Below are 51,896 nucleotides of genomic sequence, written 5' to 3'. Positions count from 1 at the left end.
CCGCTGTACGTAGAACCATGATTGCCGGCAGTCAAAACGCCGACACCGCGGCCTTGGGTCATCACTGCGCCAATAGGGAAACCATTGCCCAGACCCTTAGCGGTGGTCAAAACATCAGKAAACATGGATAGCTTTGAACCTCATGCTCAGGAATAAGCTCCCCGACTAAGATACAAGGGTTCTTTTCTGTATATCCTGATGCGATCGCAAAATTAAAAACTGCATTGAGTAGGCGCAGACAACGTGTGGCCGTTTCGAGTGTTCCTTTGGCCACTATTTCTTTCACTTTTGATGAAACCTGAAAACGAGTGATTTCATCTAAAGGCAGCTCTAAAAAATCTGCTGTAATGTAGTCCAAACGGTATTTAACCGTGCTGATATATTTTTCACTAGACCACTGCGGGCTCATTAATTCAAACCATTCATCACACACTTGTTTTAAATAATGAGAGATCTTTGATTTACCTGAAACCTCGGCTTTAAAGTCCCGTGCAACTTTTCTTATTTCTTTACAGCCGACTTCGGGATATTCACCCAGCTGTTTCCTGGTCTGCTTTCCTTCAATTCGATATGAAAGCACCCATTTCTTTTTCCCAGTAGGAAAAACCTCAATAGAAAGCCCTTCCCCATCTGCCATTGAATATCGCTTTTCTTTTGGTTTAAGACTTTTAACTTGGATGTCTGTAAGCATTCTTGTTGTTACACGCGTGTCACTATTGTGTCACAAGTATATTTGATAGAAAGCAATTATCAATGACTTACAATAACAGACGCTGATAAACAGCAGGCAGAAAAAAAGCCCTGATTTATTGCTAAACCAAGGCTTTTATTCATTTTTTTGATTAAATTTGATTATTGGTAATCATCTTTAATCGGGAATTTTGGTGGAGGTGGCGTCAATTGAACTCAAAACCCAAGCAACTGTTTTTATGTAATTTATAACAAAAAATATATTTCATTGACCCAATTTTGACCCACTAAATTTTAATAGATATTTCTGATACTTAAGGCTAAGTAAAAACCTTTGAATGTATGTATGACTATAGCACATTTAAATTTTGATGGTAATTAAAATGTTATAACATTTCATATATTGAAAATTATTTTTAATGTATTATTGCTTATAAATGAGAATTCAAGGACAGAGGTAATGTTTGAAATTATTGATGATTTAAAAGCTAAATTAGATCAACATCGCCCTCTTTCCTCTTCTATTGTCAAAAACTTACAAGAAGATCTTATTGTTAGATGGACTTACCATTCCAATGCAATTGAAGGTAATACGCTCACTCTATTAGAAACCAAAGTAGTCTTAGAAGGAATTACTGTAGGAGGAAAAGCATTAAGAGAACACTTCGAAGCCATTAATCATAGAAATGCTATTTTTTATGTTGAAGACATCATTCGAAAAGAAGAACCATTTTCTGAATGGCAAATTAGAAATATCCATCAGCTCATTCTAAAGAATATCGATGACGAGAATGCAGGACGTTATCGCCAGCAAAACGTATTAATTTCAGGTGCTACAACAACCCCACCCGACTATACATTACTAAATGACAAAATGGCTCAGCTAGTCGATTGGTACAACTTGGAGGCACATAAACTTCATCCTATTGAACGTGCAGCTAAAGTACATGCAGATTTTGTCGGTATCCATCCATTCATTGATGGAAATGGGCGTACATCACGTCTATTGATGAACCTAGAGTTGCTTAAAGCTGGTTACCCACCTTGTGTTATCACAGTTGAAAATCGATTGGCTTATTATGATGCTTTGGATCAATGGATGGCTTATGAAAAGACCGAGCCTTTTATTCAATTGGTCGCTGATGCTGTTTTAGAGGGATTCAAGCCATATCAAGTCGTTTTAGGAATTTAGAATTACTTCAACTTTACATTTTCTTTATTTGTACTGTTGCTTTGAACATTTTGGTTTATTAGGGATAGTGCGCTCAGCGCGCACAAGAAATATTCAATAACACATTGTTTTGAATATAAATTATTTTTTATAGAATCAAATATACCGTATTAAATACCGTTAAAAATCAATTGTAATTAATTAAAGATTCAACTTTGATCAAAACCAACTTATTGGATAATTCTACGATGTTAACCTAGATATCATCTTTTTTAATTTTATCTACTTTAAGTAGATTATTCCAAGAACATGCTGTTGCACTTCAAATGCTAATCTAAGTACTTAAAAAAAATGGCAAATCAATCGTCCATTCATATAACGCATTTAATCTGCCATTCTTTAATGATGCCACTACATTACTAATGCAGTTTATAAAGCCCTTTTATTTAAACTTCCACGTATAGTCAATATTCACACGTTGCTCTTTGGCTGTTTTAAAGGTCGCCATTGGGCCGAAATCATTTTTGTAGTCTTCATGACGCAAGCGGATAAACAAACCCTTTAACGGTGTGCTTTTCAGCTGATAGCTCAGTTCAATACCAAATTTTCGCTCTTCCAGCTCCTGACCCGGTTTTAAATTTTCAAGATGAATATCTGAGCCTTTGGTATAGCGCGTCATCAATTTCAAACCTGGCAGTTGATCTTTAAAGTCGTAGTCATAGCGGATGGACCACGCTTTTTCATTTGGGTTTAAAAAGTCGCTCGCCCAAGAGTCAATAAAGGTATTCGCTTCGCCGCCGCTTAAGTAAGGAAAGCCTGTATCGCCCGAGTTATGAATATAGCCGCCGCTGATTTTATGGTTATCAATACCGACGCCTACAATCATATTGCCGTGATGATTATCAATATTACCGGCTAAAGCTGCACCTTCATCGACTGTACGGAAATAACGGAAGTCATTAAATACGCTATAACGGTCATCAAAATGATACGTGTTTTTCACCCACAGCGTATATTGATCATAGACCTCATGCAGATTGCCATAAAATAACCCAACCACACGTTCAGGGTTAAAGTAGTAATAGCCGCCCGCATAATGCAAGCCAGACGTTTCTACTGAAGGATATTTCATGTTCGCGCCTGAAAGTTTGATTTTCTCCCAGTTGGTCGAATCACGATGCGTCACACGGTCTACATAACCCGCTTCTAGTTTGAAGTTTTCTAAATCTTTTGATTCTAGTGCTACACCACGGTAGATTTGCGGAAGTAAACGTGCTGGAGAACCGACTAAAACAGGTGTGTTGGGAAATAGTGTTCCCGCCTTAATTTCAGTTTGTGACACTTTAGCTTTTGCGGTTAGGCCAATTTTGCCAAAAGAATCAGCTGGATCGCCATTTTTATCTACAGGCATTAATGAGGTGCCTTGATAACCTTCTTTGCCCCATAGGTTAAAACCTGCACCTGCATACAGATCTACACCTAGGCCAACTGGGCCATCGGTATAACCTGACTTAGCATTTAAAATAAAACCTTGTGACCATTGACGGGCAGCAGATTGCTTCACTTCTGGATCGGTAAAATTACGGTCTAAATAAAAGTTACGCGCCGTCACAGCAACACTGCTGTCGTCTATAAAGTCCGCCCAGACACTGTTTGAGGCAAATGTTAATGTGCACAGTGCAGCCAATACTGTTTTTTTCATGTTCAAAATCCTTAGACAAAAGTTCCCTGTTCCATTGGCAAATGCCAATAGAAATTTAAGTTGATACCTGAGATGGTGTGCTGTTTTAGACAGCTGCTAATTCATGATCTTTAAGTCATACGTGCTTTCAAATGATTCTCCCTGCTTCCCCGATGCATCATCCTGATGCCATTCATTCATACATGCCTAAGCATTAAAAAAAAATCTGTAAAGCGATATAGTTACTCTTTGCCCACATCGGAAGCAGGCAAAGATCATGGTCTGTATTTGGCTATTTACCCTTTACACAGGTGTAAATGCTGCTGTTGCCTTTGCCACGGCTTTAGCGTGCTGATAAGCCACAGCTTCAATATTTGAAAAGCGGCGGCCTTGACGGACAAAAGATACCTGCACTTCGACCTGTTCCAGCTGACAAGGTCTTAAGAATGAAATATTCATCATCACTGTGACTGTAGGAGCACCTTCTTGCGCCAGCATAGCAAATAACCCCATAGCATCGTCCAGCATGGAACACAGCATGCCGCCTTGCAGCTGGCCCATTGGATTGGCAAATTCAGGACGCGGCTGATAGCTGATCACCGCCTGCCATTCATCCTGCTGAATGCTTTCAATCTTTCCGCCAAGAAAAGTATGAATTGCTGGGGGCTGTAAACTGTCAATACATGCTTTTAAATCAAAGGCCATTAGGTCTTATTCTCCAAAACTTATTCACCAAAATAGACGTTATCAAAACCTGTAATAACACTGCCTGTATTGCTCACCGTATAAGCCAACCCACGGATTTCTGGTAATACCGCTTTGTGATAGAAACGTGCCGTTTCAATTTTGCCTTTTAAGAAGTTGACGTTGCTATCGCCTGCGGCCAAAAGCTCAGATGCTTTGACAGCGCTTTGCGCCAATTGCCATGCACCTGTCACTAAACCCGTCAGCATTAAGTACGGTACAGAAACCGAAAGCGCCTGCTTAGTTGACTGCATAAACTGCCCTGCAATTGCGCGGCTATGCTGTTCCAGCAGTTCAATGGCATATTTCAGCTCAAAGGCAATATCCGCCAGATCTGCATTGGCTTCTGCTTGAGCTAAAGTTTGCTTCATTAAGCCAATCAGTACGCCTAAGTTTTTGCCCTGATCTTTCACCACTTTACGGCCCACTAAGTCGGCTGCTTGAATAGCCGTTGTACCTTCATAGATCACGCTGATCACGGCATCACGCAAATATTGCGCTACACCCGTTTCTTCAATAAAGCCCAAGCCGCCATGCACTTGAATGCCTGTGGTTGTGGTTTTTAATGCTGTTTCAGTCGCCCATGCTTTAAAGACTGGAATCAGTAAATCCACTAAACCCTGATTGTGCTGACATACCTCTGCATCTGCATGGCGGAAGCTAATGTCCTGCGCTTGCGCAATAAATAACGACAGCGCACGCATGGCTTCTACATTAGATTTCATTTGCAACAGCTGACGGCGTACATCTGCATGTTCAATAATCGCAACTGATTGCCCAGTTTCAGCGTCTACGCCCTGTAAACGCTCACGCGCATAATCAAGCGCCGCTTGGTAAGAACGTTCGGTTAAAGCAACACCTTCCATGCCTACAGTTAAACGCGCCATGTTCATCATCACGAACATCGCCATAAGGCCTTTGTTTTTCTCGCCAACTAAATAACCCTGTGCACCTTCGTTATCACCATAGGCCATCACACAGGTTGGGCTGGCATGAATGCCGAGCTTATGTTCAATGGATACGCAGCGCAGATCATTGCGCTCACCCAATGAACCATCATCATTGACCATGAATTTTGGTACTAGGAATAGCGAAATACCGCGCACACCTTCAGGTGCATCAGGCAGACGTGCCAACACTAAGTGAATGATGTTGTCGGTAAAATCATGCTCACCAAAAGTGATAAAGATTTTTTGACCATGAATGCGGTAAGTACCATCTCCTTGATCAATGGCTTTGGTTTTTAACGCACCGACATCTGAACCCGCACCCGGCTCAGTCAGGTTCATGGTACCGCCCCATTCGCCTGATACCAGTTTTGGCAAATACTTTTGCTTCAGTTCATCTGAACCTGCATGGCTGATCGCTTCAATCGCGCCAATGGTCAAACCTGAGCACATCACAAAGGACTTGTTCGCAGACATCATGATTTCATTGACCGCAGTCGATAAAATATAAGGTAAGCCTTGACCGCCAAACTCAAGCTCTAAGGAAATATTGTTCCAGCCTGCTTGCGTGTACTGCGCATACGCTTCTTTAAAACCTTTCGGTGTCGTAACTACACCATCGGCAATTTTTAAACCTTCACGGTCACCGCTGGCATTGATCGGATCAAGCACATTGGTGGCAAATTTACCTGCTTCATCTAAAATAGATTCGTACAGATCTACACCTAAGTCTTCTAAACCCGGAAGCTGAGCCAATTGCTCTTGATCTAAAAGATGGTTGAAGATAAAGCTTAGATCTTTGAGAGGGGCTTTGTAGCTATTCATGCGCTCATTTCCTTGTCTTGCAGTAAACGCCAGTTAATTTTTCCGCTTGCTGTTTTTGGCAGTTCATTTACAAACTCCACCACTTTCGGCACTTTGTAGGCCGACATATTGTCTCGGCACCACTGTCTTAATTCGTCTTCAGTCATCATTTGATTGGCTTTTAACACCACAATGGCTTTTACACTTTCGCCACGGTCATTTTTATTGCATGGGATAATGCAGTTTTCTAAAATCTTTTCATTTTGGTACAGAATGCTTTCTACTTCGGATGGCCAAACTTTATAGCCCGACACATTGATCATGCGTTTTAAGCGGTCTGCCATAAAGAAGTAGCCTTCTTCATCAAAATAGCCAACATCGCCCGTTTTAAAGAAGCGCTTGCCGTCATGTTCAATAAATGAAGCTTCTGTCGCTTCTGGGTTTTTCCAGTAACCGCTGAACAAACATGGGCTGGTCGAAATGATCTCGCCGTTTTGGCGAATGCCTAGCTCTGCACTTGTTTCTGGGTCAATCACGCGAGTGTCTACATCAAACAGCGGTACACCCAAACATTGGCGCTTTCCGCGGCCATAAGGATTAAGATGCACACCCGCCGCCATTTCGGTCATGCCCCAGCCTTCAATAAATTCGATTCCTGTTAAGGTCTCAAAATCTTGCGCAATGGCATGCGGCATACCTGTGCCGCCACCATAGACATGAGTGAACGATTTAAAATTGAATTTATTCACATTTGGCATTGCGAGCAGATCCACCACCATGGTTGGAATACAGCACCAATGCGTTAAGCCATGCATATCCACCACTTGCGCTGCACAAAGGCGGTCCCAGCGGGTCATAAGATAAGTGGTTGCACCCAGCCAAATGGGCAAGCACATGGCATTGATCATGCCAGTGACATGGAAAAATGGCGTAACCGACAATACTTTTGCGGTGTTATCCCAAGGACTCCAGTTGATTTGCGTCAAAATTTGCGCCACTAAAGCACGATGACTCAGCATGCAGCCCTTGGGATGTGCTGTGGTGCCTGATGTATACAACACCACAGCTAAGTCTTCGCCTGAACGTACTGCTTGAGTGCAAATAGGCGCATGCTGCAATGCTGTTTGCAGATTCACCACTTCCGTAGTTTCTTCTACTACAGGCGCCTGCAAAACCGTTTCTGGAATCACAAATTCTGTTGAGGTAAATAAATCGTCTGCATAACGCGTTGCAATAATTTTTCCTAAACAGGTTTTGCCCAACAAGGTTTCAAATTCGCTCACTAATTCTGAACCGACCACTGCAACTTTCGACTCTGTATCGGATACATACCATTCCAATTCCAAAGCTTTGTTCATTGGATTGACAGGAACCGCTACTGCATCGCAACGCAAAATGGCATAGTAGGCAATAATGAATGAGACACTGTTCTGCATGCTGATCACAACACGATCGCCTGCCTGAACATTTTCCTGCTGCTGTAAATAGCCAGCGAAACGCTCTACACGTTCATTCAGCTCTGCATAGTTCACTTGGCTGCCGTAATAGTTCACCGCCACTTTATCTGGATAGCGCTGTGCATTGGTCGTCAAATGCTCATACAGCCCCGTTTGTGGGTACGATAAATTTTGTGATAAATGACGCGGCAAATGATTGAAATGTAATGTGCTCATTTTTCTATCCTCTGTGCCCAGTGATTCACTCTGCTGGGCCACCAAATCCTTTTAATTCTGTTCTATGCACGCAACGTTTAAGCTGCAGCCTGCGCCAGCAACGCTGGAACCTGCCAAAAATCTGCATCGGTATATAGGTCTTGTGCAAATTGCTGCATAGAAGCCGTCATGACATCAGAACCAGTCTGCTGTGCATAGAACATAGGACCGCCACGCCAGCGCGGGAAGCCATAACCCGCCAAATACACCACATCGATGTCTGACTGACGTAAAGCAATGCCTTCTTCGAGTAAGCGGAATCCTTCGTTGACTAAGGCATAGATGCAACGTGCCACGATTTCTTCATCACTAAATGCTTTTGCAGTAATACCTTGTTCAGCACGATAGGCATCAATTAAAGCAATCACTTCTGCGTCTACATCTCCGCGGCGGTTGCCTTGACTGTAGTCATACCAACCCTTTTGTGTTTTTTGTCCAAAACGTTTCAGCTCAAATAGCTGATCTGCAAAACCTGAGAATTTCTTTGTTGGATTAAGCTTCAACTGATGCTTACGAATCATGTAATCAATGTCATTACCCGCCATGTCACACATGCGGAATGGCCCCATCGCCATACCCCAATTTTCCAAAGCGCGGTCAATTTGATACGGCGATGCACCTGCATCAATCAAAAGCCCAGCAATACGTAAATAGGCATTCAGCATACGGTTGCCAATAAAGCCATCACAAACACCAGCCACCACAGCGGTTTTTTTCAGACGTTTGCCTATGTCTAAAGCCGTTTTTAAAGTGGCTTGATCGGTGCTGTCTGTACGGACAATTTCGAGAAGTGGCATAATTTGCGCAGGACTAAAGAAATGCAGACCAACCACAGATTCAGGACGTGAGGTTTGCTGTGACAATTGATTCAGGTCTAAAGTCGAAGTATTGCTGGCCAAAACCGCATGCGCTGGCAAATGCTGATCCATCTGCTGTAATACTGTTGTTTTCACATCCCAATCTTCAAAAACTGCTTCTACTGCTAAATCGACTTGCGTCAATGCACTGTATTCCAAGCTGGTCTGTAAGTTCGCTTGAATGGCGGCGGCTGTTTCTTCAATCAAACGACCTTTTGCCACTTGTCCTGCAAAGTGTTTAGCGATCAACGCTAAACCGCGGTCTAAACCCACTTGCTGGTTTTCAATGAGCGTGACTGGATAACCTGCCTGCAAGAAGCAAATCGCGATACCGCTACCCATAGTACCTGCACCAATCACAGCTACACGTTCAATGGCTTTTGCCGCTGTAGCAGCATCTAAATTGGGAATATGTTTGGCTTCACGCTCTGCAAAAAAAGCATGTCGCAAGCTTTTAGAAATATCACTTGAAGTCAGCTGCTGAAATAGTTGTTGTTCTTGAGCAAAACCTGCTTCAAAGTCCAAGTCCATAGCTGCTTGCACCGCATTAATAATCGCATGTTGCACAATATGCTGCGGCTTGTTGCCTGCTGCTTCACGTTTTTGCTGCAGCAGGTCATTAAGTGCATCTGTTGACTGAATACGTTGATGTTTAATATGAACTGGCTGCGTACCGAGTGCTGATGCAAATTCAATTGCTGCCTGTTTTACATCAGCATCAGTCAGAACATCCAGCAAAGCGGAATCTTTTAAAGCACTGAGCTTCAGTGGCTTGCCCGTTAAAATAGCGTCCAAAGCGGTTTCCACACCGATATAACGCGGTAACAGCTGTGTGCCCGCTGCACCCTGCAGTAAACCCAAATGAACTTCTGGCAATGCTAAATGCGCTTTTGCATGAACAGCGCGGTGATGGCAAGCCAAAGCCAGTTCTAATCCACCACCTAGTGCGGTGCCTGAAATTGCAGCTGTTACAGGTTTCGCGGCATCTGAAATTAAATGAACTAAATCGTGCAATGATGGAAAATTGAGATAAGTCCCTGCAGAAAACTCGGCAATATCTGCACCTGCACTAAATGCCTTGTTTGAACCTGCCAGGACGATTGATTCAACCTCTGCATCTGCCAACAATTGTTGGATCGCTTGATACAAATCTGCGCGCAGTGAATGCAAGAGCACATTTAATTTATCTGTTTGAAAATTGACAATGCCAACTTTACCTTGTTTTTCAATCAGAATTTGATTTACAGAACTCATGCTCATCTTCCATATATTCGTTTAAAAAACTGCAGCACCAAGTCCATACTCAATACTGTATCGTGGGTTTTATGCTTGTGCTTGGGCACGTTTTTGCATGGTGCCCAGTAAAATGAGAATCAGAACTGCAGCAATGATGATGCCTGGAATACAGGTGGCAATCAGACCTGTTGCACCGTTGCCCATTGCTAAAAACTGTCCTGCAACTGCAGGTCCTGCCATCGCACCAAAACGTCCAACTGTCATGGCTGTACCTACACCTGTACCGCGCATTTGGGTTGGATAAACCTGACTGCCCAAGGCATATAGCACCATTTGACCGCCGATCGTGAAACAGCCCACGAGTGCCCCGGCAAAGTACATTCCAGTGACTGTTTCAAAGCTGTTGAGTGCTACCAGACCTATAACAATGCCGCTATACATCAATAGAATGACGTTTTTCATTTTCCAGCGGTCAACCAGTACACCAAGTACAATTGTTCCAATGAAGGCGCCTACCGAGAAGAACATCTGCACCATGGTCGCTTGCTGTTTTTGAAAACCCAGTTCCATCAATAAAGACGGCAGCCAGTTCAACAGCATGTACACCACCATCATGGTGAAAAAGTAGCCTACCCAAAGCAGCAGCGTAGGCAGGCGGAAAAATGCGTTAAATAAATCGCTGAATTTGGCTTTTTCAATTTGTGCATCTGCTTGCTGGGTTGCCAAGAAAGCACGTGATTCAGGTAAAAACCACATCATCAGTGGAATCACCAGTAAAGGCAGTACACCACCCACATAGAAAATCACTTTCCAGTCGCTTGCCAGTGCACTGCTGGCCAATAAAGATACGGCAATTCCACCAATTGGCATGCCACAATACATGAGAGAAATGGCACGACCCCGTGCTTTTTCACTGACTGCTTCAGAAGCCAATGCCACCAAGTTCGGCAAGGCAGCACCCAAGCCGACACCAGTCATAAAACGTGCGAATAACAGACCGGAATATGAACTGACCGATGCAGTCAAAATTGAAAATAAGCCAAATAATGTAACGGAAATAATCAGGACTTTTTTACGGCCTATACGATCTCCTAGACGTCCACCCACCAGGCCACCTGGTAATAAACCTAGAATCGCAGCACTGAAAAATAAGCCTAAAGCCGGTTTGTCCAGACCAAAGTGTGCTCCTACACCTGCAGCTGCAACTCCTGCAGACTGCAAATCAATTCCCTCAATAAATGCAATGAGGAAACAGATCAAGATCGTCATTACAGCATTACGCTGTGTATTTTGTTGTTCCATGCAACGTACCCTTTTTTTTGTTTTGCTGTCCTAGCAAAAACAAATTAATTTGATTTGAATATATTGTCAAGCAAACTTGACGTTTATTTAAATTAGCCAAAGGTATTAGCAGTCACAAAACTGAAATTTTTGTTATATTGATCAAAGGTTTTTTAACGTAAAAAAATTGTGAAATCACTAAGAGTATTGCTACGCACCCGCCTTGAGTGGATTGAAGAACATTTAATGCAGAATGCTGAAAAGAACGGCTATGGCTATATCACCCCGTCGATGGCACGGCTATATAGCTATTTAGGGAATGCCCCTGTGCCCATGTCTGAACTGGCACGCAGATTAAAAATCTCCCGACAGGCAGTACATCAGCTGGTCAATGAAGGCATTCATTCAGGTTTTTTGGAATTACTCGACAGCCCAAATGATAAAAGAGTCAAAATGGTACAGCTCAGTCAGGAAGGACAGAAAATGGCTACTGTTGCTATTGCTGAAATTAATAAAGCAGAAGAAGAACTTAAGCAGTATATTGGGGTTGAAAATGTTCAGGAACTACGACGGATTTTAGAATTAAAATGGCCAGAAGATTAATCAGTAACCATTTATAAATTCAACGCCTGCTTGATATAGAAGTTCATTAAATCAGTGCGCCCACCCACCGATTTTTGATAATAAGTGGAGCTTAATAGTAAGCAGGCACCATGAGTAATGGTCCAGACATAGGACAAATAATCGCGCACAGCAATTGAACTACCACAGGATTTTAGAAACTCAAGAGTAATATCCTTTACCTCTAAAATACGTTGCTCTCGTATTGCATAGAGCTGTTCAAATTTGTTCTTTAGTCCCCGTTCTTGACTAGTAATCTGTTCTTCAATATTGTGAAATAAAACGGTTCTATTAGCATTTTCTAAATGATAAAGCATATAAGTTGTAATACTTTTTTTCACATCCGCTTGATCATTTTTCGCAATATCCAGCAACCGCTGTTCATTCATGATCAACAATTCTAGATACAACTGATTTTTACTATGGAAATACTTGTAAATCGTACCCTTGGCAATATCGAGAGCTGTAGCCAAGTCACCAACAACAATATCCTGATTATTTTCCAGTAAGAGCTGTTCCGTTACCTCCAATATCTTTTGCTTTTGTAAAAAGATTTTTTGGTGGCGTGTGAGGGTCATAGAATTTCAACTCAATATGAATCAATAAATATGATATAAATATATAATGAATAACCATGCAGGATTTTGTCAAGCAAGATTGATGATACAATCTGTATTTAGAATAACTTTAGGCTTTTCAAGCATAATCACCCTATGAAATATCTCGACTTTAGAAATCTTCCTGAAACCCTGTTTAAGCGATAGACAGGTATCTCATGGTCAACCTTTGATTTAATCATTGAATACATGAAAAAGTAGATCCCAATGAATGGTAGACCGACCAAACTTTGTATTGAAGATCAGGCCTTACTGTGTCTCAGCTATTGGCGTAAATACCGAATCTTATTTCACGTTGCTACAAGTTATGATGTTTCAGAGCCAGCGGTATCCCGAATTTCACGTCATATTGAAGACTGCCTAATTCAGTCTAATTTGTTTAATTTACCGAAAAAATTACCTGAAGCTGAAAGCATACACTAGAATGTGGCGATTGTAGATGCCACAGAAATTCCGATCCAAAGACCTAAAAAACAGAAGAAAAGCTACAGCGGCAAGAAAAAGGCACATACCTTTAAAGTATAGATGATCATTCACGACAAAACCCGGAAAATTTTGAGTTTATGTAGTCGTCATAGTGCTATGCATGATTTTGAGCTATTCAAACGTAACTTAAATCAAATTCCTGCGGGCGCTTTTATTCTTGCAGATAAAGGCTATCAAGGAATCTATGCTTTTTTTGCGAATAGCTTATTGCCGTTAAAAGCCAAAAGATGCTGTAAATTGAATCCTAGACTCAAAATTTACAACCGAGAAATTAATAAAAGAAGAATAGGAATTGAGCATGTATTTGGCAAGCTCAATTCCTTTAAGATTCTTGTTGGGCGTTATCGGAATCGAGGTAAAAGACTGGAGTTAAGGTTTAATCTAATTGCTGGAATCTACAATATAGAACTGAGTAAAAAATAATTTATGAAAGAAGTCTATAGAATCCTGTATTACTTGCATACCCAATCAGACCCATTTAATCAGAAGGCATAAGCCAAATAGAAAAAGATACAAGGAAATATCCAAACTCTTGGATAACGCTCCAAAACCATCAGGAATGTATAAAAGAGACTGTAAACTAAAGTGTGTAACAGTCCTAAATATATTCAATGAATTAAGTTAATCTCACACCTAAGTTGTCACTTGAATCTAAATAGTTTAGGACAGAGCTAGTTTCTAAATATTTGTGCAAAAAAGTCTAAGAAAATATTTTTTGTTCAAAAAAAGGATATATATATGCTTTAAATTCTAGTAAGGTTTTACACTTATAATTTGTTATTGTTCCAGAATGAACTTTCATCTTTGGCAAACTTTAGTTCGCTTACTACATGCGTATGCTGGTATTTTTATTGCCCCGTTTATCTTTATCGCGGCCCTAACTGGTTTTTTTTATGCTGCTACCCCACAAATTGAAAAAATTATTTATAAAGATATTTTATACATCGAACATAACGATTCAAAAACACAGTCTCTCAGCAAGCAAATTGAGAAAGCTAGACAATTTTTATCTCCTACTGCGCAAATAACTGAAGTACGTCCATCACCAACAGAAAATCAGACTACAAGGATTATTTTTTCAGATCCTGAATCAGGGTGGCAAAATGAAGCCATCTTCATTGACCCATATACACTTGAAGTAAAAGGTCAATTAGCTGTATATGGCACAAGTGGTTTACTTCCGTTTAGAACTAAACTAGATCACTTACATCGAGATTTATTGCTAGGAAGCTGGGGAAGATTTTATAGTGAACTTGCAGCAAGTTGGTTAGCTGTCTTGATATTTACTGGCTTTTACCAATGGTATAAACGCCGAAAAGCATCTGAGAAGAACCAAATCAAGCATAATAAATATATTCAAAAACACAGCACTATCAGCTTAATTTTTTTCCCATTACTACTTTTTGTAGCAGTTACTGGCTTAACATGGTCTGAATACGCGGGTGAAAATATTCGAATATTTCGCCAAGCGCTAAGTTGGCAAACACCTGTTCTATCAACATCTATCAAAGCCGAACCTACATCAAAAATGGTTATGCACCATGAAGATCATTCAATGGTACATAATCATGCTTCAGTACAAGTCACTTCTGGTGATTTCGACATAGCTTTAGATCTCGCTAGAAAGCATGGAATAGATGCTTCTCAGGTACAAATAAAACCACCTTTAGAAAAAGATCAAGTATGGAGTATTTCTGAGATTCAACGCAGTTGGCCTACTCAAGCAGATAGCATTGCAATTGACGTTTCAAATCACAGCGTAATTGATCAGCTTTATTTTGATGACTATCCATTAATAGCTAAATTGACACGCTGGGGAGTTGATGCCCACATTGGAATTTTATTTGGTTGGATAAACCAGTTGATACTCATTATTTACTCACTAGCACTATGTGTAATGATTCTTTATGCATATTTAGCTTGGTACAAAAGAACAGGCCTCAAACAGACGACAATACAGTTTTCAAATTTGTTCTTAAGTACATGGAAAAGTGCAAAAACGCTTCAAAGACTTACTCTAGGAACTATATTGATTATTCTTGGGCTACTACTGCCTTTATTTGGTTTAAGTCTAGTTGTAGCATTAGTCGCTATCTTTATTAGTGGCGTTAAAGAGAAAAAAGCTTAACAGACCATTTAAGCTCCTACTTTTTATATGAAAGTGGGAGCTATTCATTAAACTCTTCTCGTTAATTCAAAATCTAAATAGGCTTCGAAAGGTAGACCGGTCTTGGCATCAAGAACTTCCACAGAACCCTGCTGCCATAAAACTGTATTCCGCTCAGATATGCCATTGAGCTGAATTTTAAGTTTCCCGTTATCAGTAAACACAAATTGTCCTTCGTGTACTTCGGGTTTATTGTGTCCACTATTACTGGTTCTAACCAATTTAAATGTCTGGTTTTCCTTAACATCTAAATCGACAGTCATACCTTCGCACCCTTCACAGAAAGAAGTACATGCTGCACAAGGTAAAATTCCTTTATATTGGCCTACCCATTTCTGTAATTCAGGATCAATAACTTTTATGGATTTGGTCGAAGCTTCTCTCGATTTAGGGTTAGGTTCAGATTGACTACATCCGAGGCACAAACTAGCAAAAACAAAAGAACATAATAATGTATTTTTCATAAACGATATCTCTTAGCAACTATAAAGGAGCGGTCACATCTTGTGACACTGTCCCTCCTGACTCCACAGACTAGAATTTCCAATTTAGGCTAAGTGTTGCTTTGAGCGGTTCACCCACCTGCACCCAATAGTTTGTATAGCTTGCGACGTAGTAATCTTGATCAAAAAGATTATCAATATTCAGTTGCGCACGTAGGTCTGGTCGTAGCTGCACATAGCCACCAATATTAACGACAGTAAAATCAGGAAGACTGGTTCCATTATCAATATAATTTGCACTGCGTTTACCGTAGTAATTAATATTGCCAACCAAGCCAGCATCATGTCCTGCAAGGTCAAATTGATAGTCAGCACTTAAGTTTGCCGTATGTTTAGGAATATTTTTAAGCCTTGCGCCCTTATCCTCAACTTCACTTTCTACAATTTCAGCATCTGTATAAGTATAGTTAGCATTAACACGTAGCTTGTCAGTGAATTGATGTTGTAGTTCTAACTCAACACCACGGCTTTGCACTCTTCCGCTATCTACATAGCTATCAGTAATGCCTTCAGTGAGCAGATGTTGTTTTTCCATATCAAAATACGTTAGACCGAACCAACTTTGCGGTAAAAATTTATATTTACCACCGACTTCCCAACTTTCTGTTTTCTCTGGTTCATACAGTTCATTGTCCTTATTCAACCCTGTATTCAGTTCAAATGCCTTCCCCCAGTTACTGTAGAAAGACAACTGCTCAGTCGGCTGATAATTAATCCCTGCACGTGGTGTGAATGGTGTAAATGTCTGTTTAGCTAATTTTGCCGTTAGATGATTTTCAATCTGCTGTTCTAAGCGATTGAAACGACCACCAAGCAAAATATTCCATTGCTCATTTAAAAAAATTTGATCCTGAAGATTTACACCCATCATAGTTTGGGTTTCTTTCATATCTTTACTTATTCGAGTTAATGGAAGAAGGTTTTGACCATAAATAGGATTATAAATATCTATCGGACTATTCGTTCCTTCTGCATTTCTTCTTTGCGCTTGATCAATGGTGTAATGACCTGCTTCGACATTTGTAACCAGTTCATGTCTGATTACCCCAGTATCAAACTTACCTCTTAAGATAGATTGAAAGTTGGTCGTGTCTGTCTCAAATTGACGGGAGCGACGGAAGCGATTTGCCGTTCTTCCATCTGATGCAATGGACGAAATTTCGGTTGATGTACCTGCACGTTCACCATGACTGTAAGTGATTGCTGTTGTATTGTTCCAATCCTCATTAAATTCATGGTTTAAACGCAGTTGATACATTTGATCTTTAATCTCAATATCACCATCGCTAGGCTCACCTAAAAAGGTTTTATTATTGACAGGAAGTTTCCCATTCACCATCGGTACGCCACGATCAAAAACGCCTTTAGACTCTGAGAACTCAGTATCAAGATTTAACTGGGTTTGTTCAGAAATTTTCCATGCTAATTGTGGTGCAATGTAATAATGCTGATTATCAACATGATCACGGAAGCTTTGATTATCTTCATAGGCAAGCCCTAGGCGATAAGCCAAATCCTGATTAATCGCGCCCGTGGTATCTAAGGCTGCTCGATATTCTTCAAGCGTACTTCCACTCAGACTTACATTACTTTTTTTCTGCCATTCAGGTTGCTTAGTGGTGATATTCATAATCCCTCCTATTGCACCTTGACCATACATTGCCGCCATTGGGCCTTTCAAGAAATCAATCGCTTGAATATTCACCATATCTCGTGCGGTGTGGATACCACTCACAGAGCTCAAACCATTACGCATGTAAATCGTACCCATGTTCGGATCGGTACTAAATCCGCGAAATGAGTAATTGTCCCAAAAACCTCCCCCATAACTATCTTGATAAACCACACCATTTACAAACGAAAGCGCATCACTGATACGTTGAACATTATGGTTTTGGATATCTTGTGCTGATACATGTGATTTAGTAAAAGGTACTTCTAACAGGTCATGATTGAACTGCGTAATCGCTTGTGAAGAACTATGTCTTTCATCCTGCTTCTCTGCGGTAATCGTGATACTCGGCAGTTGAGCTACAATTTGATTTGAAGCAGATTCATTTTCGGCCGACACTGCGTGGGTTGAAAGTTGAACAAGTAAAATACTCCACGTCAGTGGATGAAATAAAAATTTAGACATAAGTGACTCTGAATGTGTATATGCTGATATAAGGTTATGAAATCTGGTGCTTAAAATTTAAATGTGACGCCAAGTTCAACACTTCTTGGTGCACCAATATAAATTTGCTTCGCGGAGTAACCGGAATACTCACCATAAAATTCATCGGTCAGATTTCGACCCCATAGTGTAAAAGTCATATTTTTTAAGTCATATGCTAAGGAAGCATCGAACGTGGTATGACCATCTACGAAGTATGTATTCGCTGTATCTGTGTAGAAACCACTCGCATATTTTGCAAATCCACTCACCGTAATAGGCAAGTTGCTTAGCTGGTAACTCAATGAGGCATTAGCAACTTTTTCAGGAACGTTAATCGGCTGATTACCTGAACGATTCGCACCACCCGCTTCTATTAATTTCTTATATTCTGCGTCAACCCAAGCCAAACCTAAGTTCGCTTTTAACTGCGGTGTAATCGCAGCAGAAGCTGTAAATTCAGCGCCTTTAGATACCTGCTGTCCTCCCTGAACAGTTAAGTTAATATTGTTTGGATCACGAGTTAAAATATCATTTAATTCAATCCAGTAAACTGAACCAATCATGTCCAGCTTGCCGTCTAATACACTCGACTTAAAACCAAGTTCAGCCGATTTCCCTTTTGATAAATCAAAACTTCCATTCGCTGTCGAGATCACAAGTAAAGAAGAAACGGGGGTAACCGCTGTACTATATTGACCGTATAGTTGGGTATCTGGCGTTAGATTATAAACACTGCCTATACGCCAAGAGAATGGGTTAAAAGTAGGATTAAATTGCTGCTGACTATCGGTTAGGATGTTATCAATTGTTCGCTCTACATCAAGACGTTCATAGCGTGCCCCACCGACAACAAGCCAATCTGGCGTTATGTTAAAAGCATCCTCTGCAAAAACAGACCAATTCTTAATTTGAGTTGAAAATTTATTGTAACTCGTCCATCCCGCCCAATCACTGGTAGGCATCTCTCCAACATTCGGATGATACGGATCTACAGCATTTAGGTTTCCACTTGGTCGGGGACTACTAAAATCGGTATAGCTGTATTCAGAGCCTACGCTTAGTCGATTACGATACTTCCCTGCAATCAATTGATCATGACCGAAACTAAAGCGATTACTCCATACATCATGATCATGGCTCCAACGCTGAACTGTCCGTTTGAATAGCCCCGTTTGGCTGTCAAAATTTTGTTCTGGGGATAGATAGAATTTTCGATCTGCGTGGTAATACGTTGCAATATTATTGAACGTCCATGATGGTGAAAGGCGATAATCCGTCGACCAAGAGAGAGTCGTTGTGTCAGCACTTAACTCACCACTGTCTGGATTATAATTTTTATGCCTTGTTGTCTTATCCACGACTAGACCATAAGGATTATCTACGATGTGACTAGGATTTTTAGCTGTCGAAGCTGAAACTAACGGTGAGCCGTTATAGCTTGAAGTTTCTTTGTCATGATCAAAATTTGCTGAAAACAGCATTGATAAATCATCATTAGGCTTATACAGCAGACTCACTGCCGCACCGAATTTAGTCGTTTCTTGATCATCAATATCATACAGACTATCTGATTTTAAATAACTTACATCAGAGCGAATAGCCAACTCATCATCTATCGGCAGATTCCCACCAATAGCGGCTCTTACCATATTAAAACTGCCATAGTTAAGCAGCCCTTCCACAGTTTTCTTTTCTAAATTAGGTTTTCGTGTGACTAAATTAACTGCACCGCCTAAAGCACCTTCACCAAAAAGTACGGATGATGGTCCTTTTAAAACCTCAATCTTTTCATACTTCCAAACATCTAAATCCCTTGTTACGAAGGTAGAAGCCCCCACACGAACGCCATCCTGCAATACCGTGTTGGCATTACCAGAAAAACCACGCATCGTAAGCACAGCTGGGTTACCCGGCACATTACCTACAGTCGCACCTGTCACATTGCCAAATGCCTCTTTAACCGTTCTTAAGCCTTTTTCTTGTAAGTCTTCTTGAGTAATGGTTTGTACTGTTGCAGGGGTTTCTTGAGCTGTTAATCCTAAGCGACTCCCCGTTGAGTTAACTTGTTTCAACTGGAGTGGGTCAACAGCACTTTGTTTTTGAGCTTCAATCACTAAAACAGGCAATTGCATAGATTGCGCTGAGCTATCTTGAGCATAGCTTAGTTGTAAACCAAAACCACAAATTGATAGTGCAACAACAGAACGATGTACTAAATCAATTAAGGCTTGATTGTGTTTAAGCCCTGTTACTTGAGGCGAAACAATAGAATGATTCCCTTTTAAATAAGGGTTCAATTTGAATTGAGGCATTTCAATTCCTTTTAAGCATAAGTTTCCATTGGAACATTTCATCAATGTTCCATTTACATAAGAGGTTGGAATCTAAGCAAATAAAGGAGGTGCACGCCCCTGAGGCGTTAGAAAAAGTCGCTGGAGTACAAAATAGACATGTTTAAATGCTTTCTGAAAAGACAGTAAACGAATTTGAATACGATCTAAAATGGGGTTTAGATCAATCTCTAAATTTGCGACCAAATGACCATATGCAGTACAGAACATACATTGATGATTCAACTGATGATGATGTGCAGTTTTTGCGGTTTCTAATTTAATAGCATCAACATCGTGATGGTATGATACATGCTGATGCTGTAGTTCTTGATTTTGTATCTGAGCTTTTAAATCGGAAATAGTTACGCATACCAGTGAGAATTGAAATTTCTCTGGTAGTAAAGGTTGCATAAAAACGGTTATTTGCAACAACATCGCAACTATCGCAAGGACAAATGCAGCTCTCAATTCAACACATAAATTGTAAAATCATAATTTACAATATCATTATTACTTTAAGATATCTAATGAGTAAAACTGATGAAATAATTCAATTTAAAAAAATAGAAAATCTTAAAGCACAAAGATTTAGATAATAATCGAATGTGTAATAAATACCCCTACAATGTAGGGAAAATACTCTCACCTACTTTACTTTATAAATTTTAATCATTATTTTTTAAAAGCAAAATTAATCATGCACGATTTTAATCTGAATTAATTCATATTAAAATCAAATACTTAATTTCAAATAATCTATTTTTAAAATACTTTAAGTAGACAAAATTAAATAAAAATCTAAGTCTTTCAATTTAATACAATGTACTTTTAATAAATATATATTCTGCTACAATCCATTTTCCTTACTTGGATAATTGAGACCATCTAAGTGATCATGGTTTTAGGAAGATTGCTAGCACTCTCTGCAATCTTGTTACAGATTGCTGTTTTTCTACAGCCTTTACTTCCAGAGAAATATCAAATTTCTCCTGTCTGTGAAACTATTGTCCATGCACTTCAATTAGATACTTCTCACCATGAGCATAGCTCACATCATTCTACGCATAATCACTCTCATCAAGAGTTGGGTTTAGCTAATCATGATACTGAAAAGCTTAATCATGCATATCTCAAACAAAAAGCTTCATCTAGCCATCATCACGATGCAAATCATCAATGTCAGTACTGTGTAGTTTACGCACATGTTGTTCCACTACCAGGCATGGGTGTTAAAGAAGTAGTCGTGAGAATTCAAGTTCGGTTATTAGCTTTTAAAGAAGCTTTCTTTCATATCTTTTTTCTTTTAAAACAATTATTTCTGATCCCTCAAGGTCGAGCCCCTCCTGTCTCTTTTGCTGTCTAAATTTATTGGCAATTCCTTATTGTTTTAAAATTTAATTAGTTGAAGAGACTAATCGCTATGTTTTTACTATTAAAAAATGCACGTATCTGTGTAGGCACACTCATATCAGAGCATATGCAATCTAGAGCACGCTTCGGATGTGGAGAGTTGCTATGACCTTAGGATTTACGGCACTTGAGTTAGCACGTATTCAGTTTGCATTCACGGTGTCATTTCATATTATTTTCCCTGCGATTTCTATTGGACTGGCAAGTTTTCTTGCTGTTTTGGAATGGCGATGGCTTAGAACAAACGATTCTATTTATCATGATTTATTCAAATTCTGGGTGAAAGTATTTGCATTATCATTCGGCATGGGTGTCGTTTCTGGTGTCGTGATGAGCTATCAGTTTGGTACAAACTGGAGTGAGTTTTCTCGATTTGCAGGAGGAATAACAGGCCCACTACTGAGCTACGAAGTTCTAAGTGCTTTCTTCTTAGAGGCTGGATTTTTAGGCATTATGCTTTTTGGATGGGGTCGAGTCGGCAAAAAAGCACACTTTTTTGCCACATTGATGGTCGCCATCGGTACATGTATTTCAATGTTCTGGATTTTGTCTTCAAACAGTTGGATGCAGACACCTCAAGGCTTCACCATTGAAAATGGAATTGTAGTACCTCAAGATTGGTTTGCTATTGTTTTTAACCCGTCCTTTATCTATCGCTTATTCCATATGGCACTTGCAGCCTTTTTAGTGGCAGCTCTACTTGTTGCTGCTACTGCTGCTTGGCACTTACTCAAAGGCCGTAGAGATGCATTAGTCAAAACATCATTTTCTATGGCACTTTGGTTAATCCTCATTTTAGCTCCCCTCCAAATTTTTATAGGTGATGCCCATGGTTTAAATACCCTAAAACATCAACCAGCCAAACTTGCTGCTATGGAAGGCCATTGGGAAACGAACCATGATCATGGGATGCCCTTATATTTATTTGGTATTCCTGATATGCAAGAAGAACGCACGAAATATGCGATTACAATTCCACATTTAGGAAGCCTAATTCTGACCCACTCCATGAATGGGACGGTGAAAGGATTAAAAGACTTTTCGCCTGAAGATCGCCCAAATTCAACAATAGTATTTTGGAGTTTCCGTATCATGGTTGCGCTAGGTATGCTTATGCTCTTCCTTGCAGTCACTGCCCTATGGCTCAGAAAAAAAGGCAGCCTCTATGAGAGTAAGTGGTTTCATCGCTTTGCAATCCTGATGGGCCCTTCAGGCTTCATCGCCTTACTCGCAGGTTGGTTCACCACAGAAGTAGGACGTCAGCCATGGATTATCTATGGCGTTATGAGGACTAAAGATGCCCTTTCTCCTGTTTCGGCGGAACAGGTTGGATTAACTCTGATTATTTTTGTGATCGTGTATTTCATTGTCTTTGGTGTGGGCATTTATTACATGCTCAAACTCATGCATAAAGGACCTGAGTTTTTACATAACGCACCAGAAGAAATTGGAGGTGTTGGCCATTTCAAAACACCAATGCGACCTCTGAGCGCCATTGATGAAAAAATTGATGATCAGGATCAAGGAGCATCTTCATGATTGATTTATCTTTAATCTGGATTGTCATTATTGCAGTTGGTGTTTTTATTTACGTTGTACTTGATGGCTTTGATTTAGGTATCGGGATTTTATTCCCCTTTATTAAAAATCAGCAAGAACGTGATGTCATGATGAACACCGTTGCCCCTGTTTGGGATGGTAATGAGACATGGATGGTTTTAGGTGGTGCTGGTCTTTTTGCGGCTTTCCCTATTGTCTATTCAGCGGTTCTGTCAGCCTTATATTTACCTATCATCTTGATGGTAATAGCTTTGATTTTTAGAGGCGTGGCTTTTGAGTTCCGTTTCAAAGCCAATCGAACAAAGTACATTTGGGATAATGCATTTATTTGGGGCTCTATTGTTGCCAGTTTCTTACAAGGGGTAATCTTAGGAGCTTATATTCAGGGTATTGATATTGTTGATAATCGCTACGCTGGTGGTGGCTTTGACTGGTTAACACCTTTTTCATTATTTACAGGTTTGGGTGTTGTAGTCGTTTATGCAGCATTGGGATGTGGTTGGCTCATCATGAAGACTGATGACGTACTACAAAAGCATATGTATAAATTAATGCCCAAGCTTTTGATTAGCTTGTTGGTTATTTTCATTGCTGTCAGTATCTATACGCCAATCGCACATCCACAAATTGCTGAGCGCTGGTTTAATCCCACTCAATTGATTTATTTTAGCCCAGTCCCTTTGCTTGTTCTAGTTTGTACCATTTTAGCGGTGCGCTCATGTATCAAGCAAAATCAAGCTATGCCCTTTTTATATACCTTAGGACTCATATTTCTGGCTTACACAGGATTCTGTATCAGTATTTTTCCTTACATTATCCCGCCCTCAATTACCATTTGGGATGCTGCTGCACCTGCCAATAGCCAGCTTTTCGCACTGATTGGGGCACTGATCTTGATTCCAATCATACTGGTCTATACCGCCCTTTCATACTGGGTATTTAGAGATAAAGTTCGTGTTGGGGATGAAGGTTATCATTAAAGGAATTCCTAATGAAATTATCTAAATTTCAATGGTTCATATTGTTATGGCTAGTCGGTTTCTTAAGTTTATTGGTCATTGCTATGAGCTTTAGATTCTTACTTCAACTTGCTTATTAGGTCCTTAGAAAGAAGAGGGTATTTATGCATCTACTTCAACAGCACCATGTGAATTTTAATCATGATTTCCCATATATCGTTAATTTAACATTAGCTCAGGAAATCATTAAGGCACGTAAAAAAATGAATATCTCTCAACAACAGTTAGCATCTAAACTTGGCATATCCCCAAGAACGCTAGAAAGTTGGGAAAGAGGTGTTCGGCATCCTTCAAGTTCGGCGCAAGCTTTAATCAAACTGTTTATAAAGTCACCTCAGTTTGTATTGGAAAATCTTTCTTGAAAACAATTAGCTAGATTTGTGAATAGCTTTTATTAGTAACTTATAAATCATTATGAACCGATACATAACCATAAAAAGTGGTCGTATCGGTTTGGAGAAATATTTATGGTAATTGTTATTACATCACAAAACCGACGTCATATTACTCCCCATGCGGGAAAATGTCGGAAATTCTGGAAATATGAATTAAAAGATAGAGAAGTGACTGATAAACAACTTATTGAAGTTGAAAAGGAGCAATCCTTTTCGCAGTCTGGTGAAGTACTCGAAAAACTGCTGCCTATGGATATATTCGTAACTACGGGAATGGGCGATCAATTACGAGAAAAACTCAGAAATATTGGTGTCCATGTCATGGTAACAGCAGAAATTGAACCAGAACAATTTATCGGTAATTTAATTTCAGCCAAATAAAATTCTGGATGGAAGCTGTAATTTATCATGAACAAAATAAGAAAAGCCTGCAGATGCAGGGTTTTCTTATTATAATTAATCTCCCTTTTATGCATAAAGCCTAAGGCTCAACGCATAAATAATCCGCCGTTGATATCCCACGTTGCACCTGTCACAAAACTGGCATTTGGACTTGCCAATAACGCGCACGTTTCCGCAATAAATTCCATACTGCCTAAGGCTTTGACAGGAATGTTCTGAATAAACTGTGCCATCTTTTCGTCAGCGACTACACTGCGCACAATTGGAGATTCCATTGGGCCAGGCGCAACCGCATTGACGGTGACACCTTTCGCGGCAAACTCTTTGGCGAAAATTTTCGTCAGGGTCACAATGGCGCCTTTAGTCGCAGCATAATGCGCACCTGTCGCCGTCCCGCCATTTTGACCGGCTAAAGAAGCCATATTGACAATACGGCCATAACCTTTATCTGCCATATATTTGCCAATAATCTGACAGGACTGGAATGTACCGCGCTGATTGACTTGAGTAATCCAGTCAAAATCTGCCGCAGTAATCTCTAAAACTGGCGTTGCTTTGGTGACCGTCGCGTTATTGATCAGTACATCAAGTTTTGAAAACTTCTCTTCAATCCATTGCACAGCGGCATGAAAATCTGCTTCTACAGAAATATCCAGCTTCAGAGGAAACATATTATTGGCATTTTCACTGCGCGCTTTAGCCGCTTCAGCTTTTTCCAAAGTGCTTGCAGATAAAATAACTTGATGACCTTGGCTGGCAAAGTATTCCGCAATCACATTGCCTAAACCCGATGCAGCACCAGTCACTAAAACAACCTGTTTCATTTTCTTCTCCTAAAGAATGTAACTGATACCCGCTAAAGTATCGGTAGAATTAACTAAGTTAATAATTTTACGATTAATTTTAAAACCTTGTTCAGCATCGCGGATCAAGTGGAATGTGACATCCGCTGTATAGTGCTTCAAATTTTCTTTACGGAATTCACGCAGGTTTTGCGCACAGCGCAAAACAATTTCATCGCCTTCATCTTTGACAATACGTACACGGGATACACTGCGTACCGTATTTGCTTTTGGAGATGTTGAAATGGCCTCACCGTTATCTAAGCGGTTCACACGCAATTGGCGCATGTGATGATTGTCATAGGCATAATTCAAATTATTTTCATAATCCGTTAATGATGGATCAATCGGAATAATATAAACGCCTGTTTCATTCCACAGCTTTAACCATTCTTCATGCTCATAATGATCCAGCATGTCCGCTTCGGCCCAAATAAAAGCAGTCACTTCATTCAGTAAATTTAAATCGATTTTCATTGCTCTCTCCTTAAGCTGTCATCAGCTTTTTCCACTGCTGATATGCAGCCCGCATGCCTGTTTCAGCACTTACGTCACTTTTTAAACCATCTTCGGTTTTTACTTCGCCCGGTAATCCGCGGTTAAGCATGATCCATAAATCATTGCCGGCATCTGCACCCTTTTGCACACGCTCCCAAGCTTCTGCATCATCCGGAGTACCAAAACCAAATGGGCCTTGGAAATGCTCATGCAAACGCAAGCGGTACTGATTGGCAATTTGCGGACCGCCATCCATGGTAATCACTGAGTGATGAATTTCTGTTTTATCTACAGAGATCGGCTGCATGACACGGAAGAACGCCATTGAACACGCAATGTTCGGAAATAAGTTCAAGTTAAAGCCCGAACCGCCTACAGCGCGCACAATACGGCGTACTTCCAATTCTGCATGGCCTTCTTCACGCAATGCCTGAGCTAAATCTTCAAAACGCTCCTGAATTGGACGTTCCATCAATTCTTCTTCAAGATCGACCAGTTCAGGAATCATCACCATGACACTATGGCCATTGCCTAAATCTTCGACATAGCCCGGCTGATTATCAAAGTTGAATAATTCTTCAGTTTTTTCATCGACTGAACTTAAGAATGATTTATGCACCAGCGGGAAATGGTAGGCATCTGTGGTATTTTCCAGCTGGATTTTCCAGTTGCCGGGGAACGTAAAACGGTGCTCGCCCAATACTTTCACTGGATAGCCCGCACCCTGTTTCATGAACAGGTCAATCCATTTTTTCGCAGCGCCAAGGAAATCTGCTAACGGTTCAACATCATGATTAAATGAGGCGAAAATCATGCCGTTGTATTCTTCAACACGCAGGCTGACTAAAGGGAATTCAGATTTATCTAAGCATTCACCATAGCTTTCAGGAGACGGTACACCGCGCAGGCTGCCGTCCAAAGCATAGCTCCAGCCGTGATAAGGACATACAAAACTGTTGGTTTTTCCCTTTTTATGTTCACATACTGTTGCTGCGCGGTGACGGCAACGGTTAAGCAGCACATGAACTTTCTTTTTACGGTCACGTACTGCAACCACCGGCTGTTTGCCGATATTCATGGTCTTATAGCTGCCGCCTTCTGGAATTTCGCTGGCATGCGCAACCCAGACCCAATTGCTGTAATAGATTTTTTCCATTTCATCTTCAAAGATTTTTTCATCTTTATAAAGAGAAGTATGCGCACGGTCTGATTGCACTAGCTCATTGTAGTCAATATCAATATTCTGCATTGGGATGATACTGTTCATGTCAATTATCCTTTTCAATTTATCCTTGAGTTATTTCTGAGACGGTACTGGCAATTCCGCTGTACTGTTCCAATGAGAGACCGGACGGCTGAAAATATTTTCTGTTTGAAAATGCTTAATTTTCCAAGACCCGTCCTGCTGCTGTTTAAATGTCACGGTGAGTTTGGCAGCATTTAAATGGCTGCGGCCATCTCTAAATGCTGAGGTTTGCAGCATCAGCCAAGAGGCTTTTGCTTGCGTATCCTCAACATAAATTTGTTCTGAACTGACAAAATGCGCATTCATCACAAAATGCGAATCTTTCTGGGTATAACCCTTAAACATGTCGTGAATCGCCTGCCGTGAGCTGAAGTGACCAAAAGACTGCGCATATTTCTCGCCTATGCCTTCCCAAATACTGTCGTCATCAAACAAATTCATTAATTCATTCAAGTCCGTATTGGCATCTAGAGCATCACAAATTTCCATGTAGCGGTTAATGCAGTTCCGAATTGCAGCCTGCGCTTCCAGCTGTGCTAAACGCTGCATAATTGCAGTCAAATCCATTTTGTCATTCATTCTTAATACCCGCGTATAAAGTCAATCTGCTTATAAATAGCCCGGTGCCGGTTTTAAGCCAAAGCTGATTAAACCTGCATTCTGCAACGTGGCATCCCCCATGAAGGCATGCTGCGTGACCACATTGGTATCGTTCACAAAACGGCTGAATACATTGTTGGTATAAATAGCCGTCATACCTGCCAGCATTTGCATTTTTCGGGCAACACGGGCAGCAACGCGGGCAGCATGAGTACAGGACAAACGCATATCACTGATTTGTTCCGCTGTCGGTGTACGGCCTGCAGCAACTTCGCTCCAAACGGCATCCATGGTTTCATAAAACCAGGTACGCGCCGCTTTAAACTCTGCCTCAGCTTGCGCGAATTCGTATTGCGTTACTGGGCGGTTTGCAATTTCGGAACCCCCAGTAATAGAAGCTTTGCCTGGCGCAAGCTGCTTGAACTCTTCTAAAGCCGCAGCCGCCACACCTACTCCGACTACAGTCAAGACCTGTGTTGCAAGAGATAAAGAAGGATATTTAAAAAAAGGTTCAGAAAGCTTAGACGGCTCTCCGCGTACAAATGTCCACTCTTTAGGAACCAAGACATCTTCAACAACTAAATCATGGCTTCCCGTTCCTTTTAAGCCGACGGTATCCCAAGTCATTTCAATTTTTACTTTTTTTGCAGGCATGACTGCCATACGCGGCAAGCCTTGCGCTTCATTGTCCTTTTGCGGAGCAATACCGACACCAACAATATCTGCACCCATGCATCCGCTAGAAAACTTCCAGCGGCCTTTAACAACAACGCCGTCGTCAGTAATTTCTGCTGGCTGCGGCGGAAAAATGCCGCCTGCAAAAACAATATCCGGGGAATCTTTATAAAGCTGCTGCAAGGTTTCTTCCGGCAAGCTGCCTAAATAAGCTGGACTCATGCCAAAGCTGGCCACCCATCCTACTGAGCCATCCGCCATGGATAATTTTTCAATCAGCTCGCAAAACTCTCGCGGTGAAACTTCCGAACCGCCAAAACGCTTAGGCACAAATGCTCGGTAGACACCCAGTTTTTTTAATTTTTCAATAATGTCTTGACTGACATAGGCCTGATTATCAAATTCACCGGTACATGCACGTGCACGGATTTCCTGACATAAAGCCGTCAAGTCCACTGCGGTATCATCCATGACAAAATCCTTTGCAGATAAATCATTCATTTGTTAACTCCTTGTAACTTATTGCGCCGCCTTCACGACAAATTCTGCAATTGCACAGAGCTGTTCATCCGCAGTTTTTTTGGCAACAATCTGCAGCCCAACAGGCAAGCCATCTTTTGTCTCTAGCGGTACTGAAATTGCCGGATGCCCAGACAAATTAAATGGACGGACCAGCCCTGTTAAATTTAAAAATGCAACGGTATTTTCCGCATCTGCAACTTGCGGCGGAATCTGCGGCAATGTCGGCAACAGCAATGCATCATATTGATTCAGCAAAGCATCTACTTCTTGGCTAAACTTTTCTTTTACATATTCTGCTTCGGCAACCTGCTGGCGTGTAGTTTCTGAGGCCTTCAGCAAACGCGTATGGACATCTGAGCCCAAAAGTCCTGTTTCAGTTAATGCCCCATAGGCCTGCCAGTTCTCAAAATTGATAATTTGCATACCGGCATGAAATGCGTCATCAAAAGAAGCAATCGCTGTATGTGTCAAATCCAGACCAGCTTTTGCAAGGTATTCAGCAATACATTCATTCACTGCATCACTCGCCTGCACATTCAGCACTGCAAGCTTAGGGGCTGATTCCAGCGCTTTTGCCGGATGAAAACTCGGATCAATGATCTGCATGGCGGTTTCAATCATGCTGACTGAATTGGCAAATGGGCCGACGCAATCCAATGAACTGTTTTCAGGATGTACGCCTTCACGGCTCACACGGCCAAAAGTCGGCTTTAAGCCAAAAATACCGCAACAGGCAGCAGGCATGCGGATCGAACCGCCTGTGTCGGTTCCTAAAGTAAAATCTGCCAGTTCGGCAGCAATAGCCGCAGCCGAACCGCTTGATGATCCGCCAGGAATCAGTGCAGGGTATTTCGGGTTAAGCACTGTACCGAAAGCACGGTTAATGCCTGTAATACCGAAAGCCAATTCATGCAAATTTGTTTTTGCAGTAATTTGACAATCTGCAGCCAAAATACGCTCCACCACAACAGCATTTTGCTCTGCGGCAGGAATGGCCTCTAACGCTTTACTGCCTGCGATCGTCTGAAAACCTTGAATATCGATAGAGTCTTTCACCATCACGGTGAGTTTTCCTGACCCTAAATGAACATCCTTTGCGACAATATTCATTCACTTTTCCATGTATTTTTATTACTAAGACTAATATCTGAAAAAGCAATGTAATTGTCAAGTATTTTTCATAACAGAGAGCAAAGAAAATATTTCTAATTTTTGTATAATGGATTATCAATTTTCACAAAGTCATCACTTTGCCATGCTTACTCATTTAGAAAATTTTCTGCCTAACAATGAACCTAGCAGTCTTCAAAGCTACCCTTTTTTCTGGGTCTCCCAAGTCAACGGTAAATACACACAGCTGATTGAGAAGTCTATAAAAAAACTAGGAATAGACAACACGCGCCGCAAAATTATTTTAAGCACAAATGCATTAGGTCAAGCCAGCATTACCGAAATAGCCAACTTATCAACACTTAAATTAACCACTGCAACCAAGGCTATTTACCGTCTGGTGGAAGATGACATTGTTCAGGTTTTTTCTTCTGAATTCGACGAACGCATTTCTATGGTCAAGCTGACAGACAAAGGCAAAAAGCTGGTAGAACAGATTAATCAGATCAGCCAAGTCACGCTTTCAGGAATTTTAAACGCTTTTAATGATGAGGAATTGATTCAGCTGAATGCTCAGATGAAAAAATTATTTGATCTGATGCCATCCAGCTGATAACTGAAAAAATGGCCATCAAGCAATAAGCCCATACGTGACAATGGGCTTATTGCTGGCTCTATTTCAAAGCCCAGAAGAAACAATATTCAATTCTGGCTTCAAACCTGATACCTCAATTCTATTCAAAAATGTTTGAAGCACTTGCTGCTTATAAGCAGGAATATCCACTCCCTCATATTGATAAAAACCCTGCTGTTCCCTTAGGCCATTTCGGCCATTTTGCATATTTTCTTTAATAATATCTGGCGCGCTATACCTTTCGCCTAGCTCTCCCTCTAAATACTGTGATGCATAATACAGAATATCACCGCCGCCCCAATCAATAAACTCAAGTAATCCCAAGACCGAAAACCGAAGCCCAAAACCAGTGCGGATGGCAATATCAATGTCCTCTGCGGACGCGACACCTTCTTCGACCATCCGTGCCGCTTCATTCATCGCCAAAGCTTGAATTCTGGGAACGATATAACCTGCTTTGGCATTGCATACCACCGCGACTTTGCCAATTTCAGTCAAAAAAGATTTAAGCGTCAGTACTGCTTGTTCTGACGTTTGTTCTGAGCGGCTTAATTCGACTAAGGGCATTAAATAGGCGGGGTTGAGCCAATGCGCATTCACCACCCGTTCAGGATGAGAAAGCATCTTGGCAATATCTGTCACCAAAAAGGTGGATGTCGTTGAGGCAACTATGCAGTCTGCCGAAATATGCTGATCCAGCCAAGCAAAAATATCCTGCTTCACCTGTAATTTCTCAGGCACACCTTCCAAAATTAAATCACATTGTTTTAAAATTTGAATCGAAGCAGACTTTTCAATCACTTGTATATTGGCTTGAATCGCTGAAATTTGCTCAGGCTGTATGAATTTGATTTGGCTTAAGAGCCGCAATTCTTGTACAATATCCTGCTCTGCTTGCTGCTGATATTGTACAAAATCATTAATTGAACGCTCTTTAGCGTCAATCAGCTTAACTTGCAGTCCGGCATAGGCAAAAGCAATAGCAATGGCTTTGCCCATTCGCCCAGCCCCTACCACAGCAGTATGCTGAATTTTGGACATCTTAGACTCCCTGCTGCAAAATCATTTGCAGCTCTGGTTTTGATTTATCAGCTAAACCCAAACTTTCCAATGTTCGGCCTTCAGCATATAAATCGTTACCTGCAACGGCAGAAGCAATATTCAGCAAGCCTTCAGCCACGGGGGTTTTGACACCAGCCCAACGGCCTACAGAAACAATTAAGGATAAACCTAAACGGGTATCTTCAAGCATGTAGCGATGTGACTGCAAATCAATATCCTCCCGCCAGTCACCGCTGTCTGTAAGCTTGCCATGAGCGCCTCGGCCATACATCCACTCATCCCCTTCATTTGCTTTATTGTAATGATCAGCCAGCGGAAAATGGGGGGCTGCATAACCTAAGGCTTCACGCAGGCGCATACGCTCAGCATCCAACTGAGACGTGACTCGGCGAATGGATGGCTGTGTGCCTTCATTATGAATATCCCATGCCTCGAAGTGCTCGAGCGGGCCTGCATTCATCATAATTAGCGGTGGATGAATGATTGGGCCTGCATTCATCAATGCGCCGCTTAAGCTGTCCTCAATCGGCTCTACGCTCGGATAGGCTTGCTGTAAAACCTTGAAGGCATGTTCGGATAAACTGCTGGGGAAAACACCTGTCGGTAAACGGGTTGCATAGCCACTTACGACAATGCGGTTTAGCCCATGCTTGCGCACCAAATACGGCAATGTGCCAGTTTCAGCAAAAGCGACCTGTGCCTGATTTCCAGCATCTTTCATTGCTTGAGCAAAGACAAAGCTGCCAAAAGTGCCTGGCGGTAAATAAACGACCTGCTCATCTTTAAAATAAGGCGCCGCCTGCTGCGCTAAATTTACATGTGTGGTTGCAGGCAAAGGAATAATAATCAGCTCAGCGTCTGTAACCGCCTGCTCTAAAGATTCCTGTAAATTGATCTGGCTCTTGTTAAAGCCTACTGTCACAGAGCGCTCACCTTGATAATCCAAAATCAAGAGCTCGCCAATTTCTGCTAATTCTTTTAGCGCATCGGTATCTCGCCGCCACAACACCACTTCATGGCCTTTTTCCGCCATTTCCACAGCTGAGGCATAACATCCATGACCACCGCCAAGTACTGTAATTTTCATTTCAAATCCTCCTGATTAACTGAGTTAACTTTAGAAGATTCAAGTACAGTTCACGTCCCCGTATGCGAATAGGCTATTCGGTATGCGCATACTTTTTAAAATTTACACTTCCTTCATTTTTAATGTTTCTGACGGCAGGCAGCCGTAGCGTTTTTTATATAAATTGGAAAAGTGCCCCATGCTTTGAATGCCGTTTTGTAAAAGAATATCCGTTACCGTATCGCTGGAATGGCTGTTCACTAAAGCTTGATGCACCCATTGCATCCGCTGATCCCGGATATATTCAATGGGTGTTTGCTCACAGTATTGATTAAAGCCTTTTTGCAAAGTCCGGCTGGAAACACCGCAAAAAACACTCAGATCTGCAAGTGAAATCTGCGATTGAAGATGTTGCTGAACATAATGCTGTGCTTTTCTCATGTAGCTTGGCAGCACTTTTGGTCTGCGTGCATTGAGCCGCTGGCTGTAATTGCTGGGAACTTTCAGCAAAATCAATTCAATTAAATACTGATTGAAGCTGGCTGAAATAAAGCTCCAGTTTTGAATATTGTAATAGGCGTGACAAAGGTAATTCAGTGTTTCAACAATAGCGTTTAGACCCTCTGCTGCAATTGGTACTCCGCTATCAAATGTTATCGCTTCTGCAGGAGTATAACCCAGCATTTTACACAGCTGTGTGTCCACGTCCTGCTGTGTCAATTTAAGAATAATATTGCGGCAGCGATGGTTGGTAATAATTCGGTTTTGAGTATGGGGATGGGTTACTGTCATAATGCCATATGACTGCAGCACCTGACTTTTCGCATGCTCAACTTTACATTGCCCTTCAAGATTAAAGCGGAACAAATAATGCGGGGACGCTTTATCTATAGTGATTGCCACAGCTGCGCTGTATTTCAAATCGTATAAAGCCGAGTTTCCAAAGCTAAAGCCATTCAAGCGGGTATTTAAACTCGAAGCCTCGTCTACATCAAATTGATGCGGGCACAAATAATGGCTGATTTTATCCTTAATGGTCTGATAGTCATCTGAATTAAATAATAGGAATTCATCCAGATAATGCAAATGGCTCAAACTCTGATTCATTATCGCACTCCATTAAATTCATTTTTATGAACTAAAATAACGCCAAAAGCCCATTAAATGTAATGAGCTATTGCTTGAATTTTAAAATTCAAACCATCCGCTTAAACCGGGTGCTCCTGCTGCATACTGGCACTAAAGGCCTTGCATCCTTTTTTCAGTAAAATAAAGGCAACTACACATGAGCAAGCACCGACAATAGACAACGACATGCCCACCATTAGAGGATTTCCAAAGATTTTATCAGTAATTAACGCCACTAAAGTCGTTCCGATTCCGACAGCAACTAAGTTGCTGATCAGCAGGAAGACCGCTGAAATCTGCGCACGCAGCTGGTTCGGCGCCAGCATTTGCATGGCTGTTGTTGAAATAGGCATTGGAAACGATGCAAAGAACATTGCTGGAACCAATAAAGTCACAGACAGCCAAAGTTCAGATACTTGAGTGAATGCAATCATAGGAATAATTAAACCGACAATTCCAATAACCCCAGTGACCATAGGCGCATCTTTTCTGCCTTTTTGAATAAACCAGTCATTTAGCCAGCCTGCACAAAATACACCTATGGTATTCGCTGCCAGCATCACGGTACCCAGCATATATCCCGCTTCTGTTGGTGTGAGCCCATATTTGCGCATATAAAATGCAGGTGTCCAGCTGATGAGGCAGTACAGCGCCATTGCATAGAAGGTAAAACCAAAATAATGGCAGCCAAAAGTAGTGCGGTGCTTTTTAATAAACTTGAACGCTTTTTTCATGCTGGTCTTTTCAACTTGGCCTTGCGCATTTAAACGCTGGCCTTTTCGCTGAGGATCACGCACGGTCAATATAAACAGCAGGCCAATAAAAACACCCGGCAGCCCGACAAGGATAAAAGCCATTTGCCATGCTTTAATTGCCCCCAGAAGCGGTACTTCAATCAAGCTCATATTTTTCAGCAAGCCAATAACATAGCCGCCGACTAAAAAGGCGATTCCCCCGCCGACAAATGATCCGCTGGAATAAACTGCGACAGCACGGCCTAGTTTATCCTTGCTGAACATATCGCTGAACATCGAATATGCCGCTGGAGATAATGCTGCTTCCCCGACACCCACACCCATCCGGCTGAAGAAAAGCTGAAAGAAACTTTTGCTTAAACCGCAAAAAGCCGTGGCAATGCTCCAAAAGACAATACCGACTGCAATAATTTTAGGGCGTGAAAAACGGTCTGCCAGATAAGCTAAAGGCAAACCCATAAATGCATAAAACAATGAAAACGCCAAACCATGCAATAAGCTGAACTGGGTATCTGATAAATTCAAATCGGCTTTAATCGGCTCAATCATCAATGCCAGAATTTGACGGTCAATAAATGAAAAGATATACGCCAGCATACACAGCAACACCACGTACCATGCATATACATTTGATTTTTTACTGACCGCGGCAGCCCGATCATTGATAGAACTATTCATGTCACTTAATCCTTGTACGACGGCTTATATTCCTCATAAGCCAGTATTTCTTTTACCCTTGATCAGGAAAACATTTCTTGATCAATATCATCAGAAACCTTTTATTCCTATCCAAAATCCGCTTCCATTCAAGCCTATTTTCCAGATTGAAATACTCAAGACTTTTACATCCTTGACTTAATTGTATTCACTTTTATATGTAATTTTCCATATCTTTTAAAGTATAAAGTCATACCTTTAGATTATTCGTCACCAAGTTTGACTGGAAAAATTTAACGTAAATTCACTCGAATTTTTCTGTTCAATCAAATTAAAAATTGATTAATTTATAGACTTAAACAGAACAGCTAGAACTGGAATTAAGCTGATATACTCTTTGTGCCAACTTAGGCAGATGCTTTATGATAATTAGACTAACCTGTATTCAGTTTTTTATTTAAAGGAGTTCAGACTTAGACTCATGCATTTTAAAGGGATAAAGCTGCATAAGCCTATGCTTTTAAATAAATGGAATAAAACTGCGTTTACCCTGTAAAAGTTTCCTGCAGGAAACGCCACAGCATTTTGCCTTGAATTTCCTCAATCAATGCACAAGAACGGCGTATTAAAACACCCGATTCTTTCGTATGCTTTTCTGTATAAGTCAGAACAATAGCCTGTTCATGCTGTAAAATAATTTCTTCATCATAAATTTCAATTTTAATATCAGGCATTTTTCCCTGATTATTCGCAAACAGCTGTTTCACTTCTTCAAACTTGAATTTTTTACCTGCGGCACCGACCATTTCAAAATTTTCAGAAAAATGTTCAATTAATAATGATAAATCTTGCTCACTGTTTGCACCGCTGAAAATTTTTTCAATGAGTACATGCATGGTGTGGATGCTTTCGATTGCTTTCTCTGCTGAAAGTGCCATATCTATTTCCCTATATTCAAATGTTGACCCACACAATAAAACAAAATTACATGTAAAATTCAATATAGTTTGTAAAAATGCAGCAAATTAATTTTATAAAAACCGAATTTCACTCAGATAGTTCAATGTAACTGCAAGAATATAAAAAAATTATTTCTAAGATTTGATAGTCTCTCCCATTTGCTGTTACAGCCAGCATTTTTTTGCAAAATAAAAGTTAAATATATTATTTTTCAATTATATAAATCTAAAATAGCAAGTTTATAGTAATGTTCTGGATACTGCGAATTAGGAATGTCATAAGAAAATTTGCAATTATTTTCTATGTATTTAAATAAAAAAAGCACCTTCAGGTGCTTTTTTATTATGGGATATATCTAACTTGCCTGTTTTAAATCATCGAATTTTTTAATTTCATAAGGCAGCCCTACGTAATTTTCTGCAAGCGTGGTTTGCCCAGCCTCTGACCCTAAAACATAAGCCAGTTCAGCTTGTTTAATTTTAATATCAAAATCACTTTCCGTTTCAAAACGGTGCAATAAATGGGTCATCCACCAAGAAAACCGTTCTGCTTTCCAAACGCGTTTTAGGCATTTTTCAGAATAGTCATCAATGCCCTGTTCTGAACCCTTCAAATAATACTCAATTAAAGCGCTGGATAAATAAGCAATATCAGAAGCAGCGAGATTTAAACCTTTTGCGCCAGTTGGAGGAACAATATGCGCAGCGTCGCCTGCTAAAAACAGCTTGCCAAAACGCATAGGCTCCGTCACAAAACTCCGCAGCGGGGCAATACTCTTTTCTATGGAGGGGCCTATAATTAAATTCTTTTGGCTTTCTGGATCTAAGCGGTTTTTGAGTTCATCCCAAAAACGTTCATCTGACCATTCTTCAACTTTATCGGTTAAAGGCACTTGTAAATAATAGCGGCTTCGAGTGTTAGACCGCATGCTGCAAAGAGCAAAACCGCGCTCAGACTGCACATAGATCAACTCATCAGAGACTGGCGGTACATCAGCTAAAATGCCCAGCCATCCAAAAGGATATACTTTTTCAAACGTTTTAATTTTATCCTGCGGAACTGTGGCCCGGCACACACCATGATAGCCATCACACCCTGCAATAAAATCGCAATTCACACGATATTCCACGCCATTTTTATGAAAGGTCACATAAGGTGCATTGTAAAACTCATGAACTTTTACATCATTTGCTTCATAAAAAGATAGCAATTCAGCCTCTTCACGGGCCTGCATTAAATCTTTAGTTACTTCAGTTTGCCCATAAACAGTGACTTCCTTGCCTTGTGTTAAAGCAGATAAGTCAATACGGTGCTTTTCGCCGTTGCTTAATATTTCAATTCCATGATGCGGCAGCCCCATTTCATTCAGGTGCTGATCAACGCCTGCTTCACGTAAAAGATCGACAGAAACTTGCTCCAAAATACCGGCTCGAATGCGCGCAGCAACATATTCACTGCTTCTTTGCTCAATAATAATATGCTCAATTCCCGCTTTATACAAAAGCTGCCCCAGCAATAACCCCGCTGGCCCAGATCCAATAATTGCAACTTTGGTACTTAAAATTTCCATTCGCTATGCTCCCTGTTCTATGCTTTCAAATTAAATTTTTTATAAGAATTCAGCTATAGTCGATAGAGGATACTCACCGTATTACGGTAGCATTGTCCGTATATCGGTCAAAATCTCATAAATGATGATGTGAATGTGCAAGGAAGCAAAATGCGTTACGATTTAATTGAAAATAAGACCTCAGGTGAAAGCATCAGCAATGATGACTTTATTTCTGGACTTGCTAAAGGCTTAAGTCTTTTAGAAGCATTTGGCATTGATCGGCAAAAACTGAACGCGGCGCAAATTGCAGAACGGACCAATATCAGCCGTACGGCAGCCAGACGCTATTTAAAAACTTTAAAATTCCTCGGTTATTTAGATGGCGATGAACATTCATTTTGGTTGACCCCAAAAGTTTTACGTTTTTCCAGTTCTTATCTAAGTTCTGCTCATTTACCCAAAATCGCTCAGCCTATTCTGAATATTTTATGTGCGCAGACATCTTTGTCATATTCAATTGTGGTTTTAGATGGTGATGAGGTCGTGCCTATTGCGCGAAGTTACTTGGCGGTACAGGATAATTTACGCGCCAGCCCTTATGGCATGCATTTGGGCAATCGGCTGCCTGCGCACGCCACCTCCACAGGTAAAATATTATTGGCTTATTTAAATAAAGCTGAACAAAAAAGCTGGTTTGAACAGCATGGTCTGAAACGTTTAACACCTTTTACAATTCAAAATGAAGCTCAGTTTTATGACGTTTTAGAACAAACTGCTGCACAAGATTATTGCTTGTCCAAAGAAGAGCATGAACTAGGTGTCATAGCCATTGCAGTGCCTATCTTAAATGGCCAAGGAAAAGCTGTTGCTGCCTTAAACTGCATGTCACAAACCAAGCATGTGACTGCACAATATTTAACTGAAAATATTTTGCCTTTAATACGAAATACAGCCTATGAAATTAGAGCGATGATTTAATCGCCAATGACTTGGCAGGAAAATCTGCTGAATTAGTCCGTTTAGGCATGATTGAAAATGAAAACATCATTTGGATTGGAAAAGCGCAAGGATCCAAGTCAGGGCTCAAATATGATCCTGATTCTGGCAGTATTGCTTACTTACCCGCTTCCGCATGCGGATTAGCTTACCTTTCCAGCCTTGATACTGAATCCTTCTCACGCATTGTTGATCGTGAAGGTTTTGAAAAATCGCAAAAATTCGGTCCTAATTCACCACAGAACCTTAAACAACTCGAACAGATGATTCAGGCTGCTAAAGAGCGCGGTTACGGCTTAATTTGTGATACTTATGAGCTTGGCATGACGGCTATGGCAAAAATCATCGTCAATCCTCTACGGGCAAACCATTTGGCACCGTCAGCATCGCCGGGCCATCTGTGCGTATGAATGCGCAGCGTGTTGAAGAACTTGCACCTGAACTGCTGAAAACAGCAGACAAAATAGGTGAAATGATTCATTTAGCGCAGCGTTAATCGCTTGGATTTTTTATTTCATTACTCCGTCAATGTTCAAGAAAGCGATCTTCAAGATCGCTTTCTCTTTGATGCTTAAGCGTTTTATTTATATGATTCAAGCCGCAAGAATTGAGCTGAATACATGCTTAAAATACCTATACATTCATTACTCTAAAGCATAGGCAATGACATAATCGCCATGATCGGGAGATTGCCGAGCGCCTCCTGCAGAAATGACTACATACTGTTTTCCTGTTTTTGGAGAAACATAGCTGATCGGTGTGCCTTGGCTGCCTACAGGTAAACGTGATTTCCAAAGCTCTTGACCATTAGAGGAATTAAAAGCCCTCAAATAGTAATCTTGAGTAGCAGCGAAGAAGACTAAACCGCCTTGTGTCGCCATTGGCCCGCCAATAGTCGGCATGCCAATCGGCGCTTTCAGCCCCATTTTTATTCCCATTGGACCCGTATCCTGTACTGTTCCCAATGGGACTTGCCATGCGACTTGACGTGTCGTCAAATCAATCGCAGTCATGGTTCCGAAAGGCGGTTTTTGACATGGAATCCCTAAAACCGACATAAAGCGGTTCTTATTCACCTTATATGGCGTTCCCTTCATGGGCACAGCGCCCATGCCTGTATTCACTTTCTCGCCTCCATTTGCCTGAATTTTAAGGTCTTCTGGAGTCTGTTTAATCAATTGAATCCATAAACCCAAGCGCATATCGTTCACAAACATATAACGATGTGTCGGATCAAATGCAATGCTGCCCCAGTTCATTCCACCTAATGAACCTGGAAAACTCAGCGAAACATCAGTACCCGGTGCTGTAAACAGCCCCTCATAACGCATCGATTTAAAATTAATACGGCACATCAATTGATCAAAAGGCGTGGCGCCCCACATGTCGGATTCAGTTAAGGTTTGATTACCAATCTGCGGCATTTCAACGGAACGCGGCTGTGTCGCGCTGTATTGTTCATTCGGAATATCTGCAGGCTTCACAGGCTGTTCAATGACTTTGGTTAAAGGCTTGCCAGTCACACGGTCAAGCACAAAAAACTGTCCAGATTTTGTACCAATTACCACCGCCGGTTTTGTAGATCCATCTTTCATAGGAAAATCCACCAAGCTTGGCTGCATTGGTAAATCAAAGTCCCAAAGATCATTATGTACTGTTTGATAAACCCACTTTTCTTTACCTGTCGTAGCATCTAATGCAAGAACGGACGTATTGTATTTATGATCAACAGGCTGGCGGTTCCCCCCCCACACATCAACAGAAGAACTGCCCATAGGTAAAAAGACAGTATTCATTTGCGGATCATAGGACATAGCAGCCCAAGAGTTTGCTGAACTGCGCTTATAAATTTCACCCGGCTTCAACACATAGTTCGGGTTTGAATTACGGGGATCAAATGCCCAGCGCAGCTCTCCTGTAATGACATCGTATGCACGAATAACACCGCCAGGCATATCAGCCGCGACGTTATCTGCAATACGGCTGCCAATTACAATAGTCGTGCCTGCAATAGTCGGCGCTGAAGTCACTTCAAAACGCGGCGCGGCGGTACCATCCCCTAAGCCTTCCAGCAAATTTACAGTTCCGTTGATACCGAAATCTTTACAGCGTTCTCCAGTATCCGCACTGACTGCTATTAAGCGCCCATCGGGTGTATTGGTATATACGCGGCGCGGACAAACCGTATTGTTTGCGACTGCCGTTACAGGCGTAGATCCTGCCAAAGTGGGCTGAACCAGCGGCTGAGTCGCATCAAAATATGCAACACCGCGGCAACGCTCCCAAGCATCAGCTTTTGAGTTGACCTCCGCTTTCCAAAGCTGCTTGCCGGTATCTGTATCCAAGGCAAAAATGTTGTTATGCGGTGTACAAACAAAAACTTTATCCCCCACTTGCAATGGCGTAACTTGATCTTCTGCGCCATTTCCTGAACCCGTGGTTAAATCGCCTGTTTGAAAACGCCAAACTTCTTTTAGGCCCTTCACATTATTACGGTTGATTTGATCTAATGCCGCAAAACGAGTGCCTTCAGCATCACCGCCATAATGCTCCCAACTCACCTGCTGTTTGGCAGGATCTACAGGAATCAAAGGCAATTCCTGCCCAGAAGCGGCGACGGTGGGATGCGGCTGAAACATCTGATAAAAACCTATCAGCATGCCGATGACAGTCATGCCTGCAATCGCATAAGCAGGCGCTGCCGCACCGTTTTGAGACTGATAGCGCCGAATTGACGGCAGCGTGAACATCAGCGCAGCAAATAAACCCGCAGGAAACATCAAGCGAGAAAATAAAGCCCAAAAATCCCAGCCTGCATCAAACCATGACCAAATGAGCGTACCTGCAAAAACCAAAGCAAATAATGCGACACCTGCTGCTTTCTTTTTAAAGACAAAAAATGCAGAACATGTAATTAAAATACCTGCAATCAGGAAATACCATGAGCCGCCAAGGCTCACTAATTTTCCACCGCCGACAATATAAAATAAGCCGGTAATGAGTAGCGCGAGACCCAGTATAAAGCACCATATCTTAAATACGGGCTGGGCTTTAGAGGATAGTTGTTCAGACATGAATTTTACTCCAGCAATCACAGCATGCTTAAATGTAGAAGCGTTTCAACGTGTTCAAAAATCATGTTGCATAGAATCGTTTTCAGCTAAAGCAGAGCGGGCTGCTTTAACAGTTGAATATTTGCGAAAACTTTATCGGTTCAATAAGCGCATTAAAAGTTTAGACGCATTGTTAGGCCCGCAACCCAAGCATCATCGACTTGCTTCACACCGCCAGCCTGATGAACATATTGCAGATTTGGCCGCAGCATAATTGCAGGTGACCATTGATAGGTGTAGTTCAGCTCAATGTTTAATTCATCATACTGAACGGGCGCATACAATGAATTTTGGTAATCATCCGCAGTCAGCCCATTGACTTCATTGCTATAGTTTTGACGGTCTCTCACCCGGTCATTTACGTCAAAACGGGCAAAACCTAATCCGATACTGTCATTCGGACGGTTATCTAAAATGCCCTTGTACCAAAAAGCGATTTGCTGCGTAGATTCCACTGTGGTCGTTGCTTTGTCGTTATAAGTGAAATTTGCTGAGGCAAATAAGCCCCGATTCGGCTGATCAGCTTTTGCGGTTAATTGCTGCTGAGCATTTAACCAAATACTGGATTTATGATCATGAATCTTTCTCGCATTCGCTTGAAGCGCAATCTCGCCATTTGCATCAGTTTTCACATCTGATGCATCGGCTGTTGCATAGAATGCGCCAATTTTATACTCACCCGACAGGCCATTAAAAACATCCAATTTCGGTTTCCAAGCCAGTTCAACTGGAATAAGCGCGCCTTCAGTTTCGTCCATGGTCAGGTTGAAACCGCGGTTTTCTAGACTATTTTCAGGGTTTATTTCATAGATGCCGGCAGCAATAGACCACTCTGGCGCAAATTGATATTTAACATTTAAGCCCCATTGCGACACTGGGCCATTGTACCAAATGCTACCTACGGTTTTGCCGAGCTGGCCGCCGCATAGCATCAGGTTTTGGAACTCACAATGTGATCCATTGAAATCTTCGGATAAGCCCATGCGTCCAATTTTGAATTGCAAGGTTTTATCTAAAAAGCCTTTTTTAATCCAAGCTTGGGTTAAGCGCCAAGATTGGCCGCGTCCATAAATTTCTTGGACACTGCTAAACTGGCCGGCCCGCGGATCAGAAATACGTTCTGCCGACAGCGACTGACCGTCCCGCTTAGTTACAGAAATACTGGCTTGCGTATCGTTCCAGCCTGCTATTTTTTCTAAATCCAGCTGTGTGCCCAAGGTCAGCTGGCTGGCATGCAAAATTTCCGAATCGTCATTGTAGCCGCCGTCTAAATTGGCAGCGCTTTCATTAATAAAAGATATGTTAAATTTATATCCTTGCTGTTCTAATTGCTGGCGATTTCCATTCCAGTCCCCCAAGAGCCATTGACGGTCTTGTGACCACGGCTCGTTGGCAAATGCAGCCTGTGCAAAAAGCATAGAAGTGACTAAAACTGTAAATTTATTTACGATCTGTTTCATGTGCTTATCCTTAGCATCATTCAATATTCAATCAAAAAAAAACGGCACTTTCAGCCCCTGAAAGCGCCTATATATTAAAAAGCAATGGCGTTACTTAATTCTGAAGTTGCTCCATGAATATCCGTAACCGTTGCAGTAATGGATGCCGCTTTCTGTGCAGGTTTCCAGCTTGAATTTGCTTGGCCTTGAGCATCCGTAGTGAGCGTCACGGAACCTAAATAAAGCTCAGCTTCTTTGGATTTAGCATTGGTATTTCCAAAAAATTCAACTTGATAGCGCTGATTTGGATAACCCTTTGCCGTCACAAGCACTTGCCCCTTATCTGCGCGTAAATGAGGCGCTTGTATCGCTTGATTCGGAATCGCATTGCAGCCTTGCTCATTGGGCTTGGTGCAGGTTTTTTGCAGTTTCGCCGCTTCAATCACTACGCCACCGCCGCGAGAACCGATAAAGTCCGCATGTTCAAGTGCAGGAACACCGAAGACGATTGCGCCTAAACGCTGATTCGGCACACATGAGCCGCCAGCTTCACAGCGTTTTATATCTTTGCCATTATTCCAGATTTGGTTTTTGGTCAGCGTTGTATGTGCTTGGGCATCTTTTTCAGAACGAACCGCAATACCGATGCGGTTGCCGTGTACTTTATTGCTGTCAAAAATATTGCCGTCACCGCTTATGTTGAAACCGAGCGAGTTATTGGTCAGCTCGTTGTAGGCGATGTAATTACGTTTACCCCAGTTAATCTGCAGGCCATCGGAATAATTTTCAAATTTATTGCCAACAACAGCGTTGTCATTGCCCCACAGAATTTCAATTCCTTGTGACGGTTCCGGATTCGCCTTGGTCGATGTGAAAAGATTATTTGCAACCAAATTAAATGCAGCGCCGCGCGTCAGCTCTAAGCCGTCACCGTTATCAATAAAGATATTATCCAGCACTTTATTATTGTTGGTTGTGGTTGATGTAGAATTGCCTTGACCATCATCGCCCGTCAGCATGACACCTGAGCCGCCATAGTTATTGCTAATGCGGTTATGCTGAATCAAATTGCCGCTTGAACGGTTCACTAAAACACCAATACAGAAACGGTGAATATCCAGCCCTTTTAAAGTGACCCCATTCATGTCTTGCAGAACCAAACCCGGCAAGGTTGTGGTACGCACATTGGTTCCATATTGCTCAGGATTCGCGCCCGGACAAGCTTTGGCGCCCTCACCTTTTATATAGTTCGAACCATCAATGGCAATAAACTCTCCAGTTTTTTCCCATTGTGTGCCAATAATTTTTACTGATGATTTAATCGGCGGTAATGGCTTATCTGCTTTAATAACATAAGGCGCCTTACCTACAGCTTGAATTAAAATTTCATTTTCTTGCGCTGTATTAGCATTTGACTGTTCAATTGCCCAGCGCAATGAACCTTTTTCATGGTCATCTTGATAACGGTCTACAGTGTATGTTTCTGCTGCTGCAAACCCGGAGCCCAGCAATCCTAATGTCAATGCGGTTAAGCGTAGCGAAGCTAATTTCATGACGGTTTCCTTGTCGAAAAATTAAGGGGTCGGTTGAACTGTTTTTAAAAATTGTTTTAACTGTGCGACATCAATTTGACCGGGTGCAGATGCTTCCCCAATCATGCCAAAACTCATACTGCCGCCCATGTTGGCGGTGGCTACGCGCGAAATTGTGCCTAAACGCCCCATTGACATAGTCAATAACGGTTTTTTACTTTTTTGGCTGACATTAAAAGTCGCATTCATTAATGTGAGCACATCTTGTTTCGACTGCGGCATTACTGCAATTTTGAGGATGTCTGCGCCCATTTCATCTTGTTTGAATAAACGCTGCTCAATCTCTTGCTGCGCTGGTGTTTTATCAAAATCATGATTTGACATAATCACTAAAACATTTTTTTGATGGGCGCGCTGAATAAGTTTTTCTACGCGCGCTTGATCACGGAACATTTCTATATCCAGCAGCTGCATAAACGGCTGCTTTAAGTATTCCGTATAGGTGCTCTCATAATCTGCATCAGAGATTTTCAGCTGCCCGCCTTCATTCGCTGTCCGGATTGTGGCAATTAACGGCTTGTTTTTAAGAATTTGATTGAGCTCTTGCCCCAGTGCAATGACGGCTTTACTGTCAGATGCAAAATCCAGTAAATCAATACGGAATTCAGCCATATCTGCATTCGGATTTTCAGCAATAATTTTTGCTTGCTCTAAAGCCTGCTGCTTAGTTTTTGCAGTAATCGGAACAATTGTTTTGACCGGCAATGCGCCAATATTCAAATTTTTAACTGGATAAACTGCAGGAGAGTTTTCTTTATTTAAGGTGCCTGCCTGCGCCGCTGCAAACGTCAGTGAAATAGAAACAGCTAGACATAATTGTTTTGCAAAGTGATTTAAATTCATCATTTTCCTTCCCTGTCATTCGGCAGCGTCAGATAAAGACTGCCGAATATCATGAATATATGTTCCAGATTAGATATCTAGAAAAACCGTCTCTTTGTCGCCTTGAATATAAATATCAAAACGATAAACAATCTGACCATCGCGCTCTTCACGTTTGGCAATTAAGGTTTGGCGGCGCGGTTCCCATTCAATGCTGTTTAAAACAGGATCTTTGGCATTGGCTTCGCTTTCATCTTCAAAATACACACGGGTATTTAAACCGGTGTTAATTCCGCGTGCGAAAATAATCAGATTGATATGCGGTGCTTGAGTACTGCCTTTTCGTCCTGGTACTGTGCCGGGTTTAACGGTGTCAAAATGCCAAACACCAGTTTTAAAATCAGCGCCAGCCCGGCCCCAGCCATGAAAATTTTGGTCGGCTGCTTTGCCTTGGAAATCGGCCGCGCTTGGATAGACACCATTGGCATCTGCTTGCCAAATTTCGACAAGAACATCACGCAGCGGAATGCCAATGCCATCAAAAACCTGACCTTCTAAACGGATGCGTTCACCCGCTGGATTGTTTTTCAGCAAGTCGTTATTGAAATTGTTTTCAAAAACTTCAATGCCCGCCTGTTTAGGCAATAATCCAATATGAACATAAGGACCGCCTGTTTGAGACGGAGTTTCATGCAACTCTTCAAAATTCCAAGTTTTCATTTTCTTAGCTCCCTCTCTTAATGCAATTCGTTTTCAAAGTAAGTCGCGCGGCGGCCACGTAAAGTGATGTCAAAGCGGTAGCAGCGGCTGTCGGCTTCAATAAAATTGCTCTTATCCTCAAGCGCAATTAAGGCGCGGCGCTGTTCTTCTGAAGGAATCGTTTTCAAGATTGGACATGAGTCAATCAGCGTGTCACCTTCAAAATAGAATTGTGAAATTAAGCGCTGCGCCCAGCCATCCGCAATCAAAGAAAAGTGAATATGCGCCGGACGCCATTCGTTGATTCGGTTGCGCCAAGGGTATGGGCCCGGCTTAATGGTCCGGAAAATATAAAAACCGTTTTCATCAGTCATCATCCGTCCGCAGCCGCCAAAGTTTGGATCCAGCGAACCAATAAATTGATCATTCGGGTGACGGTAGCGCCCAGAAGCATTCGCTTGCCAAACTTCCAGCAAGGCATTTTTAACCGGACGGCCAAACTGATCACGGACATAGCCATGCACAATTACCCGTTCACCCACAGGCAAACCTTCTTTGGCGCAGTTTAAAATCAAGTCATTATCTTTTGGCCCAAACTGGTCCGCTGAAAAATGAGGTGCCGTTACTTCTGAAATTGTTTCACCAATTGCAATCAGTGCATTTTTAGGTGAACGTAAAACACTTGTTTTATAGCCTGGCGTATGTGCTGGCGGATGGTCATCGGTATTACGCTGTGCGTAAGCTCCCCAAATAATTTGAGACATTTTGATCTCTCCTTTAAAAATGTTTATTTATCCTTGGCTATTTTTTCTGGGGCTATGCCCATTTCTTCAAAAATTTCTTCAGCCATATGCATTGCGGCATTCGCTGCAGGCAAACCAGCATATAAAGAAGAATGAAGAAATAATTCCTTTAGATCATCTTTGGTCACGCCATTGTTGAAACATGCGCGGATATGCATCCGTAGCTCATCATTTCGGCCCAATGCCAGCAGAATGGCAATTGTCACCAAGCTGCGGGTATGGCGCGGCATGCCCGGGCGCGACCAAACTTCTCCCCAGGCAAAACGGCTAATAAAATTTTGAAAATCTTCATTAAAATCATTTAAATTTTCTAAAGACCGACCGACATGTTTTTCACCCAACACTTCAGTGCGAACCTGTATGCCTTGTGTATAACGCTCTTCGTCATTCATGATGAATACCTCTTAAGTTGCATCTGTATGAGCAACAAATGATTTAACTAGAATTGCAATAGCGGCAGCTGTCGCAGGAATCAGCAGCATGCTTAAAATAGAGCTGAACGACCAGTTGTTGCCAAGCAGCACTGCGCCAATCCATGCACCGAAAACAGCGCCGAAGCGGCCTATACCGGACATCCACGCCACGCCTGTTGCACGGCACTGGGTTGGATAAAAGCGTGTGCTGAGCACGGGCATTGCCGATTGCGCGCCGTTTACAGCCATTCCTGCACATAAAATAAAGATGGCAAGCAGCGTTGGACTGCCTAAGCTTTGGCTGACAATAAAAGCGAAAATACCTGCTGCAAAGTAGAATCCGGCAATCACGCGGTTTGGATTAAAACGGTCCATTGCCCAACCGACAAACAATGCGCTTAGCACACCGCCGAACTGGAATAGTCCGCCAATAAATGCTGCGCGTTCCATGGTTGCGCCTGTTTCACGCATTAACGTCGGCAGCCAGCTGGTGAGCAAGTAGATAATCACAAGCCCCATAAAATAGGTAAACCAGAGTAAAAATGTGCCTTTGGCATATTTTTTAGAGAACAGCATGCCAAATACGCCTTTTTTCTGGGTACTTTCAGCCTGTTCTTCTGGAACATGGAATCCTATTGCTTGTGCCGCTTGCAGCGGTGCAATACGGGTCAGAATTTTTTTAACTTGATCGGCTTTATTTCCTTTGAGAATCAGATAGCGGTAAGACTCTGGTAAAAAGAACATCACGACAAGCATGAGGACAAGCGGAGCCCACCCCCCAACTAAAAATAGGCTATGCCAGCCATAATTCGGAATCAGCCAGCTGCTGAAAAAACCGCCCACAGCCATGCCCAAGTTGTACCCGCAGAACATGCACGTCACCAGCAATGAACGAATCCGAGCAGGGCAATATTCAGAAAACAAAGTAGTGGCATTCGGCATCGCTGCGCCTAATCCAATACCCGTTAAGAAGCGGAAGATGACCAAACTGTCTAAATCACTGGCATAGGCACACGCCAAGGTAAAGCCGCCAATAATCAGCATTGAAATGGCTAATACAATTTTTCGGCCAAATCGGTCAGCCATCGGGCCAGAAAATAAGGCGCCAAAAATCATCCCGCCTAAAGCGGCACTCATGACGGGGCCTAACTGTGAGCGGTCAATACCCCAATCTTGGGCTAATGCAGGCGCAATAAAGCCCATTGCAGCAGTATCAATCCCGTCCACAAAAACAATCAAGAAGCAGACAATCGCAATAAGCCATTGATATTTGCTTAATGGGGAGTCGTTGATTAATGCTTGCGCATCAATTCCTGATTTTTGCGTATAACTATCCTGAGACGCCATTTTTGCCTCCTTAAGGCCAAGTCCTTTTCGTGAATTGCTCTATTGATTTTTATCGATGAAATTTTCTAGCAACTGGCTGAATTCATCGGGTTCCTCAATATTGGATAAATGCGAAGCGTTCAGTGATTTAAGCTCAGCATTTTTTACATGACTGCGGATAAATTCACCGTCTTCTACGGTGGTAATCGGATCTTGAATTCCGCAAATCAGCAATGCGGGGATTTTCAATTCAGGCAATGAAGCGCGAACATCTGCATGCGCCAAAGCGCGGCAAGCATTCGCGTAACCTTTTGCTGGCGTGGAAGCCAGACTGTTAATCGTTTGCTGCGCCAGCGCATTATGCTGATAATCAAATTTTTCGCTGAACCAGCGTGTATGCGTTGTCTTAACTAAATCGTCTAATCCATTTTTTTCAACTTGATCTGCACGCGTCAGCCATGCATCAGCCTGACCAATTTTTGCAGCCGAATTTGCCACTGTAATGGTTTTAAAGCGCTCAGCCGCATTGATGCCTAGCCAAAGCGCGGTAATGCCGCCCATGGAAATACCGCAAAAATGCGCTTCAGCAATATTCAAAGCATCCATAATATCAATGACGTCTTCACCCAAATTGGTCAAAGTTGAATCATCTATCACATCACTTTTACCGTGACCGCGGGTGTCATAACGTACAACTTGATAGTTCTCTTTGAAGAATGCGGCTTGCGCATCCCACATTTTTTTATCCGTGCCTAAAGAGTTGGAAAAAATAATCACGGGAGCATCGCGCTGCCCCTCTACCTGTATAGATAAGGTTTTACCTTGACGGTTTTGGATAGTATTCATCATTTTGCCTCTCCTTCGGCTTCTTTCAGCACAGCATCAATCTGTTCCTGAATATTTCCTAAATAAGATTCAGGTTTAAAAATCTGCTGCAATTCTGCTGCATCAAAATATTGCTGGACTTCAGCAATTTGACTGACTGCATCTTTTAAATGGCATTTTTCAGCCACAGCTTGCTTGCAGGCCTGTTCAACCAAATGATGGGCATTTAAGCGGCCTATTTTTGGCGCAAGCGCCATCATGACGGCTTCCGCCATAATTAAGCCGTTCGTGCATTCAATATTGCGCTGCATATTGACAGAATTGATTTCCAAACCTTGCAACACTTCGACGGTGCGTTCTAATGCCCCTGCACAAAGCTGAAAGATTTCAGGTAAAGCCAGCCATTCAGCATGCCACGAACCTAAGCTGCGCTCATGCTCCTGCACCATGCTTTGATAGACACTCGACATCAGTGCGGGCACACGATTGGCGGCGGCCAATATAGAAGCGGCGGCCACTGGATTGCGCTTATGCGGCATTGTCGATGAACCGCCCCGCCCTTTTGCAGTGGGCTCAAACACTTCTGCAACTTCAGTTTGCATCATCAAGGACCAATCGCGGGCCATTTTCCCAGTATTGCCTGTCGCCATCGCTAAAAAGCTTGCGATTTCAACAATACGGTCCCGCTCACCATGCCATGTACATGCAGGAACATTTAGATTGAGTTCCGCCGCATACAGCTCAACAACCTGTGAGCCTTGATCAAGCAATGATGCCAACGACCCGACTGCGCCGCCAAGCTGAGCCGTCAATACACGGGCTTTGAGCTGCTCTAAACGGTCTAAATCACGTTTAAAACTGCTGGCCCAGCGTGCCGCCTTATGCCCAAAAGTGATGGGTAACGCCTGCTGCAGCCAAGTACGCCCAATCATCACTTCAACTCGGTATTTTTCTGCAAGCTCAAGTGATGTGCTATAAGCAAACTGAAGCTGTAATTCAACAACTTTTAAAGCATCTTGAGCCTGTAAAATACATGCGGTATCTAGAATATCCTGACTTGTTGCGCCCCAATGCACATAGCGGGAAGCCTCTTCATCTACGGTTTTCACAGCCGCAGTAAACTGCTTTACAAAAGGAATCGCGATATTTCCTGCCAGTCCTGCAGCGATTGCAAGACTGTCAAAATCAATGGCCTGGATACCTTGAGTATTTGCAACACTGACAATTATTTCAGCTGCAGACTCAGGAATTATCCCTACATGAGCTTGCGCTTGCGCCAAAGCCACTTCAGCCTGAATCATATACTTGAGCAAAGCATAGTCACTGAAAATTTCAGTCACATCCGCTTGGTAAAATAAACTTGCATATAAGTGGCTCATGACAATATCCTTTTGTTTAAACCCGCTGAATAATCAAAGCGATGCCTTGACCGACGCCAATGCACATTGAGCACAGCGCATATGTGCCGCCGGTCCGTTCCAGCTGATTCAGCGCCGTGGTGACCAAGCGCGCACCCGATGCCCCCAGCGGATGGCCAAGCGCAATCGCGCCGCCATTCGGATTCACCCGTTCACTGCCGTCGGCAAGGCCCAATTCACGCGTCACCGCCAAAGCCTGCGCCGCAAAAGCTTCATTCAGCTCAATCACATCCATCTGTTCAACTGTTAGCCCTGTTTGCGCCAGCAGCTTCTTGACCGCTGGCGCCGGGCCAAAGCCCATGATGCGCGGCTCTACGCCAACTACGGTTGCGCCAATAATCTTGGCGCG

45 protein-coding genes and 4 pseudogenes are annotated in these 51,896 nt (G+C 42.0%); 13 read left to right on the top strand and 36 right to left on the bottom strand.

Annotation, left to right across the window (positions count from 1 at the left end):
• Together AZH43_RS18315 and AZH43_RS01255 are read right to left on the bottom strand one after the other, a co-directional pair.
• Nucleotides 1–116 (bottom strand): annotated as a pseudogene (locus AZH43_RS18315) (hypothetical protein); the annotation flags it as partial.
• Nucleotides 117–121: 5 nt separating this feature from the next.
• Nucleotides 122–691 (bottom strand): annotated as a pseudogene (locus tag AZH43_RS01255) (tyrosine-type recombinase/integrase); the annotation flags it as partial.
• A 459-nt stretch (nt 692–1,150) separates the two neighbouring features.
• On the opposite strand from AZH43_RS01255, the gene AZH43_RS01250 reads away from it, so the two are divergent.
• The gene (locus AZH43_RS01250) at nt 1,151–1,882 is read left to right on the top strand and encodes a Fic family protein (protein ID WP_067665636.1); all 732 of its coding nucleotides are present in this window, start codon (nt 1,151–1,153) and stop codon (nt 1,880–1,882) included.
• Between the two features lie 421 nt (nt 1,883–2,303).
• On the opposite strand, the gene AZH43_RS01245 is transcribed toward AZH43_RS01250, so the two are convergent.
• From AZH43_RS01245 to mhpT, 6 genes are all read right to left on the bottom strand, one after another.
• Nucleotides 2,304–3,563, bottom strand: coding sequence for an OprD family outer membrane porin (locus AZH43_RS01245; RefSeq protein ID WP_067665633.1), 1,260 nt, complete (start codon nt 3,561–3,563; stop codon nt 2,304–2,306).
• A 282-nt stretch (nt 3,564–3,845) separates the two neighbouring features.
• Nucleotides 3,846–4,247 (bottom strand): PaaI family thioesterase, encoded by a 402-nt coding sequence (locus AZH43_RS01240; protein WP_067665630.1) that lies wholly within the window; start codon nt 4,245–4,247, stop codon nt 3,846–3,848.
• A gap of 20 nt (nt 4,248–4,267) precedes the next feature.
• Complete coding sequence (locus AZH43_RS01235; protein WP_067665628.1) at nt 4,268–6,058, bottom strand: acyl-CoA dehydrogenase; 1,791 nt, start codon at nt 6,056–6,058, stop codon at nt 4,268–4,270.
• Nucleotides 6,055–7,710 carry a long-chain-fatty-acid--CoA ligase gene (locus tag AZH43_RS01230; RefSeq protein ID WP_067665625.1) on the bottom strand — a complete coding sequence of 552 codons (1,656 nt, stop codon included), beginning with the start codon at nt 7,708–7,710 and terminating at the stop codon, nt 6,055–6,057. Before AZH43_RS01230 ends, AZH43_RS01235 begins: the two co-directional genes overlap by 4 nt.
• Before the next feature lie 77 nt (nt 7,711–7,787).
• The gene (locus AZH43_RS01225) at nt 7,788–9,860 is read right to left on the bottom strand and encodes a 3-hydroxyacyl-CoA dehydrogenase NAD-binding domain-containing protein (RefSeq protein ID WP_067665622.1); all 2,073 of its coding nucleotides are present in this window, start codon (nt 9,858–9,860) and stop codon (nt 7,788–7,790) included.
• A 69-nt stretch (nt 9,861–9,929) separates the two neighbouring features.
• On the bottom strand, nt 9,930–11,144 hold the full coding sequence (mhpT, locus tag AZH43_RS01220) for a 3-(3-hydroxy-phenyl)propionate transporter MhpT (protein ID WP_067665619.1): 1,215 nt from the start codon (nt 11,142–11,144) through the stop codon (nt 9,930–9,932).
• A gap of 225 nt (nt 11,145–11,369) precedes the next feature.
• On the opposite strand from mhpT, the gene AZH43_RS01215 reads away from it, so the two are divergent.
• Nucleotides 11,370–11,726 carry a MarR family winged helix-turn-helix transcriptional regulator gene (locus AZH43_RS01215; RefSeq protein ID WP_227509759.1) on the top strand — a complete coding sequence of 119 codons (357 nt, stop codon included), beginning with the start codon at nt 11,370–11,372 and terminating at the stop codon, nt 11,724–11,726.
• Between the two features lie 11 nt (nt 11,727–11,737).
• Here AZH43_RS01215 and AZH43_RS01210 read toward each other — a convergent pair whose 3' ends face one another.
• Nucleotides 11,738–12,322: a TetR/AcrR family transcriptional regulator gene (locus AZH43_RS01210; RefSeq protein WP_067665613.1), complete on the bottom strand. Its 585-nt coding sequence runs from the start codon at nt 12,320–12,322 to the stop codon at nt 11,738–11,740.
• A gap of 246 nt (nt 12,323–12,568) precedes the next feature.
• On the opposite strand from AZH43_RS01210, the gene AZH43_RS18310 reads away from it, so the two are divergent.
• The 3 genes and pseudogenes from AZH43_RS18310 to AZH43_RS01200 all read left to right on the top strand — a co-directional run bounded on the left by AZH43_RS18310 (nt 12,569) and on the right by AZH43_RS01200 (nt 14,975).
• On the top strand, nt 12,569–12,784 hold the full coding sequence (locus AZH43_RS18310; protein ID WP_106386913.1) for a helix-turn-helix domain-containing protein: 216 nt from the start codon (nt 12,569–12,571) through the stop codon (nt 12,782–12,784).
• A 3-nt stretch (nt 12,785–12,787) separates the two neighbouring features.
• Nucleotides 12,788–13,270, top strand: a pseudogene (locus AZH43_RS01205) (transposase family protein).
• A 367-nt stretch (nt 13,271–13,637) separates the two neighbouring features.
• Complete coding sequence (locus AZH43_RS01200; protein ID WP_067665610.1) at nt 13,638–14,975, top strand: PepSY-associated TM helix domain-containing protein; 1,338 nt, start codon at nt 13,638–13,640, stop codon at nt 14,973–14,975.
• A gap of 47 nt (nt 14,976–15,022) precedes the next feature.
• Here the strand turns inward: AZH43_RS01200 and AZH43_RS01195 are convergent, their stop codons facing one another.
• The 4 genes from AZH43_RS01195 to AZH43_RS01180 form a co-directional block, all read right to left on the bottom strand.
• A complete protein-coding gene (locus AZH43_RS01195) occupies nt 15,023–15,478 on the bottom strand; it encodes a copper resistance protein NlpE N-terminal domain-containing protein (protein WP_067665608.1) in 456 nt (151 codons plus the stop codon).
• A gap of 70 nt (nt 15,479–15,548) precedes the next feature.
• Nucleotides 15,549–17,654 carry a TonB-dependent receptor gene (locus AZH43_RS01190; protein WP_067665605.1) on the bottom strand — a complete coding sequence of 702 codons (2,106 nt, stop codon included), beginning with the start codon at nt 17,652–17,654 and terminating at the stop codon, nt 15,549–15,551.
• Nucleotides 17,655–17,704: 50 nt separating this feature from the next.
• Complete coding sequence (locus AZH43_RS01185) at nt 17,705–19,987, bottom strand: TonB-dependent receptor (protein ID WP_081406744.1); 2,283 nt, start codon at nt 19,985–19,987, stop codon at nt 17,705–17,707.
• 72 nt (nt 19,988–20,059) lie between these two features.
• Entirely contained in the window at nt 20,060–20,443 is a 384-nt protein-coding gene (locus tag AZH43_RS01180) for a DUF2946 domain-containing protein (protein WP_067665602.1), read from the bottom strand.
• A gap of 460 nt (nt 20,444–20,903) precedes the next feature.
• Here AZH43_RS01180 and AZH43_RS01175 point away from each other — a divergent pair, with 460 nt between their 5' ends.
• From AZH43_RS01175 to AZH43_RS01160, 5 genes are all read left to right on the top strand, one after another.
• Nucleotides 20,904–21,371: a DUF2946 family protein gene (locus AZH43_RS01175; protein ID WP_067665599.1), complete on the top strand. Its 468-nt coding sequence runs from the start codon at nt 20,904–20,906 to the stop codon at nt 21,369–21,371.
• A 152-nt stretch (nt 21,372–21,523) separates the two neighbouring features.
• A complete protein-coding gene (locus AZH43_RS01170; protein ID WP_067665596.1) occupies nt 21,524–22,957 on the top strand; it encodes a cytochrome ubiquinol oxidase subunit I in 1,434 nt (477 codons plus the stop codon).
• Nucleotides 22,954–23,958: a cytochrome d ubiquinol oxidase subunit II gene (gene cydB / locus AZH43_RS01165; protein WP_067665592.1), complete on the top strand. Its 1,005-nt coding sequence runs from the start codon at nt 22,954–22,956 to the stop codon at nt 23,956–23,958. Before AZH43_RS01170 ends, cydB begins: the two co-directional genes overlap by 4 nt.
• Nucleotides 23,959–24,101: 143 nt before the next feature.
• On the top strand, nt 24,102–24,359 hold the full coding sequence (locus AZH43_RS17985) for a helix-turn-helix domain-containing protein (RefSeq protein ID WP_081406743.1): 258 nt from the start codon (nt 24,102–24,104) through the stop codon (nt 24,357–24,359).
• A 105-nt stretch (nt 24,360–24,464) separates the two neighbouring features.
• Complete coding sequence (locus AZH43_RS01160) at nt 24,465–24,773, top strand: NifB/NifX family molybdenum-iron cluster-binding protein (protein ID WP_067665588.1); 309 nt, start codon at nt 24,465–24,467, stop codon at nt 24,771–24,773.
• 107 nt (nt 24,774–24,880) lie between these two features.
• Here the strand turns inward: AZH43_RS01160 and AZH43_RS01155 are convergent, their stop codons facing one another.
• The 6 genes from AZH43_RS01155 to AZH43_RS01130 are packed head-to-tail and all read right to left on the bottom strand — an operon-like array spanning nt 24,881 to nt 30,287.
• Nucleotides 24,881–25,618 carry an SDR family NAD(P)-dependent oxidoreductase gene (locus tag AZH43_RS01155; protein ID WP_067665585.1) on the bottom strand — a complete coding sequence of 246 codons (738 nt, stop codon included), beginning with the start codon at nt 25,616–25,618 and terminating at the stop codon, nt 24,881–24,883.
• A gap of 9 nt (nt 25,619–25,627) precedes the next feature.
• Entirely contained in the window at nt 25,628–26,113 is a 486-nt protein-coding gene (locus AZH43_RS01150) for an aromatic-ring-hydroxylating dioxygenase subunit beta (protein ID WP_067665582.1), read from the bottom strand.
• A 10-nt stretch (nt 26,114–26,123) separates the two neighbouring features.
• A complete protein-coding gene (locus AZH43_RS01145) occupies nt 26,124–27,401 on the bottom strand; it encodes an aromatic ring-hydroxylating oxygenase subunit alpha (protein ID WP_067665580.1) in 1,278 nt (425 codons plus the stop codon).
• 30 nt (nt 27,402–27,431) lie between these two features.
• Nucleotides 27,432–27,959 carry a nuclear transport factor 2 family protein gene (locus AZH43_RS01140; RefSeq protein ID WP_067665577.1) on the bottom strand — a complete coding sequence of 176 codons (528 nt, stop codon included), beginning with the start codon at nt 27,957–27,959 and terminating at the stop codon, nt 27,432–27,434.
• Nucleotides 27,960–27,989: 30 nt separating this feature from the next.
• Nucleotides 27,990–29,156, bottom strand: a complete 1,167-nt coding sequence (locus tag AZH43_RS01135; RefSeq protein ID WP_067665574.1) for an acyl-CoA dehydrogenase family protein — start codon at nt 29,154–29,156, stop codon at nt 27,990–27,992.
• A gap of 18 nt (nt 29,157–29,174) precedes the next feature.
• Entirely contained in the window at nt 29,175–30,287 is a 1,113-nt protein-coding gene (locus AZH43_RS01130; RefSeq protein ID WP_067665571.1) for an amidase, read from the bottom strand.
• 145 nt (nt 30,288–30,432) lie between these two features.
• Between AZH43_RS01130 and AZH43_RS01125 the strand changes: the two genes are divergently transcribed.
• Nucleotides 30,433–30,900, top strand: a complete 468-nt coding sequence (locus AZH43_RS01125; RefSeq protein ID WP_067665639.1) for a MarR family winged helix-turn-helix transcriptional regulator — start codon at nt 30,433–30,435, stop codon at nt 30,898–30,900.
• Nucleotides 30,901–30,966: 66 nt separating this feature from the next.
• Here the strand turns inward: AZH43_RS01125 and AZH43_RS01120 are convergent, their stop codons facing one another.
• The 6 genes from AZH43_RS01120 to pobA all read right to left on the bottom strand — a co-directional run bounded on the left by AZH43_RS01120 (nt 30,967) and on the right by pobA (nt 38,119).
• Nucleotides 30,967–31,962: a 3-hydroxybutyryl-CoA dehydrogenase gene (locus AZH43_RS01120; RefSeq protein WP_067665568.1), complete on the bottom strand. Its 996-nt coding sequence runs from the start codon at nt 31,960–31,962 to the stop codon at nt 30,967–30,969.
• Nucleotide 31,963: 1 nt separating this feature from the next.
• Nucleotides 31,964–33,070 (bottom strand): NAD/NADP-dependent octopine/nopaline dehydrogenase family protein, encoded by a 1,107-nt coding sequence (locus AZH43_RS01115; RefSeq protein ID WP_067665565.1) that lies wholly within the window; start codon nt 33,068–33,070, stop codon nt 31,964–31,966.
• Nucleotides 33,071–33,172: 102 nt separating this feature from the next.
• Nucleotides 33,173–34,156, bottom strand: a complete 984-nt coding sequence (locus AZH43_RS01110) for an AraC family transcriptional regulator (RefSeq protein ID WP_067665562.1) — start codon at nt 34,154–34,156, stop codon at nt 33,173–33,175.
• Between the two features lie 101 nt (nt 34,157–34,257).
• On the bottom strand, nt 34,258–35,610 hold the full coding sequence (locus AZH43_RS01105; RefSeq protein ID WP_067665559.1) for a spinster family MFS transporter: 1,353 nt from the start codon (nt 35,608–35,610) through the stop codon (nt 34,258–34,260).
• A gap of 524 nt (nt 35,611–36,134) precedes the next feature.
• Entirely contained in the window at nt 36,135–36,527 is a 393-nt protein-coding gene (locus AZH43_RS01100; protein ID WP_067665556.1) for a DUF4440 domain-containing protein, read from the bottom strand.
• Nucleotides 36,528–36,904: 377 nt separating this feature from the next.
• Nucleotides 36,905–38,119 (bottom strand): 4-hydroxybenzoate 3-monooxygenase, encoded by a 1,215-nt coding sequence (gene pobA, locus AZH43_RS01095; protein WP_067665553.1) that lies wholly within the window; start codon nt 38,117–38,119, stop codon nt 36,905–36,907.
• 150 nt (nt 38,120–38,269) lie between these two features.
• Between pobA and AZH43_RS01090 the strand changes: the two genes are divergently transcribed.
• On the top strand, nt 38,270–39,079 hold the full coding sequence (locus tag AZH43_RS01090) for an IclR family transcriptional regulator domain-containing protein (protein WP_067665550.1): 810 nt from the start codon (nt 38,270–38,272) through the stop codon (nt 39,077–39,079).
• Between the two features lie 47 nt (nt 39,080–39,126).
• Nucleotides 39,127–39,507, top strand: a complete 381-nt coding sequence (locus AZH43_RS01085) for an IclR family transcriptional regulator domain-containing protein (RefSeq protein ID WP_227509758.1) — start codon at nt 39,127–39,129, stop codon at nt 39,505–39,507.
• Nucleotides 39,508–39,741: 234 nt separating this feature from the next.
• Here the strand turns inward: AZH43_RS01085 and AZH43_RS01080 are convergent, their stop codons facing one another.
• From AZH43_RS01080 to AZH43_RS01030, 11 genes and pseudogenes are all read right to left on the bottom strand, one after another.
• On the bottom strand, nt 39,742–42,171 hold the full coding sequence (locus AZH43_RS01080; protein ID WP_067665548.1) for a glucose/quinate/shikimate family membrane-bound PQQ-dependent dehydrogenase: 2,430 nt from the start codon (nt 42,169–42,171) through the stop codon (nt 39,742–39,744).
• A gap of 152 nt (nt 42,172–42,323) precedes the next feature.
• Nucleotides 42,324–43,670 carry a carbohydrate porin gene (locus AZH43_RS01075; protein ID WP_067665545.1) on the bottom strand — a complete coding sequence of 449 codons (1,347 nt, stop codon included), beginning with the start codon at nt 43,668–43,670 and terminating at the stop codon, nt 42,324–42,326.
• Nucleotides 43,671–43,744: 74 nt separating this feature from the next.
• Nucleotides 43,745–45,202 carry a NosD domain-containing protein gene (locus AZH43_RS01070; protein ID WP_067665542.1) on the bottom strand — a complete coding sequence of 486 codons (1,458 nt, stop codon included), beginning with the start codon at nt 45,200–45,202 and terminating at the stop codon, nt 43,745–43,747.
• Between the two features lie 21 nt (nt 45,203–45,223).
• On the bottom strand, nt 45,224–46,087 hold the full coding sequence (aroD, locus tag AZH43_RS01065; protein ID WP_067665539.1) for a type I 3-dehydroquinate dehydratase: 864 nt from the start codon (nt 46,085–46,087) through the stop codon (nt 45,224–45,226).
• Nucleotides 46,088–46,153: 66 nt separating this feature from the next.
• Nucleotides 46,154–46,783, bottom strand: coding sequence for a protocatechuate 3,4-dioxygenase subunit alpha (pcaG, locus tag AZH43_RS01060; RefSeq protein ID WP_067665536.1), 630 nt, complete (start codon nt 46,781–46,783; stop codon nt 46,154–46,156).
• Between the two features lie 17 nt (nt 46,784–46,800).
• Nucleotides 46,801–47,526, bottom strand: coding sequence for a protocatechuate 3,4-dioxygenase subunit beta (gene pcaH, locus AZH43_RS01055; protein ID WP_004649024.1), 726 nt, complete (start codon nt 47,524–47,526; stop codon nt 46,801–46,803).
• A 23-nt stretch (nt 47,527–47,549) separates the two neighbouring features.
• Nucleotides 47,550–47,957: a 4-carboxymuconolactone decarboxylase gene (pcaC, locus tag AZH43_RS01050; protein WP_067665532.1), complete on the bottom strand. Its 408-nt coding sequence runs from the start codon at nt 47,955–47,957 to the stop codon at nt 47,550–47,552.
• A 12-nt stretch (nt 47,958–47,969) separates the two neighbouring features.
• The gene (locus AZH43_RS01045) at nt 47,970–49,325 is read right to left on the bottom strand and encodes an MFS transporter (RefSeq protein WP_067665529.1); all 1,356 of its coding nucleotides are present in this window, start codon (nt 49,323–49,325) and stop codon (nt 47,970–47,972) included.
• 39 nt (nt 49,326–49,364) lie between these two features.
• On the bottom strand, nt 49,365–50,153 hold the full coding sequence (gene pcaD, locus AZH43_RS01040; protein WP_067665526.1) for a 3-oxoadipate enol-lactonase: 789 nt from the start codon (nt 50,151–50,153) through the stop codon (nt 49,365–49,367).
• Nucleotides 50,150–51,508, bottom strand: coding sequence for a 3-carboxy-cis,cis-muconate cycloisomerase (pcaB, locus tag AZH43_RS01035; protein ID WP_067665522.1), 1,359 nt, complete (start codon nt 51,506–51,508; stop codon nt 50,150–50,152). Before pcaB ends, pcaD begins: the two co-directional genes overlap by 4 nt.
• 16 nt (nt 51,509–51,524) lie before the next feature.
• Nucleotides 51,525–51,896: pseudogene (locus AZH43_RS01030) on the bottom strand (acetyl-CoA C-acyltransferase); the annotation flags it as partial.

The organism is Acinetobacter pragensis (assembly GCF_001605895.1).
GTDB lineage: Bacteria > Pseudomonadota > Gammaproteobacteria > Pseudomonadales > Moraxellaceae > Acinetobacter > Acinetobacter pragensis.
The sequence above is the reverse complement of the archived record's forward strand: the minus strand, read 5'-3'. Positions and strand labels throughout refer to the sequence as shown.

Coding starts and splice junctions, on each gene's coding strand:
- AZH43_RS01250 (WP_067665636.1), top strand. CDS start 1,151: ATGTTTGAAATTATTGATGATTTAAAAGCTAAATTAGATCAACATCGC.
- AZH43_RS01245 (WP_067665633.1), bottom strand. CDS start 3,563: ATGAAAAAAACAGTATTGGCTGCACTGTGCACATTAACATTTGCCTCA.
- AZH43_RS01240 (WP_067665630.1), bottom strand. CDS start 4,247: ATGGCCTTTGATTTAAAAGCATGTATTGACAGTTTACAGCCCCCAGCA.
- AZH43_RS01235 (WP_067665628.1), bottom strand. CDS start 6,058: ATGAATAGCTACAAAGCCCCTCTCAAAGATCTAAGCTTTATCTTCAAC.
- AZH43_RS01230 (WP_067665625.1), bottom strand. CDS start 7,710: ATGAGCACATTACATTTCAATCATTTGCCGCGTCATTTATCACAAAAT.
- AZH43_RS01225 (WP_067665622.1), bottom strand. CDS start 9,860: ATGAGTTCTGTAAATCAAATTCTGATTGAAAAACAAGGTAAAGTTGGC.
- mhpT (WP_067665619.1), bottom strand. CDS start 11,144: ATGGAACAACAAAATACACAGCGTAATGCTGTAATGACGATCTTGATC.
- AZH43_RS01215 (WP_227509759.1), top strand. CDS start 11,370: ATGCAGAATGCTGAAAAGAACGGCTATGGCTATATCACCCCGTCGATG.
- AZH43_RS01210 (WP_067665613.1), bottom strand. CDS start 12,322: ATGACCCTCACACGCCACCAAAAAATCTTTTTACAAAAGCAAAAGATA.
- AZH43_RS18310 (WP_106386913.1), top strand. CDS start 12,569: ATGAATGGTAGACCGACCAAACTTTGTATTGAAGATCAGGCCTTACTG.
- AZH43_RS01200 (WP_067665610.1), top strand. CDS start 13,638: ATGAACTTTCATCTTTGGCAAACTTTAGTTCGCTTACTACATGCGTAT.
- AZH43_RS01195 (WP_067665608.1), bottom strand. CDS start 15,478: ATGAAAAATACATTATTATGTTCTTTTGTTTTTGCTAGTTTGTGCCTC.
- AZH43_RS01190 (WP_067665605.1), bottom strand. CDS start 17,654: ATGTCTAAATTTTTATTTCATCCACTGACGTGGAGTATTTTACTTGTT.
- AZH43_RS01185 (WP_081406744.1), bottom strand. CDS start 19,987: ATGCCTCAATTCAAATTGAACCCTTATTTAAAAGGGAATCATTCTATT.
- AZH43_RS01180 (WP_067665602.1), bottom strand. CDS start 20,443: ATGTTGTTGCAAATAACCGTTTTTATGCAACCTTTACTACCAGAGAAA.
- AZH43_RS01175 (WP_067665599.1), top strand. CDS start 20,904: ATGGTTTTAGGAAGATTGCTAGCACTCTCTGCAATCTTGTTACAGATT.
- AZH43_RS01170 (WP_067665596.1), top strand. CDS start 21,524: ATGACCTTAGGATTTACGGCACTTGAGTTAGCACGTATTCAGTTTGCA.
- cydB (WP_067665592.1), top strand. CDS start 22,954: ATGATTGATTTATCTTTAATCTGGATTGTCATTATTGCAGTTGGTGTT.
- AZH43_RS17985 (WP_081406743.1), top strand. CDS start 24,102: ATGCATCTACTTCAACAGCACCATGTGAATTTTAATCATGATTTCCCA.
- AZH43_RS01160 (WP_067665588.1), top strand. CDS start 24,465: ATGGTAATTGTTATTACATCACAAAACCGACGTCATATTACTCCCCAT.
- AZH43_RS01155 (WP_067665585.1), bottom strand. CDS start 25,618: ATGAAACAGGTTGTTTTAGTGACTGGTGCTGCATCGGGTTTAGGCAAT.
- AZH43_RS01150 (WP_067665582.1), bottom strand. CDS start 26,113: ATGAAAATCGATTTAAATTTACTGAATGAAGTGACTGCTTTTATTTGG.
- AZH43_RS01145 (WP_067665580.1), bottom strand. CDS start 27,401: ATGAACAGTATCATCCCAATGCAGAATATTGATATTGACTACAATGAG.
- AZH43_RS01140 (WP_067665577.1), bottom strand. CDS start 27,959: ATGAATGACAAAATGGATTTGACTGCAATTATGCAGCGTTTAGCACAG.
- AZH43_RS01135 (WP_067665574.1), bottom strand. CDS start 29,156: ATGAATGATTTATCTGCAAAGGATTTTGTCATGGATGATACCGCAGTG.
- AZH43_RS01130 (WP_067665571.1), bottom strand. CDS start 30,287: ATGAATATTGTCGCAAAGGATGTTCATTTAGGGTCAGGAAAACTCACC.
- AZH43_RS01125 (WP_067665639.1), top strand. CDS start 30,433: ATGCTTACTCATTTAGAAAATTTTCTGCCTAACAATGAACCTAGCAGT.
- AZH43_RS01120 (WP_067665568.1), bottom strand. CDS start 31,962: ATGTCCAAAATTCAGCATACTGCTGTGGTAGGGGCTGGGCGAATGGGC.
- AZH43_RS01115 (WP_067665565.1), bottom strand. CDS start 33,070: ATGAAAATTACAGTACTTGGCGGTGGTCATGGATGTTATGCCTCAGCT.
- AZH43_RS01110 (WP_067665562.1), bottom strand. CDS start 34,156: ATGAATCAGAGTTTGAGCCATTTGCATTATCTGGATGAATTCCTATTA.
- AZH43_RS01105 (WP_067665559.1), bottom strand. CDS start 35,610: ATGAATAGTTCTATCAATGATCGGGCTGCCGCGGTCAGTAAAAAATCA.
- AZH43_RS01100 (WP_067665556.1), bottom strand. CDS start 36,527: ATGGCACTTTCAGCAGAGAAAGCAATCGAAAGCATCCACACCATGCAT.
- pobA (WP_067665553.1), bottom strand. CDS start 38,119: ATGGAAATTTTAAGTACCAAAGTTGCAATTATTGGATCTGGGCCAGCG.
- AZH43_RS01090 (WP_067665550.1), top strand. CDS start 38,270: ATGCGTTACGATTTAATTGAAAATAAGACCTCAGGTGAAAGCATCAGC.
- AZH43_RS01085 (WP_227509758.1), top strand. CDS start 39,127: ATGATTGAAAATGAAAACATCATTTGGATTGGAAAAGCGCAAGGATCC.
- AZH43_RS01080 (WP_067665548.1), bottom strand. CDS start 42,171: ATGTCTGAACAACTATCCTCTAAAGCCCAGCCCGTATTTAAGATATGG.
- AZH43_RS01075 (WP_067665545.1), bottom strand. CDS start 43,670: ATGAAACAGATCGTAAATAAATTTACAGTTTTAGTCACTTCTATGCTT.
- AZH43_RS01070 (WP_067665542.1), bottom strand. CDS start 45,202: ATGAAATTAGCTTCGCTACGCTTAACCGCATTGACATTAGGATTGCTG.
- aroD (WP_067665539.1), bottom strand. CDS start 46,087: ATGATGAATTTAAATCACTTTGCAAAACAATTATGTCTAGCTGTTTCT.
- pcaG (WP_067665536.1), bottom strand. CDS start 46,783: ATGAAAACTTGGAATTTTGAAGAGTTGCATGAAACTCCGTCTCAAACA.
- pcaH (WP_004649024.1), bottom strand. CDS start 47,526: ATGTCTCAAATTATTTGGGGAGCTTACGCACAGCGTAATACCGATGAC.
- pcaC (WP_067665532.1), bottom strand. CDS start 47,957: ATGAATGACGAAGAGCGTTATACACAAGGCATACAGGTTCGCACTGAA.
- AZH43_RS01045 (WP_067665529.1), bottom strand. CDS start 49,325: ATGGCGTCTCAGGATAGTTATACGCAAAAATCAGGAATTGATGCGCAA.
- pcaD (WP_067665526.1), bottom strand. CDS start 50,153: ATGATGAATACTATCCAAAACCGTCAAGGTAAAACCTTATCTATACAG.
- pcaB (WP_067665522.1), bottom strand. CDS start 51,508: ATGAGCCACTTATATGCAAGTTTATTTTACCAAGCGGATGTGACTGAA.